Here is a 53,679-nt window from a genome sequence, read left to right on the forward strand (position 1 = left end):
CCCTCCTTTTGCCCTATGCCGCACTCGCGGGTGGGGCACATTCGCCCTAGATTGCCCCGCCGATGACAACAGGAGCCCAGATGTCGAATGCCGCCCCTTCCTGGCTAGCCGGAGCGATCGAGGGCTCGGGGCCGGGCGACGGAAAGCTGACGATCGCGCGCCTCGCCGACGAGCGGAGCCTCGGGCGCGGCGGGTTCACGCTGTCGAGCCCTGCGTTCATGGACGGGGGCGAGCTCGACCCCTCCTTCACCGCCGACGAGGAAGACGCCGTCGCACCGCCGCTCGAATGGACGGCGCCGCCGCCGGGCACGATGGAACTCGCGCTGGTGGTCGAGGATGCCGACGCGGCGGGAGCCGAGGCGCCGTGCCACTGGCTGGTCTGGGGCATCGCAGGCCAGCGCGGCAAGCTGCTCGAGGGCGAGGTGCCGCCACGTGTGGGCAAGAACGCCCACCGCAATTCCGAGTGGCTTCTGCCGGAGCCGCCGCGCGAGGACGGCGCGCACCGTTACGTATTTCAGCTCTTCGCGCTCGACCTGCCGCTCACGCTCATGCCCGGCGCCGGGCGGGACGAACTGGTCGCGGCGATGGAGGGCCATGTGATCGGTGCGGCCGTTCTGACAGGCAGGTACAAGCGCCAGGCCGAGGATGCCGGGGGCGGGCCCTGGGACGACGATTTCGTGTAACGTGCAACAAGCCAAGAACAGGAAAGGACCTAAGATGGCTGGCAAGAACAATGCACTGCAGAAGCCGGTGAACCTCTCATCGGATCTCGAGAATGTCGTGGGCAAGGGGCCGATGACCCGCGCTCAGGTCACCTCGAAGGTGTGGGACTACATCAAGGCCAACGGTCTTCAGGATTCCAAGGACAAGCGGATGATCAATCCCGATGCCAAGCTCGGCGCGGTGATCGGAAAGGATCAGATCTCGATGTTCAAGATGACGGCTGCGGTTTCCAAGCACCTCAGCTGATCCTGCTTCGCCGGCGGTGCAGCGGCTGGTCCGCCGCGCCGCCGGCACACAGCTTTCCGCCGGCGGATTGGCCGAACCCGTTCGTCATGGCATGAGGAATGGAATGACGATCCGCACTGGAATCGGCGGCTGGACTTATCCCGATTGGCGCGGGGGAACCTTCTATCCCGAAGGGCTGCGCCAGGCCGACGAGCTTGCCTACGCCTCGCAGCATATCGGGGCGATCGAGATCAACGGCACGTTCTACCGCCTGCAGAAGCCGGAGAGCTTCGCCAGATGGCGTGACGAGACGCCCGAGGGCTTCGTCTTCACCCTGAAGGGCTCGCGCTTCGTCACCAATCGCCGGGACTTGTCGGAAGCGGGCGAGTCCGTCGCCAAGTTCGTCGGGCAGGGACTCGTCGAGCTCGGCGACAAGCTCGGCCCGCTGCTTTGGCAACTGGCCAAGACCAAGCGCTTCGATCCCGACGAGATACGCGCTTTCCTCGCCCTTCTGCCCGCCGAGCACGAAGGCGTGCGGCTGCGGCACGCGATCGAGGTAGGGCACGAGAGCTTCGCCTGCGCGGAGTTCGTAGACCTCGCGCGCGCCGCTTCGGTCGCGATCGTCTGGTCGGAGGACGAGGGCCGGGCCGAGATCGCCGACCGCACGGCCGACTTCGCCTATCTGCGGTGCCAGAAGATGCGCTCCGAATGCCCGACCGGCTACGACGACGAGGGCCTCGACCGGATAGCGGCCATGTGCCTGGCGTGGGCCGACGGACAGGCGCCGCAGGATCTGCCCTACGCAGGCGAACCTGCGGCGCGCGAGGCGGGCGGGGACGTATTCGCTTTCATGATCAACGGCGCGAAGGAACGCGCCCCGGCGGCCGCGATGGCGCTCGCCGAGAAACTCAGGGGGTCGAAATGAGGGTTGCCTGTCTGCTGTCCGCCGCTGCGCTGCTGGCGGCATCGAGCCTTTCCGCGCAGTCACCCGAGGCGGTGGCGGAGGCCGCGCTCGAGGCGGCGCCGGTGTTCGACGGGCATAACGACGTGCCGATCCAGCTCCGCGGGCGCTGGGGGAACGTGATCGGCGACTTCGACTTCGTCGACACGACCGATACCGGCCCCGAGCACGCCGAGCAGCGCACCATGCACACCGACCTCAACCGGCTGCGCGAGGGCAAGGTCGGGGCGCAGTTCTGGTCGGTCTACGTCTCCGCCGCGCTCGAGGAGCCCGAGGCGGTCCAGGCGACGATCGAGCAGATCGATGTTACCAGGCGGCTGGTCGACCGCTATCCCGGCGATCTCGCGCTGGCGCTGACCGCCGACGATGTCGAGGCGGCGGTCGCCGGAGGCAAGATCGCCTCGCTGCTCGGCATGGAGGGCGGGTACTCGATCGGATCGAGCCTCGCCGTGCTGCGCCAGATGTACGCGCTCGGCGCGCGCTACATGACGCTGACGCATTCGCGGAACCTGTCGTGGGCCGATTCCGCGACCGATGCGCCGGAGCATGGCGGCCTCACCGATTTCGGCCGCAACGTGGTGCGCGAGATGAACCGGCTCGGGATGCTGGTCGATCTCAGCCATGTCAGCGAGCAGACGATGCAGGACGCGCTCGATGTCTCGGTCGCGCCGGTGATCTTCAGCCATTCGGGCGCGCGGGCGATCAACGGCCATGCGCGCAACGTGCCCGACAGCGTGCTCCGGCGGATGGCCGAGAACGGCGGCGTGGTCATGGTGGTCGCGCTGCCCGGCTATGTCAGCGAAGACGCGCGCCAGTGGTACGCCCGGCGGCAGGCGGAGGAGGCGCGCCTCTCGACGCTGTGGCAGGGGCAGCCCGACAAGGCCGAGGCGGCGCTTGCCGAATGGGAGCGCGCCAACCCCGAGCCGAAGGCGACGATTTCCGACATGGCCGATCATATCGACCACATCCGCAAGGTCGCGGGGATCGATCACATCGGGATCGGCGGCGACTATGACGGGATGGATACGGGCCCGGTCGGGATGGAGGACGTCTCCGGCTATCCCGCGCTGTTCGTCGAACTCGCCCGGCGCGGCTATAGCCAGGAGGATCTGGAGAAGATCTCGATGCGCAACGTGCTGCGGGTGATGCGCGATGCCGAGGCGGTGGCCGCGGCGCAGGCCGACCGGCTGCCTATCGAAACGCCGGTTGGCTGAGGACGCAGATTAGTGGAGCGCGGACACTGACCTCGACATCATAACGTCATCCCAGCGAGGGCTGGGATCGCTCTCCTCCAGGTCCGACATTGCGGCACCCGATCCCAGCTTTCGCTGGGATGACGGAGTGGCTTCGCTCAGTCGTCGGACTTCTTGTCGGGCAGGTCCTCGCGATCGGTATCCGCCAGTTCCTCAAGCTCGCTCTCGCTCATCGAATCGTACATGCCTTTCGATGCGCCCTTGAGCTCGGAAACCTTGGTGTCTCCGCGCTTGGCGGAGAGCGCGGCGCCGGCGGCTTTCTGCTGTGCTTTCGATTTGGCGGGCATCTTGCGGCTCCTTGCTGCCTATGGCCGGGGACGGATCAGGTTCCGACCCGGCCCGGTTCATCTGCCGGGCTGTCGCCTTCTTCGGGCGCGTCGAGTTCGTCCACCCGGTCGTCGACGATGCTGTCGGTTCCCGTATCGGGCTGCCTCGCCTCGATCCGGCCTTCCACAGTGGCCTGGCTCTCGTCTTCACCTTGCGTCAGCGCCCCTGTGACCCAGATGATGGTCAGGAAGGCGATTGCGAGGAACGTGCCGACGATCAGCACCCAGCGCACCACGCCTTCCTTGGAGGCGCCGCTCGCCTCGGTTTCGTTCATGTGAACTTCGTCGCCCCGACGTTCCATTGCTCTCGCTCCCGCAGACTGTTGCCCGACCCGTTGTGGTTCGGAAGAAACTACGTCTGGCGAGCGCCAATGTTCCTGTCGGGGCGGGACGGCTCAGTCGCGCAGAAGCTCGTTGATTCCGGTCTTTTCGCGCGTCTGCGCGTCGACGGTCTTCACGATCACCGCGCAGGCGAGCGAGGGGCCGCCGTGCGGATCGGGGAGCGTGCCGGGCACGACCACCGAGTAGGGCGGGATCTCGCCGCGCGTGATTGTGCCGGTCGCGCGGTCGACGATCTTGGTCGACTGGGTGATGAACACGCCCATCGCGACCACGCTGCCTTCGCCGACGATCACGCCTTCGACGATTTCGGAACGTGCGCCGATGAAGCAGTTGTCGCCGATGATCGTCGGGTTGGCCTGCAGCGGCTCGAGCACGCCGCCGATCCCGGCGCCGGCGGAGATGTGGCAGTTCCTGCCCACTTGCGCGCAGCTGCCGACCGAGGCCCAGGTGTCGATCATCGTGCCGTCGCCGACATGCGCGCCGATGTTGACGAAGCTGGGCATCAGCACCACGCCCCTGCCGATATGGCTGCCGCGCCGCACGATCGCGCCGGGCACGACGCGGAAGCCGGCGGCGGCGAAGCGCGCGTCGTCCCACCCGGCGAACTTGCTCGGCACCTTGTCGTAGGCGGGGGCGCCGACCGCGCCCTCGATCACGGCATTGTCGCGCAGGCGGAAGGAGAGCAGCACGGCCTTCTTGAGCCACTGGTTGACTTTCCAGCCTCCCTGGCCGTCCGGCTCGGCGACGCGGGCCTGGCCGCTGTCGATCAGCTCGATCGCCGTCTCGACCTGCTCGCGAATGTCCGTGGAGTGCGGGCCGACGTCGGCGCGGTTCTCCCAAGCGGCTTCGATGGCGGTTTCGAGTTCGGCTGACATGCGGCGCTCCGGTCGTTTGATAAAGGCGCCCGGCTGCTAGCGGTGGGCGGAGGTGGGGGCAAGCAAGCAAAAGCGCGAGTCCCCGCGGAGGCGGGGACCTCAGGCTATCGGGCGGAGCGCCAGCGGCCTGAGGCCCCTGCCTTCGCAGGGGCTCGGCTAGCTTTGTAGTCCCGCGGCTTGTGCGAACTGATAGGCCCGCTCGACCAGCGGCTTCACGCGCTCCGACATCTGCTTGGCATGGGCGGAGGAGGCGGTGCCGTCGATCACGCGCTTCTTGATGCCCTGCATGATGCCCGCGAGGCGGAACAGGTTGTAGGCGAAGTACCAGTCCATCGGCGGCACCGGATAGCCGGTGCGCGCGACATAGCGCTCCACCGCCTCGTGCACCGTCGGGATGCCGAGCGCCTCCAGATCGAGCCCCAGCAGCCCCGCGCGCCCGTCGGTCGGGTTGTACCAGTTGAGCATGAGATAGGCGAAGTCGGCGACCGGGTCGCCGAGTGTGGACAGTTCCCAGTCGAGCACCGCGATCACGCGATTCTCGTCAGCCGCGAAGATCATGTTGTCGAGCCGGTAATCGCCGTGGACGACGCTCGATTCGTGTTGCGGCGGGATCGTCTCGGGCAACCATTCGATTAGCCGGTCCATCTCCGGGATCGTCTCGGTTTCGGAGAGGCGATACTGCTTGGTCCAGCGCGCGATCTGGCGCGCGCAGTAATCGGTCGGCTTGCCGAAATCGGACAGGCCGATGGCGTCGGGGTCCTTCAGGTGGAGGTCCGCCATCGTGTCGATCATCGCGTGATAGATCTCGCGGCGCTCGCCGGGCGTATTGTTCGGCAGCGCGCCGTTCCACAGGGATCGGCCGTCGGCGAGGCTCATGACGAAGAACTTCGACCTGATCACCTCGGGATCCTCGCACAGGCCGTAGGGCCGGGGAACGGGAAAGCCGGTCGGGTGGAGCGCGGCCATCACGCGGTATTCACGATCGACCGCGTGGGCGCTCGGCAGCAGCTTGCCGAACGGCTGGCGCCGGAGGACGTAGGACGCGCGCGGCGTGTCGACGCGGTAGGTCGGGTTCGACTGACCGCCCTTGAACTTGGCGAGCGTCAAGGGCCCTTCGAAGCCCTCGACGTTGGCCGCCATCCAGGCCGTCAGCGCCGCTTCGTCGAGCTTGTCACGCTCGGGCACTTCGACAGTGCCGACCATTTCCTTCTCGTAGTCGATTTCGCTCATTTTTGCCCTGATCCGTGTCCCAGCGAAGGCTGGGACCTCCTTCAATCTGGCGAAGCGCCAGCGGCCTGAGGCCCCAGCCTTCGCTGGGGCTCGCAATGGTGTGCGGTTGTCAGTCGAACACCACCACGCTGCGTGCGCTGTGGCCGGCGCGCATCTTGTCGAAGCCTTCGTTGATCGCCTCGAGCGGGATGCGCTCGGCGATGATCGTGTCGAGATCGAGCAGGCCGCGCATGTAGAAATCGACGAGCCGCGGCAGGTCGACCGGGAAGTGGTTCATCCCCATGATCGCGCCCTGCAGCTTCTTGCCCGAGAGCAGGTCCATCGCGCCGAGCCCGACCTTGCAGTCGAGCGGCATCATGCCAAGGATCGTCGCCGTGCCTCCGCGGCGCAGGACCTTGACCGCGAGGTCGGCGCTCGCCTGGCGCCCGACCGCCTCGATCGCGTGATCGACGCCGCCATTCGAAATGCGCACGATCTCTTCCACCGCGTTGTCGGCCAGCGCATCGACGGTATGGGTCGCCCCGAGCACTTTGGCGAGTTCGCGTTTCTCGGGCAGGGGATCGACCGCGATCACCCGGCCCGCGCCGGCGATCCGCGCGGCGTTGACCGTTGCGAGGCCCACGCCGCCGCAGCCGATCACCGCCACCGTCTCGCCCGGCACGACCTTGCAGGCGTTGAAGACCGCGCCCGCTCCGGTCGTCACCGCGCAGCCGATCACCGCCGCACGATCGAGCGGCATGTCCTTGTCGATCGCAACGCAGGCGTGCTCGTGGATCAGCATCTGCTCGCTGAAGGCCGAGAGGTTGAGCATCTGGTTGACCGTGCCCAAACCGTCGGCGCGCGTGATACGCGGCGTATCGGTCGGCGCGCGCCGCGTGTCGCCGCCGAGGCACAGGGCCATGCGGCCGGTGACGCAGAACTCGCAGTGCCCGCAGAAGGCGGAGAGGCAGGTGACGACGTGATCGCCCGGCTTCACCGTCCTGACCTCGCTTCCGACCGCGCGCACCACGCCGGCCGCCTCATGCCCCGGAACGCAGGGCAGCGGATGCGGATAGGCACCGTCGATGAAGTGGAGGTCCGAATGGCACAGGCCGCAGGCCTTGGTGTCGATCAGGACTTCGTGCGGAAGGGGATCGGCCAATTCGATCTCGCCGATGACGAGGCCGTTTCCGGGTTGTTCGAGGATTGCTGCCTTGGCCATAATTCCCTTTCATCCCTTCCCGCTTGCGGGAGGGGCAGCGAGACTTGGGCTTGCCCCGCAAGTTCTAGTCGCAGCGGGGTGGGCCTTTCGGCCCATGCCCACCCCCGCCCCCTCCCGCAAGCGGGAGGGGAGAGATTGTCAGCGGGTCGCCCCGATATCGCCCGAGCTCATCGTGTCGCTGCCCGGCTGCGGCGCGTGCTTGGCGAACTCCATCCGCGCGATCGAGCGGGCATGGACTTCGTCCGGCCCATCGGCGAGGCGGAGGGTGCGCTGGTGCGCGTAGGCTTTGGCGAGGCCGAAGTCTTCCGACACGCCGCCGCCGCCGTGCGCCTGGATGGCATCGTCGATGATCTTCAGCGCCATGTTCGGCGCCTGGACCTTGATCATGGCGATTTCCTGCTTGGCGGACTTGTTGCCCACCTTGTCCATCATGTCCGCCGCCTTGAGGCAGAGCAGGCGGGTCATGTCGATGTCGATGCGGGCGCGGGCGATGCGTTCCTCCCACACCGAATGCTTGTAGATCGGCTTGCCGAACGCCTCGCGCTCCTGCAGCCGTCGGCACATCTTCGCCAGCGCTTCCTCGGCGATGCCGATCGTGCGCATGCAGTGGTGGATGCGGCCCGGGCCAAGGCGGCCTTGCGCGATCTCGAACCCGCGCCCTTCGCCGAGCAACAGGTTCTCGGCCGGGACGCGCACGTCCTTGAGCGCGATCTCCATGTGGCCGTGCGGGGCGTCGTCGTAGCCGAAGACGGGCAGGTGGCGCTCGATCGTAACGCCCTCGGCGTCGAGCGGCATGACGATCATCGACTGCTGCTGGTGTCGCTGGGCGCCGAAATCGGTCTTGCCCATGACGATCGCGATCTTGCACCGCGGGTCGCCCGCGCCCGACGACCACCACTTGCGGCCGTTGATGACGTAGTGATCGCCGTCGCGCTCGATGCGCGTCTCGATATTGGTCGCATCCGAGCTGGCGACGCGCGGCTCGGTCATCAGGAAGGCGGAGCGGATCTCGCCCTCCATCAGCGGCTTCAGCCATTGTTCCTTCTGCTCGCGCGTGCCGTAGCGGTGGAACACTTCCATGTTCCCCGTGTCCGGCGCGGAGCAGTTGAAGACCTCGCTCGCCCACCCGATGCGGCCCATTTCCTCGGCGCAGAGCGCGTATTCGAGATTGGTCAGGCCCGGTCCGTCGAATTCGAACGTGTCGTCGACGTGGTTGAGTTGGCCCTGCGGCGGCATGAACAGGTTCCAGATGCCCTGCGCCTTGGCCTTGGCCTTCATGTCCTCGACGATCGGGATGACTTTCCAGCGGTCGCCTTCCGCATCCTGCTCGGCATAAGTGTCGACATTCGGGCGCACGTTGGCTTCGATGAAGTCGCGTACGCGGTCGCGCCAGTACTGCTGCCGTTCGGTGGGTTCGAAGTTCATGGTCCGCTCAATCCTCTTTCGTGTCTCGATTCCGTTTCACGGCGAAACTGGCAGAGCCGCATGGCCCCGCCAAGCCGCAATCTGTCAGGGGGCCGTGCCGCTCGCGTCGATGTCGCCGCGGGCCGCGGCGTCCAGCGTGGCCAGGCGTGCTTCGTGGTCGGCCCGGTCGATCGGGAACCGCGCCAGCCACCAGGCGGAGAATGTGCCCAGCAGTGCGATCATGATGCAGTATTGTACGATCACGCTGTCGATGATCGGCACGGCCACGGCTCCCGGCGTCGCATCGGTCGGCAGGCCGGAGATCGAGATGACCAGGCCCGCCAGCAGGATACCCGCGCCGGTGGCGCATTTCTGGACGAACCAGTTGCCGGAATAGAACGCCGCTTCTGCGCGCCGCCCGGTTCGCTCCTGAAACGCCTCGACGATCTCGGCCACCATCGAGGACGCGGAGATAAGCACCATGACGCTGAGGCTGTTGCTCACCAGGACGAAGGCGAAGAGCAGCGCCGTCGAAGCCGTGCTGCCGACCTCCGGCCACAGGCCAGCCAGGCGCAGGCCATAGGGGATGAGCCAGAAGATCATCGCCAGCACGGTCGTGACCGACGCCACCCGGATCTTGCCGAACCGCTTGTGCAGCGTGCCGAGCAGGAGGAACGCGACGACTACACTGGCGAGCAGTATGAAGGGATAGATCGCCAGCGCGCTCTCGGTGAACTCCCACACGAAGTAGAACAGGTAGTTCGAGAGGGCGAAGGTCATGCCCTGACTGATGTAGGCCGCCACCGCGCCGAGGGCGAAGATCTGGAACGCCCGTTCGGAGAACGATTCGATGATTTCGGCGAAGGCGACTTTCAGGCTGAACGGCGGCGGCTTGGTCTCGGGATAGCGCGCGACGAAGCTGTGTTGCCCGAGTGCGGAGATCAGCGAAGTCGCGACGATCGCGATCGCCCCCACCAAGCCGTAGGTCACGTACCCTTCGCGGTCGAGCAAGCCGTCGCGCAGGAAGACGCTGTAGGTCAGGAAGAGCAGCCCCAGTCCGCCGGTCCAGCCGAACAGATAGCGATAGCGGAACAGCGTCGTGCGCTCGTCGTAATCGCGCGTCAGCTCGGGCACCAGCGCCACTGACGGCACTTCGCAGGCCGAGAGAAGCAGCCGGATCAGGATCGCCATGCCGAGCAGCAGGGCGAAGCTGGGCGGCCCGTCGACCGGCGGCGACCACAGGACGTACCACGCAATCCCGAGCGGGATCGGCGCGAGATAGAGCCACGGCAGGCGCCGGCCCCAGCGAGTATAAGTCCGGTCCGACAGGTTGCCGAGCAGCGGGTCGATGAAAGCGTCGACGACCAGCGCGATCACCAGCGCGAGGCTGACCAGCCACGCCTCCATCCCCAGCACGAGATTGTAGAAGGTGAGCAGGAAGACCGAAAAACCGTTGTCCTTCACCCCGAAGGCGATCGACCCGAATCCGTTGGCCAGCTTGATCCGCAGGGGCAGCGGACCCGTGTGGGCAGGCGCTGTCATCGGCGGCCTGTGGGCGCGCGGGCGAAGGGGCGCGCCGCGGGAACGTGATACGCGGAGCCATTCGCGGACGCCGTTCTGCCAGAGATTCGCATGCGGGCCTCTCCTCCCGGAAATTCGCGCGCAGCTTACGGGAACGTAAAGCCGCGTCAACGCGCTCGTGATGACGTTACGGCATGGCCGAACAGCACGTTCGCGCTTGCCGTGGCGGCCCGAATCACCTTAACCTGCACGTAAACCGGCGGCGTTCCCAGGCCGTCACGAACCTTCCCGAGAGGAGCCCTGTTTCGATGTCCGATCTCGATACGTTTCGCGCGGAAACGCGCGCCTGGCTGGAGGCCAACTGCCCGCCCGAAATGCGCGAGCCCGTGCGCGACGACCAGGATGTGTACTGGGGCGGCCGCAAGGCAACCTTCAAGAACGACGCGCAGAAGGCCTGGTTCGAGGCATGCCGCGACAAGGGCTACACCGTCCCCGCCTGGCCGAAGGAATACGGCGGTGCCGGCCTCTCGCCGGCGGAAGCCAAGGTCCTGCGCGAGGAAATGGCGCGGATCGGCGCGCGCCCGCCGCTCTCCAGCTTCGGCATCTGGATGCTCGGCCCGGCCCTGCTCCACTTCGGTACCGAGGAGCAGAAGAAGAAGTATCTCAACGAGATCGCCCGCGGCGAAATCCGCTGGTGTCAGGGCTATTCGGAGCCGGGATCGGGCTCGGACCTCGTCTCGCTGCAGACCTTCGGCGAGGACAAGGGCGATCACTGGGTCGTCAACGGCCAGAAGATCTGGACCTCCTACGCCGACAAGGCCGACTGGATCTTCTGCCTCGTCCGCACCGACAAGAACGACAAGTACCGCGGCATCACCTTCATGCTGTTCGACATGGAGACGCCGGGCGTCTCGACCAAGCCGATCCTGCTGATCAGCGGCAACAGCCCGTTCTGCGAGACCTTCTTCGACGACGTGAAGGTGCCCAAGGACCAGTACGTGGGCGAGATCAACCGCGGGTGGGACGTCGCCAAGTACTTGCTCGGCCACGAGCGGGAGATGATCTCGGGTGCGGACAGCTCGGAGCGCGGCGCGGGCATCGGTGCCATGCTCAAGCGCCAGACCGGCGAGCTCGATCCGGTCCTGCGCGCCGAACTGGCGATGTTCGACGTCGATGCGCTCGCTTTCTCCGCGATGGGCGAGAAGTTCCTCGACGAGGTCAAGGTCGGCAAGGCGCACCCCGCGCAGCCGAACATGATGAAGTACGCCGGAACCGAGCTGAACAAACGCCGCCACGAACTGATCATGGCCGCGGGCGGCTCCGCCGTGCTCGAGTGGGAGAGCGAGGAGACCGATGGCGGCAAGCCCGCGCGGAGCTGGCTGCGGACCAAGGCGAATTCGATCGAGGGCGGCACCAGCGAGGTGATGCTCAACGTCATTTCCAAGCGCATCCTGGAGCTGCCGGGGGCGTAAAAGCCCTCTCCCCTTCAGGGGAGAGGGTTGGGAGAGGGGGCGTCGCGCCTCCATAGGAATTGTCATTATTGAGGGCCGGGGGGAGTTCCCCTCTCCCCGGCCCTCTCCCCTGATGGGGAGAGGGAGTTAGAATGCCACTCTACCACACCGACGATCAGACGATGCTTTCCGACACTGTCGGCCAGTTCATGGCCGAGGAAGGCGCGATCGCGAAGCAGCTCCGCCACTGGCGCGACCGCGACTGCAAGGACGGCTTCGGCCATGCACTGTGGAAGCAGTTCGCCGAGATGGGATTCACCGGCATCCTCGTGGGCGAGGACGACGGCGGGCTCGGCATGGGCCATGTCGAGGCGGGGATCGTGCTCGAGGAGATCGGCCGCAACCTTACGCCGTCGCCGTTCCTAACCAGCGCCGTGCTCGCCGGCACCGCGCTCCAGCACGGCAGCGACGACCTGCGCGGGCGCTGGATGCCGGGGCTCGTCTCGGGCGAGAGCGTGTTCGCGGTCGCGATCGACGAGGGCGCCAAGCACCGGCCCGAGCGGATCCGGACCCGGGCCGAGAAGTCGGGCAACGGCTTCCGCCTGTCGGGCCGCAAGGACTTCGTCGTCTACGGCGGCAGCGCGGACATGATCGTGGTCGCCGCGCGCACCTCGGGCGCGGACGACGACGCGGAAGGGATCACGCTGTTTGCGGTGCCGAAGGACGTGGCGGGCATGAGCCACGATGCCGTGCGCCTGGTCGACAGTTCGATGGCGACGCACACCACGTTCGACAACGTCGAGCTCGACGGCGACGCCGTGATCGGCGAAGTCGACGGCGGGCGCGAGATCCTCAACAAGGTCCTGATGGCCGGCCGCGTCGGCGCGGCGGCCGAAGGCGTGGGCGTCGCGCGCGGGGCGATGGACATGACCGTCGACTACCTCAAGCAGCGCAAGCAGTTCGGCAAGCTGATCGGCGAGTTCCAGGCGCTCCAGCACCGCGCGGCGCATCTCTATTCCGAAGTCGAGATCGCCCGCGCCGTCACGATCAAGGCGCAGCAATTGCTCGATGCCGGAAGCGAGAAAGCGGACCTGATGGCTTCGGTCGCCAAGGCCAAGGTCGGCAAGGCCGCGGGCCTTGCGGTCAAGGAAGGGGTGCAGATGCACGGCGGCATCGGCATGACCGACGAATACGACATCGGCCTCTACATGAAGCGCGACCGCGCGCTCGCGGAGTTCATGGGCGACGTCTACTACCACGCCGGCCGCGTGGCGGAGATGAGCGGGTATTGATGCTTGACCCATCCCGCTTGCGGGAGGGGAGCGAGACTTGCCAGCTTGCTGGCTAGTCGCAACGGGGTGGGCCCGTCCGGGCCCATGCCCACCCCCAACCCCTCCCGCAGGCGGGAGGGGGGATAAGGAGATGTAAATGACCCTCAACGACCTCTTCAGCCTCGAAGGCCGGATCGCGCTCGTCACCGGCGGCAGCCGCGGGATCGGGCGGATGATCGTCGAAGGCTTTCTCGCCGCCGGGATCGAGCGGGTCTACATCACCGCGCGCAAGGCCCACGAGATCGAGGCGACCTGCGAGGAACTGGGCGACAAAGTCGTCGGCATCCAGGGCGACATCTCGACGATGGAGGGGATCGAGGCGCTGGTCGAGGAGATCTCAGCCCGCGAGAGCCGGCTCGACATCCTGGTCAACAACGCCGGCGCGGCATGGGGCGCGGACTATGCCGATTTCCCGGAAAGCGGCTGGGACAAGGTCATGGACCTCAACGTCAAGACGCCGTTCTTCCTGACGCAGAAGCTGCACAAGCTGCTGGTTGCAGCGGCCAGCGCCGAGCGTCCGGCCAAGGTGATCAACATCACCTCGGTCGACGGCCAGCGCGTGAACCCATGGGAGACCTATTCCTACCAAGCGTCGAAGGCGGCGCTGATCCATCTTACGCGCCGCATGGCCGCGCGGCTGGTGAAGGACCACATCTACGTCACCAGTCTGGCGCCCGGCGCCTTCCCCTCCAGCATGAACCGCGCCGCGCGCGACCAGGAGGAGAAGTCGGCCGCCGGCATTCCCAGCAAGCGGGTGGGCGACAAGTTCGACATGGGCGGCACCGCCGTCTATCTCGCGAGCCGGGCGGGCGACTACACGATCGGCGAGACGCTGACCGTCGACGGCGGGATCGTCAACGCGCACCTGCCAACGCACTTCGCCGAGCCCGCCTAGCGGTCCTCCCCATTATCTTGCGATGGGAGGGGATCAGGACGGCCCCTCCGTCATCCGATGCTGGCGCATCGGATGCCACCTCCCCAACGCAAGTCGTTGGGGAGGAGCACGTTCGCGCTTAGCTCATCAGTTCTCTGACGAAGCCGATCAGGCCGGTCTGGCGCGCGCGTTTCATGCGTTCGGCGTGGAGGATGGAGCGGACTTTCTCGAAGCAGACCTGCACATCGTCGTTGACGACGACGTAGTCGTAGCCGTCCCAGTGGCTGATCTCGGCGCGGGCCCGTTCCATGCGGCCGTCGATCACGTCCTTGCTGTCGGTCCCGCGGTCCTTCAGCCGGCGGTGCAGCTCGTCGAGGCTGGGGGGCAGGATGAACACGCGCACCACGTCCTGTTCGTCCTTCTGGTAGAGCTGCTGCGTGCCCTGCCAGTCGATGTCGAACAGGAAGTCCTGCCCTTCCTTCAGTCCGGCGCGGATGTGGCCCTTGGGCGTGCCGTACCGATAGCCGAAGACCGGAGCCCACTCGTAGAAGTCGTCCTCCTCGATCATCCGGTCGAACGCGGCGTCGTCGACGAAATGGTAATGCACGCCGTCGATCTCGCCCGGGCGCTTCGGCCGGGTGGTGACGGAGACCGAGAGGCGGATCTCGTCATCGGCCTCGAGCAGCATGCGCGAGATCGTCGTCTTGCCCGCGCCCGAGGGCGAGGAGAGAATGAACATCAGTCCGCGGCGGTGAAGAGTGTCCTGGTCGGCCATGCGCGCTCATGCGCCGAGCAAGCGCGCGAAATCAAGCCCCGCAGACGCGGCAGAAGGCGTGTTATTCCTGCTCCGCGCGCTTGCGCAGCTTCCGATCACCTGCCCGCTCTGCCGCCCTGCGCGAACGGCGCCGGTCGAGCAGGGCCTTCGCCACTATGCCGCCGCCGACGACGATCGCCCCGGGGACCGACCGCGTCGCGACGCGGGCAACGGCGTAGGAGGCAAGGGTCTGCACCATGGAGCGGTTCTCCACGATCTCCCGGGCGGCGGACTTGCCGTAGCGATTGCGCAACAGTCCCTTCTCGAGCCCGAGGCGCAGGATGCGTCCTCCGCTGCGCAGCAGGATGTCGTGGATCAGGAGGTTCGTCGCCGGATCGGGGCTGGGGCCGGCAACGTCGCGATCGTCGGGGGCGAGCTTGTCGCCCGCCTTGTCGACCGCGCCCGCGATTCTGGCGGATGCCCCGGTCCCGGCCTTGCCCTTCGGTTTTGCCATCATTCGCCCTCGTTTTCCGGCGGGGCGGAGCCAGCCGGACTACTTCTTGCGGCCGAAATCGACCGTGACGACGTTGGAGCCGTCTTCGCTATCGGTAACGGGCGGAAGATCGCCGCGTTCCGGCGCGTCGTTTTCGGCATCGTCGTGCGCCTCGGGCGCCATGTCGGCGACGCTGGCCTGGAACTGCAGTCCGAAATCGACCGCAGGATCGACGAAGGCGGTGATCGCGGAGAAGGGGATGTCGAGCTTGGCCGGCACCTGGTTGAAGCTGAGGCCCACGCTGAAGCCGTCCTCGCCGACTTTCAGGTCCCAGAACTTGTTCTGGAGCACGATCGTCATCTCGTCCGGAAAACGCTCGCGCAGATGCGACGGAATCGAAACGTCCGGCGCGTGGGTCTTGAAGGTGATGTAGAAATGATGGTTGCCGGGGAGCTCGCCCGTCGTCTCTATCTCGCCGAGCACGCGGCCGACCACGGCGCGCAGCGCTTCCTGCACGATCTCGTCGTAGGGGATCAGGCTATCGGGCGTATCGTCGCTCATATGCCCGCTTGGTGAAGCCGCTTCGCGCGCCGGTCAAGCGCCAATGCTTGCGCCTTGCCCAGCCTTGCGTATAGCGCCGCGCTTATGCGCACCGGCAGGATCGAGCGAAAGACCGCGGAAACCGCGATCGAAGTCGAGGTCAACCTCGACGGGACCGGCACTTATGCGGTGTCGACCGGGATCGGATTTCTCGACCATATGGTCGAGCAGTTCTCCCGCCATTCGCTGATCGACGTGACCATGAAGGTCGAAGGCGACCTGCACGTCGACCAGCACCACACGACCGAGGACAGCGCGATCGCGCTCGGCCAGGCGCTCGGTCAAGCGCTCGGCGACAAGGGCGGGGTCGGCCGCTACGGACAGGCCTACTCGCCGATGGACGAGACGCTGGCGCGCGTTGCGCTAGACATCTCGGGCCGGCCCTATCTTGTGTGGCGCGCGGGGTTCTCCCAGATGCGGCTCGGCGAATGGGACACCGAATTGATCGAGCACTGGTTCCATTCGGTCGCGCAGGCCGCCGGGATCACGCTCCATGTCGAGCTGCTCTACGGCAGCAACAATCACCACATCTGCGAAGCGATCTACAAGGGCTTCGCCCGCGCCATGCGCCAGGCGGTCGAGATCGATCCGCGCAAGGGCGGCACCGTGCCGAGCACGAAGGGCATGCTCGGTGGCTGAGAGGACCGCGCTGATCGACTACGGCGCCGGCAATCTCCACTCGGTCGAAAACGCGCTTCGCACGGTCGGCGCCTCGGTGGACGTAACCGCCGATCCCGACACGGTGCGCACGGCGGACCGGATCGTCCTCCCCGGCGTCGGCTCGTTCCGCGCCTGTGCGCAAGGGCTGCGCGCGATCCCGGGGCTCGTCGAGGCGATGGAAGAGCGGGTCGAGGTCGGCGGCGCCCCGTTCCTCGGAGTCTGCGTCGGCATGCAACTGCTGGCCGACCGCGGGCTGGAACACGGCACGACGCCGGGCCTCGGCTGGATCGCGGGCGAAGTGCGCGCGATTGAGCAGACCGACCCGGCGATCAAGGTGCCGCACATGGGCTGGAACGACGTCGCGCTCACCGCCCATGCCGGCCCGGTGCTAAAGGAGGGCGAGGCCTATTTCCTCCACTCCTTCCACTTTGCGGCGGAGAACCCGGCCCAGATTGCTGCGATGACCGATCACGGTGGCGGGCTCGTCGCCGCGGTTGCGCGCGACAACGTGCTGGGCGTGCAGTTCCATCCCGAGAAGAGCCAGGCCTACGGTCTCGCGCTGCTTGCGCGCTTTCTGGAGTGGCGCCCATGATCGTCTTCCCCGCAATCGACCTCAAGGGCGGCCAGGTCGTGCGCTTGGCCGAAGGCGACATGGCGCGCGCCACCGTCTATGGCGATGATCCGGCGGCGCAGGCACTGCTGTTCGCGGAGGCCGGGGCGGAGCATCTGCACGTCGTCGACCTCGACGGCTCGTTCGCTGGCAAGGCGGAGAACCGCGAGGCGGTCGAGGCGATCGTCGCCGCGTTTCCCGGCTACGTCCAGCTTGGCGGCGGGATCCGCACGCGGGAGGCGGTGGAAGGCTGGTTCGATCTCGGCGTCGCCCGGATCGTGATGGGCACCGCGGCGCTCAAGGACCCGCAGTTCGTCAGGGACATGGCGCGCGAGTTCGAGGGCGGGATTGTCGTCGCGGTCGATGCGAAGGACGGCATGGTCGCAACCGAGGGCTGGGCCGAAGTGTCCGACGTGCCGGTGGCCGATCTCGCGCGCCGGTTCGAGGACGCGGGCGTCGCCAGCGTGCTGTTCACCGACATCGGGCGCGACGGGCTACTCAAGGGCTGCAACATCGACGCGACGGTCGACCTTGCGCGCCGGGTCGACATCCCGGTCATCGCCAGCGGCGGAGTGAAGGGGCTCGACGACATCCACCTCCTCGCGCTCCACGCGCATGAGGGCATCGAGGGCGTGATCACCGGCCGCGCGCTCTACGACGGCCGACTCGATCTCGCGACGGCGATCGCGATGGCGGGGCGGGCGTGATGATTTGGGTCACGCGGAGACGCGGAGACGCGGAGAGTTTGGGCGCTCACGGACGCGCAGAGGCACGGAGGACGTCCGTCAGCGCCGCAGGCCTTATCGCGCCGACGCAACACGGTCCGGCAACGACTATTGCGGCTTCGCCGCTACGAACTTTCTCTGTGCCTCTGCGCCTCTGTGAGCGTATCAAGACAAACACCCTCCGCGTCTCCGCGTCTCCGCGTGAAATCTCTCTGCCTGGGCTTTCGGCATGACAGTCCGCATCCGCGTCATCCCCTGTCTCGACGTGGCCGATGGCCGCGTGGTCAAGGGCGTCAACTTCGTCGATCTCAAGGATGCCGGCGACCCGGTCGAGCAGGCGCAGGCCTACGACGCGGCCGGAGCGGACGAGCTGTGCTTCCTCGACATTTCTGCCAGCCATGAAGGGCGCGGGACGCTGCTCGACATCGTCCGGCGCACCGCGGCGGTGTGCTTCATGCCTCTCACCGTCGGCGGCGGCGTGCGCACCGCGGAGGATGCGCGCGCGCTCCTGCTGGCGGGGGCGGACAAAGTCGCGGTCAACAGCGCCGCCGTCGCGCGACCCGAAGTGGTGGGGGAGATCGCGGCGCGCTTCGGCAGCCAGTGCTGCGTCGCCTCGGTCGACGCGCGGCGCGTCGGCGAGGGGAAGTGGGAGGTCTTCACCCACGGCGGGCGCCGCGCGACCGGGATCGACGCGGTCGCGCACGCGGTACGGCTGGCGGACCTCGGCGCGGGCGAGCTGCTCGTGACATCGATGGACGGCGACGGCACCCAGACCGGCTACGACCTCGCGCTGACCCGCGCGATCGCCGACGCCGTGCCCGTGCCGGTGGTCGCCAGCGGCGGCGTCGGCACGCTGCAGCATCTGGTCGACGGCGTGACCGAGGGACATGCGAGCGCGGTTCTGGCGGCCTCGATCTTCCACTTCGGCGTGCACACCATCGCCGAGGCGCACGACGCCTTGCGCGCGGCGGGCTTGCCGGCGCGGGGTTAATTCGGCGCTGCCTGCAAGTACCAATCCGGGACGGCGACGAAGGGCGGCTTGCGCCCGAGGAAAACTCGGCCATGGGAACGGGACCATGCGAGCGCTCCCGATCCTTCTCCTTTTCATTGCCGCTCCCGCTGAAGCGGCGGGAACGCCGCTGCCCGAGCCGTCGAACCTCGCGCTGTTCGGCCTCGGCCTCGCCGGCCTCGTGATCGGACGGCGAATGGCGGCGCGCCGCAAGGCTCCCGACAAGGACTGATCGACTCCAAGGATTGACCGGGCCGCGCGCCGTCCGCATGAGACGGCGCATGGATACGCTCCCGCGCCTCGAAGCCATCATCGCCGAGCGACGCAAGGCCGATCCGCAGGCGAGCTACGTTGCGCAGCTCCATGCCCGCGGGCTGCCGGTGATGGCGCGCAAGGTCGGCGAAGAGGCCGTCGAGACGGCGATCGCCGCATTGGCCGGAGAGCGCGAAGAACTGGTCGGCGAGGCGGCCGATCTGGTCTTCCACCTCATGGTCCTGCTTTCGGCCAGGGACATCCCGCTCGAGGAAGTGCTGACGGAGCTGGACCGGCGGGAAGGCGTATCGGGACTGGATGAAAAGGCTTCAAGGAGCGAATGATGCCGATCGACGCGACGCAGCCGTACGACGACGACAATATCTTCGCGAAGATCCTGCGCGGCGAGATTCCCTCGACCAAGGTCTACGAGGACGAATGGGCCTACGCGTTCGAAGATATCAATCCGCAGGCCAAGGTGCATACGCTGGTGATCCCCAGGGGCCGCTATGTGAGCTGGGACGACTTCTCCGCCCAGGCGAGCGCGGAAGAGATCGCGGGTTTCGTCCGGGCGGTGGGGAGGATCGCGCGCGAGAAGGGGCTGGTCGAGCCCGGATATCGCCTGCTGGCGAACGTCGGCGCGCACGGCGGCCAGGAAGTGCCGCACCTCCATGTCCATCTGTTCGGCGGCGAGCCGCTCGGGCGGATGATCGCGAAATAGACACGATTGGCAGTTTCGATTGCTTGGCGAGTCCGGCATCAGCTAAGGCGCGTCACGATGCCCACGCGCCCAACACCTCCCGGCGGCCTGATCGATGGCACGCGCCACCTCTATGCGGTGCGGGCGTATTACGAGGACACCGATCTTTCGGGTGTCGTCTATCATGCGAACTATCTGCGCTGGTTCGAGCGCGCCCGGTCCGATCTGCTGCGCCTGCTCGATATCGATCAGCGCGCTGCGGTGGAGGCGGGCGAGGGAGCCTATGCCGTCGCCGACCTGGCCATCCGCTATCTCCGGCCGGCGCGGCTTGACGACGACGTCGTGATCGAAACCCGCTGCACCGAAATGCGCTCAGCAAGCTGCCGGATGCACCAGCGCGCGCTGCGCGGCGACGAACTGCTTGCCGAAGCCGAACTCAGAGTCGGCTTCGTCGCGCCCGACGGGCGCCCGCGCCGCCAGCCGGCGGCCTGGCGTGAAGCTTTCAAGACTGTCCTCCCCACCGAAGAAGAGGTCATATGATCCTTTCGCAACTCGCGGCGGCGACGCCTAACCGGCTCGATCCCGTTCAATTGTTTCTCGATGCCGATATCGTCGTCCAGGTCGTCATGGTCGGCCTGATCGCTGCCAGTATCTGGACCTGGATGATCATCGTATCGTTCAGCATGCGCATGAGCGGCATCCGCCGCCGCGCGAGCGCGTTCGAGGCGGACTTCTGGCGCACCGACGACTTCGACGGCTTCATGCAGCAGCACGCCAAGCGCAACGTCCCGATCGCGCGGATCGCGGGGGCGGGAATGTCCGAATGGCGCCGCTCGACCAAGGGCGGAGTCAAGGATCGCGAAGGCCTGCGCGAGCGTGTCGCGTTGGCGATGGAAGGGCAGGTCGCGGAAGAAGCGGACGATCTCGCCACGCGCCTCAATTTCCTTGCCACCGTGGGCTCCGTCGCTCCCTTCGTGGGCCTGTTCGGTACCGTTTGGGGCATCATGAACAGCTTCTTCCAGATCGGCGCGCAGGAATCGAGCTCGCTCGCGGTAGTCGCGCCGGGCATTTCCGAAGCCCTGTTCGCGACGGCGATCGGCCTGTTCGCCGCCATTCCCGCCGTCATTGCCTACAACCGCTTCAGCCACGCGGTGAACGCGTTCGAGGCGCGCCTGCAGCGCTTCGCCGACCGCTTCCACGCCAGCCTGAGCCGCGAACTGGAGCGCCTCTGACATGGCTATGGGCCTTGCACGGCCGGGCAAGCGCGCGCGGGGCAGCCGCCGCACGCCGATGGCCGAAATCAACGTCACGCCGCTGGTCGACGTCATGCTGGTGCTGCTGATCATCTTCATGGTCACCGCACCGATGCTTACGGCAGGTGTGCCCGTCGACCTGCCCGACAGCCGCGCCAACGCGCTGCCGCAGGAGCAGGAGCAGGTCACTGTATCGATCGTCGGCGACGGCACGATCTACCTCGACGAAAGCGTGCTGGCGTCCGGTGAATTGCCCGATCGGCTTGCCAATATCGGGCCGGGTCCCGACGGCAATCCGCCGCAAGTGACGCTGCGCGCCGACCGTTCGCTCGACTACGGACGGGTCATGGCGGTCATGGGCGAGCTGAACCGGGCGGGGTTCAACCAGATTCAGCTGGTCACCCACGGTTCAGTTTCGGCTCCATAGCCCGGACGTAAGATGGCAAGCGTTGCTCTATCCCGTGAAGAACGGCTCGGCCTCGGCATTGCCGTGGCGCTGCACGTTGCCTTGGGTGTGATGCTGCTGTTCCAGCCGCAGGCATCGGATCCGCCGCCGATCCCCGAGCGGATGACGGTGAGTCTCGCCGAGGACGTGGGACCGGTCGCCGTCGCGCCCGATCCGGTGGCGGAGAGCCGCGCGGCGATCGCGCCTACGCTGAGCGAGGAACCGGCGCCTGCCCCGACGGCAATCGAACCGCCGCGCCCGGCCGAGATCGAGCGCCCCGCTCCTCCCGAACGGCCCCGCCCGCGTGCGACCTCCGCGCCGCGCCAGGAAGCTCAGCCGCGCCGCGAGCCGACGCCGCGCCGCACGAGCCAGCCCGAGCAGCGGCGCACCGAGCGCAGCGGCGGCAGCCGAGTCGGCAGCGACTTTCTTGCCGGATCCGGTTCGAGCACCACCACCGAGGAAACGCGCATCCCCGCAAGTCAGATCGGCGCGAGCGCGAAGGCGTCCATCATCCAGGCGATCATCCGCCAGATCAAGCCGCACTGGTCCGCCCCGCAGGGCGCCGATGCCGATAAGCTGGTGACCATCCTCTCGTTCCGGCTCAACGAGGACGGGAGCCTTTCCGGCGCTCCGCGCGTAGTGGACCAGTCGGGCATCACGCCTGCCAACCGGCCACAGGCGGGACTCCATGCCGAACGCGCGATTCGTGCGGTCCAACTGGCGGCGCCGTTCGACTTGCCGCCCGAGTACTACAACGCCTGGAGGTCGATCGACGGCGCCAGATTCGACAGGAACCTTTCGCAATGAAACCGATCCTAGCCCTTCTGACTCTTGCTCTCTTCGTCGCGCCTGCCGCCGCCCAGGAGGCGCAGCCGACCGCTTCGGCACGCGATCTCGGCCAGCCCGTACCAACGGGCGGGGAAGTCGAGACGATCGAGCAGCAGGAAAGCGGCCTGACCTTTACCGTCACCGACGAGAGCGAATGGCAGGACCTCGGCATCGCCATCCCCGGATTCGCAACCGACCGCGATACGCCCACGCCGGCCAATTCGTCGGGAACCGCAGCGCTGGGCAAGGAACTGGCCCGCGTCGTGTTCAACGATCTGAGGAACAACGGCCTGTTCAAGCCCGTGGGGCCCGACTCGCTGCCGCAGCCGACTTTCCCGCAGATCACTGCGCCCAACTGGCCCACCTGGTCGAGCCGCGGCGCGGAAATGCTGGTGCATGGCTATGTCCGCGCCCGCGGCGACGGCAAGCTGATCGTCGGCTGCTATCTCTACGACATGGCGCTCAAGAGCGAGCTCGTGCGCGAAGGCTGGGTCGTTCCGCCCGGCGACTGGCGACGGGCCGCGCACAAATGCTCCGACCTCGTCTATTCGCGCCTCTCGGGCGAGGACCCGTTCTTCGACAGTCGCATTGCCTACATCGCGGAGACCGGCCCCAAGGACAAACGGGTCAAGCGGCTGGCGATCATGGATTCGGACGGTGCGAACCACCGGTTCATCACCACCGGACGGTCGACCGCGCTGACGCCGCGCTTCTCGCCCGACTACAGCAAGCTGCTGTATCTTTCGTACGTCGACGGCAATCCGCGCATCTATGTCTATGACATCGGGACGGGCCAGCAGACGCTGGTGACCGAGAGCGCCAATCCGACCATTGCCCCGCGCTGGAGTCCCGACGGCCGATGGATTCTCTATTCGATGGCGGTGGCCGGCAATACCGACATCTACCGCGTCCCCGCCGGGGGCGGCCGCAGCGTGCGGCTGACCAACGCGCCGGGCATCGACATCGGCGGGTCCTATTCGCCCGACGGCAGCAAGATCGTGTTCGAAAGCGACCGTTCCGGCTCGCAGCAGATCTACGTCATGGACGCCGACGGTTCGAACCAGCGGCGCATCTCGTTCTTCGGCGGACGCGCGGCGACCCCGGAATGGAGCCCGCGCGGCGATCAGATCGCGTTCACACGCATCGCAGGCAACTTCAACGTCGCGGTGATGAGCCCCAATGGCCGCAACATGCGGACTCTGACCGACGGATGGCAGGACGAGGCGCCGACCTGGAGCCCCAACGGCCGGATCATCCAGTTCTTCCGCACGGAACGAGGCTCGGGGCGGACGTCGCTGTGGCAGGTGGATCTTACCGGCCGTAACGAGCGGCGGCTGCCGACTCCGGTCGATGCGTCAGACCCGGCCTGGGGACCGATTCTGCCTTAAGTGCATTTGTCATTTGTCGTAAGGGTTGCACCCTCCGTCTTGGTATGAGGAAGACATCCATGAAAATACGCTTTGCTACTGCTGCTCTTCTCGCCGGAACCGTGGTCCTCGCGGGGTGCAAGAAGGAGCCGCCCGAGTCGCTGCCTCCCGAGCCGGCCCCGACTACCTCGGAACCGGCGCCGACCGGTCCGAGCGGCCCCGTGGTCGGCACGCAGGAGCATTTCGAGAACGCGGTGAACGGCCAGAACGTGATCTACTTCGACACGGACCGCTACAACATCGACAGCGCCGACATGGCTGCCCTGCAGACGCAGGCGCAGTACCTGGGCCAGTATCCGAACCTCAGGATCACGATCGAAGGGCACTGCGACGAGCGCGGCACGCGCGAATACAACCTCGCGCTCGGTGAGCGGCGCGCCAACGCGGCGAAGAACTATCTCGTCAGCCTGGGCGTTTCGGCCGATCGCATCCGGACGATCAGCTACGGCAAGGAACGGCCGGTGGCGCTCGGTTCGAACGAATCCGCCTGGGCGCAGAACCGCCGCGCGGTCAGCGTCGTCATCAGCTGACGAAGAACCCGGCGCGCCCCCGCACTGCCGGGGGCGCGCCGATCTCGATCACTCGACCGCGGTCCCGATGGCGAGCGGCGCGATCTGCGCAGCGGGCGTGAGGCCATCGGTCATGCCGCCCTGTCCCGCGACGAGCGCGAACAATGCCAGCGTCAGCGTGCATACCGTCGCGGAAAATGTAAGCTGTCTGCTCATCTCACGTTCTTTCGGAAGATTCCGTCGCACGCTCCATAGCTGCGCGAATGTGAACGCCATGTTGCGGTGCAGCATTTTTGCCGAATCTCTTTTTGCGCGCCTTTCCAGCGCGGGCAACGATCCCTAGACTAGTGCCGATGCCAGCCGGACCAACGACTTTACGAGGCTCAGCGTGAGCCGCGCCCGCCGATCGCTCGATTGGGGCTTTCCCCGCTGGCGCAGCTATGGCGCGTCGCGCGAAGCGGCGACCGTGCGCCTGTGCGACCGGCACGGGTGCGAGGAACCCGGCGACTGCCCGGCACCCAAGGCGCCCAACAGCCCCGATCGCTGGTACTTCTGCCAGCGCCACGCGGCCGAGTACAACTCGAAGTGGGACTATTTCGAAGGGCTGGACAAGGCGGAGAAGGAAGCGCGCACCAAGGCTGAGCGCGCCGAAAGCGCCGGCTATGCGGAGGCGCAGCACTACGGCTGGATGGGTAGCGGCGACGGCTCGCGCTCGGCGGACGAGATGCGCGCGCTCGACCTGCTGGGGCTCGAAAGCGACGCGGATTTCCCGGCGGTGAAGAAGGCCTACCGCAACCGCGCCAAGGAAGTGCATCCCGACGTCAAGCCTGGTGACGCCGAGGCCGCGAAACAGTTCCAGGCGCTGCAGGTGGCCTACGAGGTCCTTCGTCAGGCGGAGGAACGGCGCGAGTGGAAGGGCTAGGGCGATACCTCCCCTTCTCGTCATCTCCGCTTTCGCTGGGGCACCGATGTTAGGAGTCGCTGAAGATTACGATCTAGACCTCCGGTACGCAGGCGAACCGCGCCGGCGCGCACTTGAGTTCCACGGCTTACGTCACAGTCCTTCAACAGGCGATGATCTGCTCGTCCATAAACCTCCGGCGCTCCTGCTAGTCCTTCTATTGGGAGCGGTCTCTAAAAGACAGATTCTGGACTAGGATCGCTTGCAAAACACAAATCCTATAATAACTATAGAGATTCCAAAAAGTATAGGCAATGCGTAGTAAGTCAAAAACACTTCATCCCGTATAAGTGAAAAATCTCCCGAGAGTATCATGATAGTAAAGGGAGTGAACATAACAATAGGTATAGCGATAAAGCTAGTTCCCAACTGAATGCATATCCTGCGAACTATATATCCATTATCTTTAACAGACATTGTATATCTCTATTCCTGCATACTCAAAATTATGCTATCTGACCTCTACTAGGTTGCGGGGCTTCCCGAAACGCTTGACCCTGAAGTTCGCTGTAATGCATCAGCCATCTCCGTTCGCTTGCCGGCAAGATCGTACTGCATCCGGGCGAGGTCAATGCGACGCCGCATGGCCCGCTCATTGGCATTCTCAACTTCGCCAACGATAATCCGCAACCCGAGAGTAGCCGAGCTATAAACGTCGGTGGGCACGGGTTCGCTGGAAATGACGGCGGATGGGCGCGGCTGTTCCGCCTTAGGCGGCCGGAACCGTTAGCCGCCGCGCCAGCGCCTCGGCCAGCCGATCGCCCAGTTGCGGACCCTGTTCGGGATAGAGGTAGGGTTCGATCAGCTCGGCCTCCATCACCGCGAGCTCGCCGCCGGGCAATCGGACCATGTCGATCCGTGCGTAGAGCAGGTCGGCGAAGGGCAGGGCGGCCATCACCGCTTCGGCCGTGGCGAGATCGGCGGGGGCGGGATCGTAGCTGGCTTCGTGCCCGCCGAAGATCGACTGGATGCGGTACTCGCCCGCCGCCGCGCGCTTGTTCACACCGTGCGAGAAACGTCCGTCGACGAAGACGAACGTGAATTCGCCCTCCTCGAGGATCGCGGGCAGAAAGGGCTGGATCATCGCCGGGCGGCCCATGCGCCAGCCTGCGTCGGGCAGCGCATCTCGGGTGAAGCTGTGCTGGCCCTCGCCGCCCGCGCCGACGCGGCGCTTCACCACCACGCGGCCGGCATCGAAATGCGCCAGCGCCGCATCGACCTCCGCCCGCCCGACCTCGTCGTGCCACAACGTCGGCACCGTCGCGGCGCCGCGGCCGGCCAGTTCCGCGAGATAGCCCTTGTCGATGTTCCAGCGGACCACGTCGGGCGGGTTGCAGACCTCGATCCCGCGCGCGGCCAGCGCGTCGAGCCGCGCGACGAACTCGGCCGCGCGGTCCTGATAGTCCCACGCGGTGCCGAGCAGCACGCAGCCGAGATCGGCGAACTGTTCCAGCGGGGCGCGCCAGTCGACCTCGATCAGCTCCAGCCCGCGTGCGGCCAGCGCCGGCCGCAGCGCGGCGACTTCGAGATCGTGCTCGAAGGCGTCGCCGCGCCGCGGCCCGGTGCCCGGTAGCGTACCCGGGCAAGCGAGAAAGCCGACTTTCATCCGCGCGTCAGACCTGTTCGAGCGCCTGCTCGAAGTCGGCGACGAGGTCGTCGGGATCCTCGATGCCGATCGAGATGCGGACCAGGTTATCGGTAATACCGAGCGCGGCCCTGCGAGGTCCCGGCACCGACAGGTGGGTCATCGAGGCGGGGTGGCTGGCCAGCGTTTCCGTGCCGCCGAGGCTGACCGCGAGCTTGGCGACCTTGAGCGCGTCGAGGAAGCGGAAGCATTCTGCCTCGCCGCCTTCGATGAAGACCGAGAAGGTCGATCCCGCTCCCGTGCAGTGGCGCTCATAGATGTCCTTCTGCCGCGCATCCTCGATGAAGCCGAGGTAGCCGAGCCGCTCGACCTTGGGGTGGCCGCGCAGGTATTCGCAGACCTTGGCCGCGTTCTCGCCCGCGCGCTGCATCCGCAGCTCGACGGTTTCGAGCGAGCGCAGCAGCATCCACGCGGTGTTCGGGTCGGCGATGCCGCCCATCGTGTTGCGCAGCGCGCGGACCGGGTCCATCCACTTCTTCGCGCCGGCCACGCTGCCTGCGACGAGGTCCGAGTGGCCGCCGACGTACTTGGTCAGCGAGTAGGCGACGATGTCCGCCCCGTTGTCGAGCGGGCGCTGCCACAGCGGGCCGAGGAAGGTGTTGTCGATCGCGATCGGTGTCACGTCCTTGTCGAGCACCGCATCGCGCGCGTCGCGCACCGCCTCGACGTCGACCAGCGCATTGGTCGGATTGCCCGGGCTTTCGAGATAGATCATCGCGACCTTGCCGCCCTGCTCGTCTGCCTGTGCCTTGGCCTTGGCAATCACCGTGTCCAGTTCCTCGCGAGTCGCACCTGCGGGGAAATCGACGTAGGTCACCCCAAATTTCGCCAGCACTTTGGCCACGAAGCCCTCGCTCGCGGCGTAGAGCGGGCCCGAATGGATGATCACGTCGCCGGCCGAGACGTAGGCGAGCATCAGAATGCAGATCGCCGTCATTCCGCTGGAGAACGACAGCGCGTCTTCCGCGCCGTCCCAGATCGCCAGGCGGTCCTCGAGGATTTCCTGGTTGGGGCCGTTGAAGCGCGAGTAGACCAGGCCTTCCGCGCCGCCGGGGCGCAGGCCGGTGATGCCTTCGAAATGACGCTTGCCTGCAGCGGCACTTTCGAACGCGAACGTGCTGGTGAGAAAGATCGGCGGCTTGAGGGACCCTTCCGACAGGGCAGGATCGTAGCCGTGGCCCATCATCAGCGTGCTGGGCTTGAGCCGACGCCCGTCGATCCTGGTCACTTCGGGTTTGGGATTGCGGCGCGGGGTGGGCTTGTCGGTGGAATCGATGGCGTCCGGCATGGAGCGCTCCTTCCTTTGCATCATGCTCCCAGGAAGGCAGGAGCCCGGATGGCTTGTCGGGCGGCGCCCGTTCCTAACCTCCGCAGGAACGCATCTCCGCCCGGTGCCGGTCGATGGATTGCAATTATCGCCGCGCAGAGCGGTTTTCAACTCGCCGCGAGTCCTCTTATCGTCGCGGATTTCGGCGGGAACGACCGATTGGGCCTAGCCCGGCTCGACCGTGAACGATTCGATGTGCCAGCGCAGCTGCTCCGCCGTCGCGCCGGGCACGTCGTTGACCCGCCGCAGCACGATCGCACCCCTCAGGCTGGCGCCGTCCTTGGCGGTGATGGTCGTCGGCACCTCGTAGTAGAGCGATCCCGCCCCGCCTTCCATGCGGCCCATTGGGGTGGCGACGGTGATCTCGTCCATGCCGTCGAAGATCGCCCTGAACTCCTCGTAGGTCATGCTCTCCCGGGCGGCATCGCCGAGGATGGCATAGGCCCTGTCGAAGTCCTCGAACTCGATGGCGCGCGCGAAGTCCAGCAGGACTTTCCGTGCGCCGGGCTCGCCTTTTTCCGCCTGCGGCACGAGCGTGGCGCCGGTGTCGGCGACGGGCGACCGATCCGCTGCCACGCCCTGGGGCGGAGCCTCGGCCGCAGTCGGTGGGGCGGGTGCTTCGGGAACCGTCATGTCGTTCGCCTGCGGATCGGCGTCACCGTTCGCCCGGTCGCAGGCGGCGAGGGCAAGGGCGAGGGCGGCAAGGAGCGCGGCGGACTGTCGGGGCGCGAGGCGTGAAGGCTGCATGTGTCTTCCCAAGGGCTGCATCTTCGATCAACCGGACGATACACCAGGAGTTCCGCTCTCCAAAATGCCTGTCCCGATCCCGAACCGGCAGTTCAGGTGCGGCTAAACCGGATCATGTCATCTGCAGGGCATGATCCGCACTGCCATCATTGCCGCGCTCGTGGCGGCCCTTCCGGCGATCGCCCTCTCCGTGCCCGAGTCGTCCGCGGCCCGCGCCGCGCCCGCGCGCGCATCGGAGTGGGAAATCGGCCCGATCCTGCGCGGCCGGAGCTACTCGCCCGGCATGCCGCGTTACGCGGCGCGAGAGAACGGGGCGACCTTCTTCGACATTCCCTGGCCCAGCCCCCGCGAAGGGCACGTGCACTACGTGACGGTGCCGACCGGTTCGCTCACCGGCGCGCGCAGGATCGTGCTGCGCTACCGCATCGACGGCGAGCGGGGCGTGCGTATCCTGCCGGAGGAGAACCCCCGCCAGAAGGCGACCCTGTCGCTCTACTTCCAGCGTGGCGGCGACAAGTGGACCGGCAAGGGACGCTACGCCACGTATCGCTGGTATGCGCCGGCCGCGACGATGGGACCGCTCACGCCCGGCACGCACGAAGTCAGCGTGCCGCTCGATGCGAACTGGACCGCGGTGCAGGGCGCGAACCGGAACAGCGCACCCGAAGCCTTCGCCCGGGCGCTGGAAGATGCCTCGAGGGTCGGATTCGTGCTCGGGTCGAGCGGCGGGCGCGGCCACGGCGTGTTCGCAACCGGGCCCGCGCGCTTCACGATTCTCGATTTCCGGGTGGAGTAGCGGCTGAAATCCCGGCCTACTTCGGTGCCAGGACCATCAGCATCTGGCGCCCTTCGAGGCGCGGGTAAGCCTCGACCTTCGCGATTTCTTCGACGTCGTCCTGCACGCGCCGCAGCAGGTCCATGCCGAGCTGCTGGTGCGCCATCTCGCGCCCGCGGAAGCGCAGGGTGACCTTCACCTTGTCGCCATGCTCGATGAACTTGTTCACGTTGCGCATCTTCACGTCGTAGTCGTGATCGTCGATGTTCGGACGCATCTTTATCTCTTTGATTTCCTGCGTCTTCTGCGTCTTGCGCGCGGCGTTGGCCTTCTTCTGCGCCTCGTAGCGGTACTTGCCGACGTCGAGGAACTTGCAGACCGGCGGATCGGCGTTGGGGGAAACTTCGACGAGGTTCAGGCCGACTTCGGCCGCCTGTTCGATCGCTTCGCGGGTGTACATCACGCCGAGGTTCTCGCCATTCTCATCGATGACGCGAACTTTGTCGGACTGGATCAGCTTGTCGTAGCGCGGGCCGCTCTTGACGGGCGGTTGCAACATGCGCCGGGGGGGACGGGCTATGGGGCGGTCTCCTGTTTGCCGTTGTTTGGTTGCGCCCCATGTAGGCGGAATCGCAGGGATTCGCTAGAGGCCCCGCGAGAGGAGTTCCCGTCTGCGCTCCGGTGTTTCCATTATGCCGCGGCGCGCCACAGCGGGAACTGTGCGAGCTTGCCGGCCAGGGGCAGCACGGCGTCGATCCGCGCGGCAGGCTGCATCGCGTCCCGGATCGCCGGGTCGGCCGCGTTCATCCCGCCGGTCAGCGCGCCGAAGGCGGGCAGGATCATCCGCCCGCCGCTGCCGTCGCCGCTCGCCACCACTGCGCAGGGACGCCGGATGTGCCGCTCGCGCACGGTGACCTGAAGCCGCGGGTGGTAATGGCCCGACAGCTCGGGCCGCGTCTCTCCCGCGCGGGCCTGATGGCGCAGGACGATCCCGGCCAGTTCCAGCTCCTCGGCGATCGTCCCGCCGCTGCGCGCTTCCATCGCCGGATCGTGGTTGCCGGTGATCCAAACCCAGTCGGTCGCCCGGGTGAGCGCGGCGAGCATGCCCGCCGCATGATCCTCCAGCCGCGTACTGCCGTGGCTGTCGTGGAAGTTGTCGCCCAGCGTGTAGACGCGCCGTGCGCCCGTCTCGCGGATCGCCAGCGCGACGCGCTCCAGCGTCTCGCGGCTGTCGTAGGGCGGCAGCATCTGCCCGTGGCGCGCATAGAAGCTCGCCTTCTCGAGGTGCAGGTCCGCGACCAGCAGCGCCCGTTCGCGCGGCCAGTAGAGCGCGCGGCCTTGCGTGAGGACGAACTCCTCGCCAGCGAACGAAAGGGGAACCATGGACCGCTCTTGCCGTAGCGGATTGGGCTTGGCAAGGGATTCGCACGATGACCGACTGGCAACCCCACACCGCCCGGGCGAAAGACTGGTTCGAGGACTTGCGCGACCGCATCTGCGCCGAGTTCGAGACGATCGAGCGCGAGGCGGGCTCCGACGCGGCGTTCGAATACACCCCGTGGCAGCGCGAGGAGGAGGGCAACGCCGAGCCCGGCGGCGGCGTGCGCGGGGTGATGAAGGGCAAGGTGTTCGAGAAGGTCGGGGTCAACGTCTCCACCGTCCACGGCCGCTTCGCGCCCGAGTTCGCGCGCAGGATCCACGGGGCGGAGGAGAACCCGGAGTTCACCGCCACCGGCATCAGCCTCGTCGCCCACATGGCCAACCCGCACGTGCCCGCCGTGCACATGAACACGCGCTTCCTGACGACCGCGAAGGCTTGGTTCGGGGGCGGGGCGGACCTCAACCCGCCGATCCCCTACGAGGACGATACCGAGGCATTCCACGCCGCCTTCCGCGCGATCTGCGCGCGGCACAACCCGACCTATTACGAGCGCTTCAGGAAGTGGGCGGACGACTATTTCTTCATCCCCCACCGCGGTGTCCACCGCGGGGTGGGCGGCATTTTCTACGACCACCTCGAATGCGCCGACGAGGCCGCGTGGGAACGCAACTTCGCCTTCACGCAGGACGTCGGCAGCGCGTTTCTCGAGGTGTTCCCCAGGATCGTCCGCCGCCGGATGGAGACGGAATTCACGCCCGAGGACAAGCGCCGCCAGCTCGAATGGCGCGGCCGCTACGCCGAGTTCAATCTCGTCTACGACCGCGGCACGCTGTTCGGCCTCAAGACCGGCGGCAATATCGACGCCATCCTGATGAGCCTGCCGCCCGAAGCGGTGTGGAGCTGAACTTCGTCCGGCGCTTGGCACCGCTCGCCCGCGCCGATATGCGAACCTGATAACCGCCATCCGGGAGAGACCCATGCGCCCCATCGCCGCCGCGCTTTCGCTGCTTCTTGCCACTACCGCCTGCACCACGATGGAGGCGCAGCCGCCGGCCGCCTCGGCCGAGCGCATGGTCGCGCCGATCCTGACCACGCCCGATGCGGTCGACAGCGCGACCTTCGCGCAGCCGCAGGTCGCGCGGGTGACGCACGTGGCGCTCGATCTCGCGCTCGATTTCGAACGTGACAGCGTCGGCGGCACCGCCACGCTCGATATCCTCGCGCGACCCGATGCATCGCAGATCGTGCTCGACAGCGACGGGCTGCAGGTCAGCCGTGTCACCGACGGGCGCGGCAACGAGCTCGAGTTCGAAGTCGGCGAGCGGGTCAAAGGCAAGGGTGCGCCGCTGACGATCACGATCGGGAACGCGCGCCGCGTGGTCATCTCCTACACCGCCAACCCGCAGGCGAGCGCGCTCCAGTGGCTCGATCCCGAACAGACCGCGGGCGGCGAGCATCCGTTCCTGTTCAGCCAGGGCCAGGCGATACACAACCGGAGCTGGATCCCGACACAGGACAGCCCCGGCATCCGCCAGACCTGGGAAGCGCGGATCACTGCGCCGAAGCCGCTCGACGTGGTCATGTCGGGCATTCTCCAGGGTGAGCCGGAAGACCTCGGGAACGGCCGCCGCGCGTTCCGCTTCCTGATGGACAAGCCGGTCGCGCCCTACCTGATCGCGATCGCCGCGGGCGACATCGACTTCCGCGCCATCGGCCCGCGCACCGGCGTCTGGGCCGAACCGGCGATTCTCGAGCGCGCGCACTGGGAAGTCGCCGACACCGAGGACATGGTGGAGGAGGCGGAGGAGCTTTACGGCCCCTACCGCTGGGGCCGCTACGACATGATCGTCCTTCCGCCCGCCTTCCCCTACGGCGGGATGGAGAACCCGGTCATGACTTTCCTCACGCCGACGTTCATCGCCGGGGACCGCAGCCTCACCGGCCTGGTCGCGCACGAGCTGGCGCACTCGTGGTCGGGCAATCTCGTCACCAACGCGGTCTGGGCCGATAGCTGGCTCAACGAAGGGGTGACGTCCTATTTCGAGAACCGCATCATCGAGGAAATCTACGGCGAGAAGCGCGCCGAGCAGGAAGCCGCGCTGAGCTTCGCCGCGATCGAGGACACGCTGGCCGAAGTCGGCGCCGATGCCCCGGGCACGGCGCTGCACCAGCCCGACGGCACCGACAGCGCGGGCAGCGCGATCGTCTATGACAAGGGCGCGGCCTTCCTGCGCACGCTCGAGCGCGAGGTCGGGCGCGAGCGTTTCGACGCCTGGCTGCGCCAGTGGTTCGACAATCACGCGTTCGAACCGGCGACCTCGGCCATGATCTACGAGGACATGCGCACGAACCTCGCCCGCAGCGAGGCGGAAGCCGAGCGGCTGCGGCTGCGCGAATGGATCTACGAGCCCGGCCTGCCGGCCAACGTCGCACGGCCCGACCCGGCGGCGTTTGCGACGGTCGATGCGGCTGCGGCGTCCTACGGCGCAGGCCGCGCGATCCCGTCGGCGAGCACGTGGCGCGCGTGGAGCTCGGCCGAGCGCCAGCGCTTCCTGCGCAAGCTGCCGCGGCAGCTCTCGGCGGAGGAACTCGCGCAGCTCGACCGGCAGCTCGGCCTGTCGGGCACCGGCAACAACGAGGAGCTGTTCCTGTGGCTCGATCTCGCGCTTGCCAACCGCTACGAGCCTGCGGTGCCCAAGGTCGAGGCTTTCCTCGCCGAAGTCGGCCGCGCGAAGTTCGTCCGCCCGCTGTTCGTCACGCTGATGGAGGAAGGCGACTGGGGCCAGCCAATCGCGCAGCGCATCTACGCGAAGACCCGCCCGAGCTATCACGCCGTGACCCGCGGGAGCGTGGACAAGGTGGTCGACTGGAAAGAGTGACGGTCGGCTGCGCTCGGCAGATGGAGCAAGGGCGCGGGCCGCTGCGGCGCCGGCGCGCAGCGTCCCTCTCGCCCGCTGGCAACCCACCATCCTGTCATCCCCGCGAAAGCGGGGATCCATGGATCGGACGGCGGACCCTGGATCCCCGCTTTCGCGGGGATGACAAAGGGGGTGACGGGAGCGGGTCTCTCCCTCCCTCCTCACCGGACATCTTGACAAAACGAACCATATAGGTTAGGGGGTGCTGGCCTGGTGGACCTCAACGCCAGGCAACGAGGATCGGGGCAGGCGCTTGTGTCGACGGTGCCTTGTCTCTCTTCCGCTGGTCGATGGGCTCTGCTCCTCGCTCCAGCGGCGCGGCCGGTGCGGCTGGCGTGCGATGCAAGGCTCGGGTGTAACCCCTCAAGGAGCCGGAAGCATTGCTCCCTTCCGCCGGAAGCCGGGACATGGATGTTCGCGGTGCCTGCGCGCTGCCCTTGCGAACCCGGCGATCAGCCCCGGGTCTCCCGGCAGCGGCCCACCGCGCGCTGGCGTGGCGGATCAGCCACGGGGCACGGGCGGACTTTTGGCGAGTCCCGGCTGTCTGCGCCCGCCAGTCCCGGACCGCAGGGATCGAACCGGGCCCCACCGCGGCGGCGGCGGGCAAGCGGATCGTGCGCGGCGAACCTCACGCCGTAACGCCTTCCGTCGGTCGTTCGCGAACATACCGCCACCCGCCCGACCCCGCGCACGCTCCTGGCGTGCCGCACCGGCCGCGCGATCCGAGTACCAAGGCGTCACGCATCCGGGTTCGCCGCCGGAGGATCAAGCGCGTGGGTGCGTTCCTCGCGTCAGGCGATCCACAGTCTCAGGATCCAGGCCACCACGCCCAGCACCGCGACGCTGGCAAGCCAGATCGCCGCGAGCCATGCGAGTCGCTGCCACAGCGGCTTCCGCTCGGCGTCGCGACCGGCCTCATCCATCAGTGATAACCTTCGTGGCCGACCTTGCCGCGGAAGACCCAGTAGGCCCAGCCGGTATAGGCGAGGATCAGCGGCATCGTGATGCCGACGCCGATCAGCATGAAGATCTGGCTGCTCTCGGGCGCGGCGGCATCCCAGATCGTGACCTGGTCGGGCACGATGTAGGGGAACATCGACACCCCGAGCCCGGCCATGCCGAGGAAGAACAGCGCCAGCGAGAGCCAGAACGGCGCGGCCTCCCCCCCCTTGGCGAGGCCGCGGAACAGCAGGAAGGCGATGATCGCGGTCAGCAGCGGCACGTTGGCGGCGAACAGCACGCTCGGCATCGAGAACCACCGGTCGAAATATTGCCCCCCGAGAAACACGGTATAGAGGCTGACCGCGACCAGCAGCGCCAGCGTGGCGATCGCGGCGCGGAACGCCATGCGCCGGGCATGGTCCTGCGCCGGACCCTCGAGCTTCCAGATCAGCCAGGTGCTGCCGAGCAGCGCATAACCGGCGACCGTGCCCAGGCCGGTCAGTAGCGTATAGGGCGTCAGCCAGTCCCACCAGCTCCCGGCATAGGCACGGTCCGCGACTTCGATCCCCTGCAGCAATGCGCCGAGCACCATGCCCTGCGTCAGCGCGGCGACGAACGAGCCGGCCGTGAAAGCCAGGTCCCACAGCGCACGGTGGCCCGGGTCGCGCCAGCGGAACTCGAACGCCACGCCGCGGAACACGAGGCCCAGCAGCATGGCGATGATCAGCGGATAGGTTGCGGGTAGGACGATCGCGTAGGCGAGGGGAAAGGCCGCCATCAACCCGCCGCCGCCGAGCACCAGCCAGGTCTCGTTTCCGTCCCACACCGGCGCGATCGAGTTCATCGCGCTGTCGCGCTCCTCGCCGACGCCGAAGCTCGGGAAGAGGATGCCGATCCCGAGATCGAACCCGTCCATCACCACGTAGGCGAACACCGCGAAGGCGATGATGAAGGCCCAGACGAGCGAGAGATCGATCATGCCTCGTCCTCTCCGTCGGGAATGGTCTCGCGCCGGCCGGGGTTCTGCGTCGGCCCCGGGGTGATGCCGGAAGTGCGGATCGGCCCTTTCTCTCCGTGCTTGACGCCGCGCTCACCCGGCATCGGCGACTTGCTCATCAGCCTGAGGATGTACCAGGTGCCCGCGCCGAAGACCGCGAAGTAGACGATCACGAAGGCGACGAGCGACGTCGCCACCGCCGGCGCGTCGAGCGGACTGGCGCTGTCGGCGGTGCGCAGCAGCCCGTAGATCGTCCACGGCTGCCGCCCGACCTCGGTCGTGATCCATCCGGCGAGCACGGCGGCAAAGCCCGAGGGGCCCATGACCAGCGCCGCGCGGTGGAGCCAGCGCCAGTCGTAGAGCTTGCGCCGCGCCCGCGCGAGCAGGCTCCACATGCCGATCCCGAGCATGGCCAGGCCGATCGCGACCATCACCCGGAACGACCAGAACACGACCTCCACCGGCGGCCGGTTCTCCTTCGGAATCGTGTCGAGCCCGGCGAGCGGCGCGTCCGGATCGTGCTTGAGAATCAGCGAGGAGGCCTTGGGAATCTCGACCGCGTAGTGGACCGTCTCCTCCTCGCTGTCGGGAATGCCGAACAGGATCAGCGGCGCCCCATTGGGGTGGCTTTCGAAATGCCCCTCCATCGCCATGATCTTGGCCGGCTGGTGCTCGAGCGTGTTGAGCCCGTGCAGGTCGCCCGCGAGAATCTGGACCGGCGCGACGATCGCGGCCATCCACATCGCCATCGAGAACATCGTCCGCGCATGGGGATTGGTGCGGTCCTTGAGCAGGTGCCAGGCGCCGACCCCGCCGACGACGAAGGCCGTCGTCAGATAGGCCGCGATCACCGTATGGACGAGGCGGTAGGGGAAGCTCGGATTGAAGACGATGTCCCACCAGCTCTCGCCCGGCAGGAACTGGCCGTTGGCGCCCATCACGAAGCCGGTCGGCGTCTGCATCCACGAATTGACGCTCAGGATCCAGAAGGCCGAGACGAACGTGCCGAGCGCGACCATGCAGGTCGCCGCGAAGTGCAGCTTGCGCCCTACTTTCTCCATCCCGAACAGCATGACGCCGAGGAAGCCCGCCTCGAGGAAGAAGGCGGTCAGCACCTCGTAGGCCATCAGCGGCCCGATCACCGGCCCCGCGCGATCGGAGAAGACCGCCCAGTTGGTGCCGAACTGATAGGACAGCACGATGCCCGAGACGACGCCCATCGCGAAGGTGACGGCGAAGATCTTCAGCCAGTACTTGAACAGGTCGTGATAGCGCTGCTCGCCCGTCTTGAGCCACAGCCCTTCGAGCACCGCGAGATAGCTCGCGAGCCCGATCGAGAAAGCGGGAAAAAAGAAGTGGAAGCTCACCGTAAAGGCGAACTGGATCCGCGCGAGGAGGATGGCATCGAGGTCCTGCAGCATCGCGGCCGGGAGCCTAGCCGAGATCGAAAGCCGCGTATATCGCCATTCCGGGAAACAACGGTTGCGCGCGGTGCAACTTTGCAGACGGCGACGTTCAGCCGGTGACCACCCGCTCTCGGAACCAATCCGCCAATTCTTCCTCGGCGAGTTCGCCTGCTGCGAGTGCGAGAAATGCGACTACGAGTTCCGCATCGGTCGCATTGAGCGCATACCCATTCAGAGCGAGAAAGGTTTCGCTTACGACCGCTGCCGTTATCTTGTTCCCGTCGACGAACGGATGGTTGCGCGCAATTCCATAGGTATAGGCTGCCGCTAGAGCTGCAATATCGGGTTGGCCGTAAGTAGCGAGGTCTCGCGGCCGAGCCATTGCGCTTTCGAGCAACTGAAGGTCGCGCACTCCTTCACCGCCGCCGTGCTCTGCAAGTTGCTCAGCGTGTGCAGCCTGCGCGACAGCCATCGCAACCCACGTCGGTTGACCTTCCATCAGCCTATTTTGCGAGTTCGCGAAGCGCGCGCTTGCGCCGCATCATCACTTCGCGCGCAGTTGCCATTTGCGTTTCGAAATCGTCGTCTGGCCGGCTCAGTTCAATGCCGCGAGGCGTGGTCACAACCGCAACATCGGCACCGATTTCCGCCTCGAGATGCGCGAGCACCTCCTTCGGCAGGATGATTCCGGCGGAATTGCCGATGCGGGTGATCTTGAGTGTCGCGTTCATACTCGTGTTATAACGCCTGTCGCACGGAATCGCAATCCACTGCGCTCACACGAAAACACTTGCGGCGACCCGCGTAATCCTCACATCGTCGCAGCGATGCTGCGCCAGTACGAACTAGTGGAACGGGTCAAGGAGTACGACCCGGACGCCGACGAGGCGTTGCTCAATCGCGCCTATGTCTACACCGTGCAGAAGCACGGCACGCAGAAGCGCGCCAGCGGCGATCCCTACTTCAGCCATCCGGTGGAGGTCGCCGGGCTGATGACCGACCTGCAGCTCGATCAAGAGACGATCGTCACCGCGCTGCTCCACGATACGGTGGAGGACACGCTGGCGACGATCGAGGATGTCGAGGCGAACTTCGGGCCCGACGTCGCGCGGCTGGTCGACGGCGTGACCAAGCTCTCCAAGATCGAGGCGATGCCCGAGAACGAGCGCGCGGCCGAGAACCTGCGCAAGTTCCTGCTGGCGATGAGCGAGGACATCCGCGTGCTGCTGGTCAAGCTCGGCGACCGGCTGCACAACATGCGCACGCTGCATTTCATCAAGAGCCCCGAGAAGCGCCGCCGCATCGCGCGCGAGACCATGGATATCTATGCGCCGTTGGCCGAGCGGGTCGGCATGTACGAATACATGCGCGAGATGCAGCTCCTCGCCTTCGAGCAGCTCGAGCCCGAAGCCTACCGCACGATCACCGGGCGGCTGGAGGAGATCCGCAAGCAGGGCGGCGGGCAGGTCGACGCGATCGCGCTGGCGATCAAGCAGGCGCTCGCGGAGGCGGGGCTCAAGGTCGAAGTCTCGGGCCGCGAGAAGCATCCCTACTCGATCTGGCGCAAGATGGCCGAGCGGCACATGCCGTTCGAGCAGGTCAGCGACATCATGGCCTTCCGCGTGATCTGCGACACCGAGGCCGACTGCTACGCTGCGATGGGCGTGCTGCACACGACCTGGCAGTTCATTCCGGGGCGGTTCAAGGACTACATCTCGACGCCCAAGACCAACGGTTACCGCTCGATCCACACTTCGCTGATCTACGAGAACTCGATGCGTGTGGAAGTGCAGATCCGCACGCGCGAGATGCACCAGACCAACGAGTTCGGCCTCGCCGCGCACTGGGCCTACAAGCAGGCGGACCGGCCCGACGGACAGGTTGGCTGGCTGCGCGACCTGATCGAGATCGTCGACGCCAGCCACGATGCCGAGGAACTGCTCGAGCATACGCGCATGGCAATCTACCAGGATCGCATTTTCGCCTTCACGCCCAAGGGCGCGCTGTTCCAGCTTCCGATCGGCGCGACCCCGGTCGATTTCGCCTTTGCGGTCCATACCGATCTCGGCGCGCAGACCGTCGGCGCGAAGATCAATGGCCGTCACGTCCCGCTGCGCACGCAGCTCGAGAACGGCGACGTGGTCGAGATCATCAAGAGCAAGAACGCGGAGCCCCAGCTTTCCTGGCTCGGCTTCGTCGTGACCGGCAAGGCGCGTGCCGCAGTCCGCCGGGCCGTGCGCCTCAAGGAGCGGGCCGAAGTGGCGGAGATCGGCAGCAAGCTGTTCGACGAGATCGCCGCGCGCGTTCCGGCCAAGATCGGCAAGAAGGCGATCCGCGACGCCGTCGCCCGGCTCGAGCTGGAGGACGAGGAAGACCTGATGTACGCGATCGGCGCGGCCAAGCTCGACGACCGCGAGGTGATGGAGGCGCTCGTGCCCGGCTCGACCGCCAAGATCGCCGATGCCGAGTGGCCGGCGCGCGAGCGGGTCATCTCCATCCGCGGCCTCACGCCCGGTGTCGGCTTCCAGCTCGCCACCTGCTGCCACCCCGTGCCGGGTGATCGCATCGTCGGCCTGCGCAAGCCGGGCGAGGGCGTCGAAGTTCACGCGATCGACTGCTTCGAGCTGGCGAGCGGGATCGATTCCGACTGGCTCGACCTGTCCTGGGGCCGGCGCTCGCAGGGCGCGGTGGGCCGGCTGCGGGTGATCCTCTACGACCGGCCGGGCACGCTGGCGGACATGGCGGCGATCTTCGCGCAGAACCTCGCCAACGTGGTCGCGCTCGATCAGACGCAGCGCGACAGCCCGTTCCAGACCTACGAACTCGATCTGGAAGTGCACGACCTCGCGCACCTGACCCGCATCATCAGCGCCCTGCGCGCCAGCGACGCAGTCGCCCAGGCGGAGCGCATCTGATGGAGGACCTGGCGGGGCGCGTGATCGGCATCGACCACGTGCAGGTCTCTATGCCGATTGGGGAGGAGCCGGCGGCGCGCGCCTTCTATGCGGGAATCCTCGGGCTCGAAGAAGTGCCCAAGCCCGCCCATCTCGCGGCGAGTGGGGGCTGCTGGTTCACGGGCGGCGGCGCGAACATCCATCTTGGCGTGGAGCGCGATTTCCGCCCGGCGCGCAAGGCCCATCCGGCGTTGCTGGTGGACGATCTCGAAGCCTTTGCCGCCCGGCTCGAAACCGCCGCGGTGGCGTTTACGCCGGGCAAGCCGCTCGAGGGCTACGTCCGCGGCGACATCGCCGATCCGTTCGGCAACCGGATCGAGCTGATGCAGAAACTCTGAAGGACCGTTTGCAGCCTAGAGCAGCTCCAGTTCCACGGTTACCGGCGCGCCCGGTTCCAGATCTTCGTCGCGGATGACCTTGCGGCTGACGAGCAGGATCCATTCGCTCGATCGCTTTTGCGGGAAGACCGAGCTCTTCCAGCCGGTGGCGCCGACACGCGCCATGACCTTGACCGAACCGAAGCCGCGCCGGGCGCCGTATTCGAGCCGGTGCAGCCGTTCATGCATCCCGATCTGCTCGGCCGCGCTGCCTTTGATGGCGATCAGGTGGTACGTTCCGCGATCGCCCTGCCAGCGAATGAGCGGGGCGGAATAGGTGAGGACGTCACCGGCCGTCACACGTGCGGCCTCGATGCCCTCGGCAAGCGATGGCTCATTCGTCTCCCACCCGCCGCACCGGCACCGGAATATTGCAGATGTCCGCGCCGCCCGCGGGCACGATGAAGAACGGGTCGCGCCGGTTCGCCCGCGCGTCGGCGTAGCGGGCAAAGGTCTCGCCTTCGGTCGAGAGGTACTCGAACCGCGGCCGCTCGCTTTCCGGCAAGTCGCTCGCGACGCGGATCGAGACGATCGGCACGTTCTGCGCCGGATCCTCGTAGAAGCCGAGCGGTCCGGTGCCCCGCGGCAGACTGGACAGGTGCTCGATCCCCTCCACTACGCGCCCGACGAGGGCGATGTTGCGGTCCAGATGGCGCGGCGCGTGCCCGATCACCGTGTAGAGCTCCGCGCCCGAACCGGTATCGGGGGAATAGCTGCGCCCGACCCCGACCATGCCGTAGCAGTGGACGGGCCAGGCGTTGTCGGCGTTCCAGGCGATTGGCCAGCCTGCGAAGAAGCCGTGGTGCGGCGCGTAGGATTCGGTCGCAGTCTTGAGCCAGGTCGTCTCACTCCTGCGCCGCTCGGACAGATACTCGGTTTCGCTCGTGGAGGACAGACCATTGGGCAGGGGCTTCGCCTTCGCCTCGTCCTCACCGTTGGGATCGCCCCACTGGACGACGTAGTTGTCCTGCACGCGGGTGACGGCGATTCCGTCGTACCATTGCGCGCGGGCGAGGGTGCGGATGTTCTCCACCCAACCCTGGCTGAAGGGGGGCGGCATGAGCTGGATGACGACCTCGCGCGGATCGCCCTCCGCATCCGGGGCGAGCGTCATCACCAGCAGGTCCTCGGGCGCGATGGCGATCCACTCCGACGCCGGTGCCGCGGCGACGATCTCGCCCGGGCTGGGCGGCGCGTCGGCCTCGTTCTGCGCGGCGGCCGGAAGGGCGAGTGCGAGCGCGGCGGCGCCGAGCGCGATAGCGGTGGTCCTCATCGGGCGATCTTGCCAGCGGCCGGCCCCAAGCAAAAGCCCCTTTCCACGCGTTTTCGGGGGCGGAAAGGGGCTCTGAAGGCAGCGTTCGCAGGGAATGCCGATCCGCGCAGCGCTGCCATCCGAGTCGCGTTTACCACAAGTTCGCGGGACCGGGGAGCGTCCATTTTCCGCGGCGCGCCGGCCGATACTTGCCCGGCTCCGGCCGAAAGAAACGCCGGGGCGAAGTGCCTGCTGCGCCTTGCGCAACCGCCGCTCCCCCGCTAGGTGCGCGCGTCTGCCCGGACCGGGCATGCGGAGCGGTGGCCGAGTGGTCGAAGGCGCACGCCTGGAAAGTGTGTATACGGCAACCCCGTATCGAGGGTTCGAATCCCTCCCGCTCCGCCATTCTACGCCGTTTCCCTCAGGCAACGGGTGCCTGCGAGGCCGCTCAGAAGAGCCGATTTTTCGATCGTACGTTCGACGGCGCGGTTGCGACCGGGCTTCTGCGTCCTTTGAAGGCGTCGCCCGTTCAGCCAACATGATCCTGAACAAATGGCCGCTTTGGGAAAGCGGCGAGACGACCAGGAGCGGCACGCCCAGTCACGATCATCGAATTGGTGGAGGCACTCGCGTCGAAAGCGGTTGCTTATCATGGCTCGTCGTTTGGGCAGTTCACGATCTCTTTGCAGACATTGTCGCTAGCTGTTCTATCAGTCCGGATCTGCGTGGGAGTTGTCACACCGAGTGGTGAACGGATCGAGATCGCGGGGAAGCCTCTTAATGAAGACCGTTACTCAGACACATCGAAAGGGAGTAACATGATTGTCACCGTCGCTAAAGTGACTGACCCTGATCGGTTCCTGGAGATTTTCCGAACCTTGGGCGCCGAGAAACGCAGGGAACATGGATGCCGAAGTGCCCACCTCTACTTCGATCCGGACGACGCTCACCGGGTTTGGTCCGTGTTTGACTGGGACGATGAGGACTACGCAGGTTTCCTTGCGGACCCCGAGATTCCAGGGATCGCACGACAACTCGGGCTCCAAGAGCCGCCAGTGCACGCTGAAGCTGCGATCGAACTAGACGCATGATCGGGAGCCTGGATGAGGCTGCGACCACAGTTCAAACATTGGAAACGTTGGCAGATCGCGGCGCAGAGCCCGCGTGATAGGCGCGCACGTGAGGATCAATACCAAGGGTAAGGCGGCGTCTAGCGAAAAGCCTGGGTAGTGGCCGCTTTCAAATTTGCGAACATTTCCTCCATTCCGAGATCTCAGGAGGGAGTGATGACAGGTGTCAAACCGCTCCACGAAGACAGCAAAACGACCGCTATGTCGTCGGGACGGGCGCTTGAGCTGTAGTAAACGGCGGCTGTCGGTGCTCGGCGCCTCAACCTACCCTTCCGCAGACGCCCAGTTCCGGCCCCTAATGGCTAGCAGAGCATCCCGAAAGCAGGCCTCGTCCTGTGTAGTAGAGAACTACTGTGGCCTTCGACTCGCCACATCGATTTCGACGCGTCGGCCGTCTCGCAGCACGGTCAATTGGCGCGCCGATTGGGCGAGCCGCGATTCGGTCAACCATTGGATTGTTTCGCAGCCCGTGTCGTCGGCTGAGAGCTCCCGACCGTCGATCGCCACCACCCGGTCGCCCAGTTCCAGTCCGGCCAGTTGCGCCGCGGAGGCATCGAAGAGCTGAACGACCCTGACCTCGGCATCGGAGGCCATCAACGCATAGCCTGGTTCCGACGAGACGGATCGGGGTCGGTCACGTGGATGCAAAATGATGCGCGTGCCCGGATAATCGAGCGTGACATCGTAGGTGTCGAGTATGCCGAGGCCGATCAGCGATGGCGGAGCGCTGCGAGTAGTTCCGCTATGGCGGCCCAGCTCCGCCCCGCTTAGCCGGATGCCCTCGATTTCAAATCGTAGCAGGTCGGTGTTGGCCCCCAGCCCAGCAGCGGAGACGCCGTGAGAGCCGCGGCCTTCGCGGACAGTGCCGGCGATCATGGCGCTTTTCACCCGTGCATCATCCGCGATGCGATCAAAAAGTACGATCGTGTCGGAATTGCCAGTGTCGAACAGCCCGCGGTCTTCAAAGCCCTCGATCGCGTAATCGAACACGGGAGCGTGTGGGTAACCAGAATCATGCAGACGCGCGACGATTGCGTCCGCTTTCGTTTCCAGATCTGGGAGTTCTTCGAGGCTTCCGGCAATTTGAAGCATCTGCCGTCCCGCGTCGATGTGCCAGACGCTGCCCGGGAATATTTCCGATCCGATAACGCCTCCGTCAAAAAAGCACCGATCAGGATCAGCGATGCCGAAATCGGTTATCAGGACAGGCACGCTGCGGAAGGTAACCCCGCCGATAGTTAGCCGATCGATAACCGCAATTTGTGTCGTGATTTCCCTGCCGTTGGCATCGCGCCCCGTGTTGGTACCTATGACCTCCAGCCCAAGTTCTTCGGCCAATTCGCGCGAGATCATGGTGGGTGAACCGGTGTCGAAGACAAATTGGCGCTCGATACCGTCAAGGCTCGCACGGAAGGCGTATTTTCCCATATGCGGGATCAACGGAACGCTGGTGACGGGCTCTTCGCGCTCGATCGCGATCGCCCGTTGCAGAGCCGCTGCCGCTTCGGGCGTCATTTGCGCGTGCGCCGGTATCGGCACGGTGACCGTCGCCAGCGCGACGATGAGTGCAGCGAGATGCGACTTCACGCTCGGTCTCCACGATTTAGCGACACACCGAAGTGGGCGTCGATGGAGGCGGCTCAACCAAACATCGGTAGGTCGGGCTTCGTCCGACCTTCGGGCGATACAGACCGAAACTCCCGTTCCCCTAACCACCCAATTTTCACCGACCGGGCTTACCGGCCCCGTCCTCCTTACCGGTCATTCGATGGTCGGCTCAAGTGCACGAATGTATGGCTGGTTACGGCGAGTTACTTTCGGTCCGGGAGCTGCGAGGCGATCGAGAATGAATTCCTTCGCGACGGACAGGCCGGACGGGTTCCGCAGGAGCTCGCGCACGAGATATCCGCGGAGCGTGAGGCTCTTGGCCAGAAGCGCGGCTGGCGGAAGGTCGCTCGTACTCGGGTCAAGCGCACCATAGCTGATCAAGATACCTCCGGTCGCGGCGGCAGACACGCGTGACCACGGGGGGCGATCAATTCGCCGGAAAGCGGACATCAATCCTGCGATGGCGTCACATCCTCAGGTGCAACGGATGAGATTGTCATTCGTGTCGGAGGAGCGTCGCTTCTGCCTAGCCTACGAGGCGCGGCAGGCCTTTCCGGCCGAACGCGCAGGTCAGGTTCCTATCCCACTCCGCGAGTCCTGCTGCAGCGTCGAAGGTAGAGTTCAGAAACTCCAGCAGCGCTTCGCGTGGGTCCGGGGCTGAACGGACCGCTTCGTACGGCAGCACGAATTCCCTCAGATTGTTGTCGAACCGTGCTGCCTCCGGCCTCACGGGCTGTTCGGCGAACCCGTCCGGTGTCGCATAGGCGTAGGAGTAGAAGCAGGGTTCATCGATCCCGCCGCCGCCGGGCCAGAAGCCGGCGGAACTGACCTCGTGGCTGTAGGCCTCCCTGGTGACGGCGTCGGGCAGGTTCGGAATGCCGCCGGGATGTAACGGGGCTGGCCTGCCCGAGAAGCGCGTCACGGCAAGGTCGAAGCTGCCCCAGAACAGATGCACCGGACTGACCTTGCCCAGAAATCCGGTGCGAAACTCGTTGAACACCGCGTCGATCCGCACCAGCGCGCGATGGAAGCGGGAGACCGCATCGGCGTCCCACGGCCGCGCGGCGGTATCCTCGGCAAAGGGAGTCGCGTCGGGCAACTCGTTGGGGCAGCCATGATACTCCGGCGATCCGCCGAGCGCCGCGATCGTTTTCTTGAACCTGCCGTCGAATGCAGCGATCGACATCGGTTCGAGCGGGAAGCCGTCGCTTTTTCCGGTCGGGCATGACGCGATGAGGCGCTGGCGCTGCAGGTCGAACTGGACAGTGACGCCTGGACCGTCGGGGACCAGCCCGGTCGTCAGTCCGTCTGCATTGACGTAGAGCGTCGCATGCCACGAGTGATTGACCCAGGGCGTGTGAGCCAGCCGGTACTTGCCGACGATCTGCGTTTGCAGGTGCAGGGCGGCACAGGTGTCCTTCCATGGCGCGAAAGGAATGTCCGGCCACTCGGCATTGTCGCTCATCGCAACTCTCCTTGATTTCCCTCGGGCTGGTCTTGCGCCCAGTCTTCCATCGCCTGCAAGACGGGTTTGAGGCTGCGGCCGCGATCGGTAAGCGAGTAGTCGACGCGGGGCGGAATCTCACCGTAGTCCTTGCGCTGGACCAGCCCGTCCGCCTCCATTTCCTTCAGCGTCTTCGACAAAGTGCGATGGGTAATCGCACCGAGCCGGCGCTGCAGCTCGTTGAAGCGCAGCGGGCCCTCCATGAGCCAGAAGATGACCATGGGACGCCATTTGCCCGAAAGGAAGTCGAGCGTCCGTTCTGCGGGGCAGTGCCAGCCTTCGACTGCGGTTGCAGGCCGGTTCATCGCAGTATCCCTTTGGACCGTACTTGCTGCCATGTCCGCACAGACATATGTTGCACCGGACACGAAAGCAATGCCCGGGGCGAGGCAGACGATGCGCCCCCTCGAAAGGTCAATGCCATGAAGACGCTCGACACCATCCTGCGTAACGACACTCCTCACTGGGTCGGCGACGGGTTCCCCGTGCGCTCGCTGTTCAGCTATCACGGAGATACCACGGCGATCAGCCCTTTCCTCCTGTTCGACTATGCCGGACCGTGGACCTTCGAGCCCGTGAAGGGTCATCCGCGCGGCGTCGGCGAACATCCGCACAAGGGCTTCGAGACGGTGACGATCGTCTATGACGGAGAGGTCAGCCACCGCGATTCCACCGGCGGTGGCGGCACCATCGGCACGGGCGAGGTTCAGTGGATGACGGCCGGATCCGGCGTGCTGCACGAGGAGTTCCATTCGCCCGGCTATTCCAAGACCGGCGGTCCGTTCCGCATGGTGCAGTTGTGGGTCAATCTCCCCGCGAAGGACAAGCTGACCCCGGCCAAGTACCAGGCGATCACGCGTGACGCGATCGCCGAAGTGACTTTCGACGCCGGTCGCGCGCGGGTCATCGCCGGCGATTTCGACGGCACCAAGGGACCCGCCAGCACCTTCACGCCGATCAATCTGTGGGACGTTCGGCTGGATGCCGATGCGGTCGTCACGCTGCCCCTGCCACATGGCCACACCACGATGATCGCGGTCCTCTCGGGGCACGTCACGATCGATGGCAAGGGTGTGGGCGAGGCCGAGATCGCGCGGCTCTCCAGAGATGGGGAGGGCGTCACGATCAAGGCTGATGGCGACGCCATGCTGCTGGTGATGACCGGTGAACCGATCGACGAGCCCGTCTTCGGCTACGGTCCCTTCGTGATGAACACAGAGGAAGAAATCCGTGAAGCGATCGCGGATTTCAACTCGGGCAAGTTCGGCGCGCTGGCCCCGGCCTGATCCATCCGTGTCCGGAGGGAGAGATCTCTCCGGGCACTTTTGCGCGCACCCGTCACACTCTTGCCCGATTGACCCATCAAACGACTCGCGGGATCGAGGAAATCACGAATGATCGAACGCATTATCGACAAACGTACGCATGATCTCGGCGGCGGGTTCGAGGTGGGCCGGGTGCTGCCCTTCCACGCTCGCCGCACGGTCGGGCCCTATATCTTCTTCGATCACATGGGCCCTGCGGACCTTGCTCCCGGCTTTCCGCGCGAGATGGATGTTCGTCCGCACCCGCACATCGGCATCTCCACCGTGACCTATCTCTACGATGGCGCTCTGACTCATCGCGACAGCCTGGGCGTGACGCAGGATATCCGTCCGGGCGAGGTCAACTGGATGGTCACCGGCAGCGGCATCACCCATTCCGAGCGCTTCGATCACGCGCGCGAGCACGGCGCGCATATGCACGGCATTCAGGCCTGGGTCGCTCTGCCGACCGAGCACGAGGAAGCCGATCCGGCGTTCTACCACCATGAAGGATCTGCCGACTTGCCCACATGGGAGGAGAAGGGCCTGCGCGGCCGGCTGATCGCGGGCAGCGCCGAAGGGATGCGATCGGCGGTCAAGGTGCACAGCCCGCAATTCTACATGCACTGGGATATGGATGCGGGCGCGAGCCGCACTCTGCCCGCGGAGTACGAGGAACGCGCGGTCTACGTCGCCGCCGGGGTCGCGGAGATCGCGGGCCAGGTCCTGCGGACCGGACAGATGGCGGTGTTCGACCCGGGCAGGGACGTGCCTGTCACCGCGAGGGAAGCGGCCACCATCATGGTGCTGGGCGGCGACCCCATCGGCGAGCGTTTCATGCTGTGGAACTTCGTCAGCTCGTCGAAAGATCGTATCGAGCAGGCTAAGGAGGACTGGAAGCAGGGGCGCATGAAGCTGCCGGATGCCGATGGCGAAGAGTTCACCCCTTTTCCAGAGGATCGCGATTATGCCCGATGAGAGACCCGAAATCACCGTCGCGCTGGAAGACGGGGAAAGACGCGGCCGATATGTCGGCAAGGTTGCCGGGATCGATGCGGAAGGCGAGATTACCTTTACTCGTCGCGGGCCGAATCTGATCAGTGCCGATCACACGGGCGCGCCCGACGAGCTGAGAGGCACGGGCCTCGCCGCGGCGATGGTCGACTATCTGGTCGCTGATGCGCGCGCGCGCGGGTTCAAGGTCATCCCGCTCTGTCCCTATGTCCGCGCCCGGTACGAAAAACACCCGGAATGGCGCGACGTCTTTACGATCGGTCCGGGCGAGAAACCGAAGCTGACTGCGGCACAATTCAGAGAGTAGTGACCCTACCGTCAACTCGGATATCGATGATCGCCCAGGTCAGTAAGGCGGCGGCGTCTGCGCTCGCTGATGCTTTGCTGCGGCGGTCCACCAGGCCAGGTCGCCGGCGAAGCGTGAGAACGCGCGATCGAGCGCGCGGCCAGCCTCGCCTATGGGCGCACCATTTTCGTCGAGCGTCTTGACGATGGGCCCGACCGCCACGGTGCTGGGAATGACCACCATGCCCATCTCGGACAGAGTCCCGTGCCAGGCGAGGTTGGCGCGCACCCCGGACAATCTGCCCGCCGAGTAGCTCGCCACCGCTGCCGGACGCCAGAACCATTCCTCGAGGAAATGGTCGGTAAGGTTCTTGAGGCCGGGCTGAACGCCCCAGTTATATTCCCCTGCCACGAACACGAACGCATCGGCGCTGCGGATCTGCTCAGCCAGGTCTTGCATCGCCTGCGGCGCATCGCCTGGCGCGTATTCCTTGTACATCCGGTCGAGCATCGGCAGCCCGATCTCACGGGCGTCAAGCAGGCGAGCGTCATTGCCGCGGTCTTTCAGGCCGTGCACTAGGTAGTTTGCAAGACGAATGCCCGTCCGATCGGAGCGATACGAGCCGTAGAGGACAAGAATCCGGTCGCTCATCTCGTCGTGGTCGCCTCTCGATCCGCCGCGTCGGGAAAGTCCATAGTGGCTCGAGAGGATTGATATGGCAATCGTGCGGCTTCCGACCGCTAGTTAGCCGAAGCCTGATAGGCGCTGCCCAATTCGCGCAGAAACAAGTCCACTGCGGCTGCAGTCGGTCTACTTGCAGCCCCGTTTCCGTTGTCCGCAGCGCCTGAATGCATGACAGCTCTCGACGAGCGAGTTTGAGGCCCAGGAGTGACGGTATGTCGGCGGCATGCGTCACTAAGAAGCAAAGCTCTGGCCACTCGCCCGAGTTGGCGAAGCCGCGGCCGTCTGAGCACCACCGCCGCCCCGGTGCGCTTGTGTGTCATTGGCAGTTTCAGGTCGCCAGCCCCCTTCTCGATTTGAGAACAAGAGCCGGGATGCCGGTCCATCGGCAGGATGCGAAAGCGCGCGCTGGCAACAGACAGAGGACACCGTCATGAACACCATGCCTGGCACTATAGACCTCCGCGAGGCCGCAGCGGAGGATATCCGCTTCGCTTTCGCCCCGTTTTCGTTGGGCACAGCGCTGGTCGCGGCCAGCGTGACGGGCGTAGCTGCCATCCTGATGGGGGACGATCGCACCGCGCTCTCCCGCGAGCTGGCCGGCGCCTTCCCGGCCGCGCGGATGACTCTCGACGAGGCTGGCCTGGAAGCCGTCGTGGAGAAAGTCGTCGCCTTGCTCGAAGCGCCGCACGAGGGGTTGAACCTGCCCCTCGACATTCGCGGCGGCGCGCTGGAGCGGGTCGTCTGGCAGGCGCTGCGTGCCGTGCCGCCGGGCGAGACCGTCACATATGGCCAGATCGCCAGAGCGTTACCGGTGCCCGCGACGGCACAGGAGGTCGGCGCCGCCTGCGCAGCCAATGTGCTCGCAGTCGCCGTCCCCTGCCACCGCGTGGTCAAGGCCGACGGGTCGATCTCCGGCTACCGCTGGGGCGTGCAACGCAAGCGCAAGCTGCTCAACCGGGAGGCGATGGCGTGAGCACTGCAATCAGGAACATCGCGACAAGAGTTCACGAAGCCGGCGTCCGCGTCAGACCGGCCGACTGGGCGACAGTTTCCACCGAAGTCGACGACCAGGGCTGGTCGGTCCTGCCGAAGCTGCTTTCCACGCAGGAGTGCGACGCGCTCGCGCGCCGATTTGACCGGGAAGAAGACTTCCGCAGCCACGTCGTCATGGCCCGGCACGGTTTCGGCCGCGGCGAGTACAAGTACTTCGCCTATCCCCTGCCGCCTCTGGTCGAGAACCTGCGCACGAATCTCTATCCGCACCTCGCGCCGATCGCCAACCGCTGGCACGAAGCGATGGGGGGCGACGCGCGCTTTCCGGACGACCACGCCGCCTTCATCGCGCGCTGCCACGCGGCCGGACAGACCCGCCCGACGCCGCTGCTGCTCCAGTACGGTGAGGATGACTACAACGCGCTCCACCAGGATCTTTACGGCGAGCACGTCTTCCCGCTCCAGATCGCGATTCTGCTCAGCGAGCCGGGAAAGGATTTCGAGGGCGGTGAGTTCGTGCTGACCGAGCAGCGTCCGCGCATGCAGTCGCGCGCGATGGTGGTCCCGCTCAGCCAGGGCGATGCCGTAGTGTTCGCGGTCAACAACCGGCCTGTGCAGGGCAAACGCGGCGCATATCGTGTCAAGCTCCGCCACGGCGTCAGCAAGCTGCGCGCGGGCCATCGCCACACGCTGGGGATCATCTTCCATGACGCCACCTGAGACAATCATGCTCCCGCTCGACCTGTACGACACGGCGTCGCGAGACGTACGGCTGGACGAGGGTGCTCTGGTGCTCGGTGGCATGGCGCGTTCGATCGATCGCGCACTGCTCGACGCGTTGACCGTGGTCGAGCGCGATGCTCCGTTCCGTCACCTGCTGACGCCCGGCGGCGGGCTGATGTCGGTGGCGATGACCAACTGCGGCGCTGTCGGATGGGTGAGCGATCGCAGCGGCTATCGCTACGATCCGGTCGATCCCGAAAGCGGCAAGCGCTGGCCCGCGATGCCGGCCGTTTTCACCGATCTCGCGGCGCGTGCGGCGAACGCGGCCGGCTTCCGGGAATTTGCACCCGATGTCTGCCTGATCAATCGCTATGAGCCGGGGGCTCGTCTCTCGCTGCATCAGGACCGCGATGAGCACGATCTCGGCCACCCAATCGTCTCGGTATCGCTCGGCCTTCCCGCCATCTTCCTCTGGGGCGGTCAGCAGCGCGTCGATCGTCCGCGCCGCGTGCCGCTCACCCACGGTGACGTGGTCGTCTGGGGCGGGCCGGCGCGTATGACCTTCCACGGTGTACGTGCCCTCGCAGAAGGCCATCATCCGCTGACCGGGAGCATCCGCTACAATCTCACTTTCAGACGGGCGTTGCCCAGGGGCTAAGGGCCGGAGCGATCGAACCAGTTTTCAGCTCGGCGACTTCTGTCCGTCGCCGATACCGTTAGGAGAGAAAAGCGGATGATCCGCTTTTACCGCAAGTTGGCTTGACGGCCGCCGGTCGAGTTTCGGCCCGGGACACGGATTACGGTTGGGCTGGTGGAGCGCGGCTGTTTGCTGACGCTTCCGCACGAGCCATTTCGTCCATTGCTGCCGCGCGTGTGGCACGGAGCGTCGAACCTCGCTTGCGTGTCTTCTTGGCACCGGTTGATGCAGCGGTCGGACCGGTTTGGGTCGAGGGGGGACAAGATGATCCCGTGGGGAAAGTTACTCTCGGTGCTGTCCGTGTATCTTGCGCTGGCCGCCACGGCATGGCCGGATTCAGAGGCGCCTCTCCCCCGTACGGCCGTTGTCGGCGTGACGGTGATCGATGGGACAGGTGCGCCGCCCCGCGCGGACATGGCCGTATTGATCCAGGGCGATCGGATCGCAGCGGTCGTGCCGCGCAGGGATTTTGCGCCCCCCGCGGGCACGAAGATCGTCGACGGCACGGGCAAGACCATCATCCCCGGCTTTGTCGGAATGCACGATCACACCCATGTGCCGGGAAATACGTTCACCGGCGAAGTCGCAGCGGGCCTGTGGATCGCGGGCGGGGTGACCACGGTCATGACGGCAGGCAGCGCCGAGCCCGAACGCGAGCTCGCGCTTGCGCGGGAGATTGCACAAGGTGAGCGCATCGGTCCCGAAATTCTCCCCAGCGCGCCCTATATCTCCGGGCCAGGCGGCAGCCCTGCCATGGCCATGCCCGCTGACGCAGCGGCGGCGCGCGCATTCGTTCGCGACTGGAGCAAGCGCGGCGTTCAGTGGTTCAAACTCTACCGGCACACTGAACCGGCGATCGCGGCGGCGGTGATCGACGAGGCGCATCGGCAAGGCCGGCGCGTGACAGGCCATCTCTGCTCGATCACCTTTGCCGAGGCGGCTGTAATGGGCATCGACGGGATCGAACACGGGCTTACATCCGCAACCGATCTCGTTCCGGACAAGGAGCCCCGTAGCTGCCGCTCGGCGGTGCCCTTGCTCGATGCTCTCGATCTGGACAGCCCGGAAGTTTCGCGCCTGATCGCGACGCTGGTTGCGCAGGATGTCACGCTCACCTCGACACTGGCAATTCTGGAAGGGCGGTTCGCCGATCGCCCGCAGGGCGATGCACGGAGCCTGGCGATGCTGACGCCCGCCGCGCGCGATCGGCTGGCGGCCCACAGGGCGCAATTGGAAGCCGATGCCGCAACCACCCGGTGGACGTCCGCGGTCTGGGAAAAGATTCTCGCCTTCGAGCGACGCTTCGTGGCGGCGGGGGGCACACTCCTGACCGGCCCCGATTTCGGGCGCCACGTCGTTCCCGGCTTCGGCAACCAGCGCGGATTCGAATTGCTCGTCGAAGCGGGTTTCACCGCGCCCCAGGCAATTCGCATCGCCACTTTGAACGGGGCGGAAGCGCTGGGCCTGAGCGACCGGATCGGAAGGATTGCGCCGGGGTACGAGGCGGATCTGGTCCTGATCGACGGGGATCCGGCGCGCGACGCCCGGGACATTCGCAAGGTCGAGACTGTCTTCGTCAACGGGCAGGCAATTACGCCGGCGCCGCTGATCGAAGCGGCGCGCGGGCGTTTCGGTCCGCAATGATCGCCAACCCTCTGGCGGCGGGCGTGCATGCCGTTCGGCCAAGCCTCTTTGAGACCGAAGTCATGCATCCAGGAAGATCCTGCAAGATGCCGGGGCCGGCCTGCTCCATCAAGCTAGTCCTCGATGTAAGCCACCTCCCCGAAGCGGCGGTTGCCGTAGACGAGGGCCTGCGTTTCCTGCCCAAGCATCACGCTGCTGACCGAGCAGGCAAAGACACGGTGCGTTCCGATCACGTGCGACTGCAGCACATTGCAGAGCATCAGCGAAGCCGCGTCGCGGAGCACTGGCGGCCGTCGGTCGCCGAACTCCCACGCACCGTGTTCGAAGCGCGCGTGGCCGCGCACGCCGGTAATCCCGGCGAACGTCCTTGCCAGCGCGGCCTGACCCGGCCTGAGCGTGTTTATGCATAGCTCGCCGGCCGCAACGAG

62 protein-coding genes and 1 tRNA gene (1 of these 63 only partly in view) are annotated in these 53,679 nt (G+C 66.3%); 35 read left to right on the plus strand and 28 right to left on the minus strand.

All coding sequences use genetic code 11. The features are described from left to right. Nucleotides 1-80: 80 nt before the first annotated feature. The 4 genes from ETX26_RS00605 (at nt 81) to ETX26_RS00620 (ending at nt 3,123) form a co-directional block, all read left to right on the plus strand. The gene (locus ETX26_RS00605) at nt 81-683 is read left to right on the plus strand and encodes a YbhB/YbcL family Raf kinase inhibitor-like protein (protein ID WP_129522789.1); all 603 of its coding nucleotides are present in this window, start codon (nt 81-83) and stop codon (nt 681-683) included. 34 nt (nt 684-717) lie between these two features. Next, nucleotides 718-969, plus strand: a complete 252-nt coding sequence (locus ETX26_RS00610) for an SWIB/MDM2 domain-containing protein (protein WP_119514134.1) — start codon at nt 718-720, stop codon at nt 967-969. Between the two features lie 103 nt (nt 970-1,072). Then, the gene (locus ETX26_RS00615) at nt 1,073-1,873 is read left to right on the plus strand and encodes a DUF72 domain-containing protein (protein ID WP_225425438.1); all 801 of its coding nucleotides are present in this window, start codon (nt 1,073-1,075) and stop codon (nt 1,871-1,873) included. Further along, nucleotides 1,870-3,123: a dipeptidase gene (locus tag ETX26_RS00620; RefSeq protein WP_129522791.1), complete on the plus strand. Its 1,254-nt coding sequence runs from the start codon at nt 1,870-1,872 to the stop codon at nt 3,121-3,123. Before ETX26_RS00615 ends, ETX26_RS00620 begins: the two co-directional genes overlap by 4 nt. Before the next feature lie 137 nt (nt 3,124-3,260). Here ETX26_RS00620 and ETX26_RS00625 read toward each other — a convergent pair whose 3' ends face one another. The 7 genes from ETX26_RS00625 to ETX26_RS00655 form a co-directional block, all read right to left on the minus strand. Beyond that, nucleotides 3,261-3,449 (minus strand): DUF3008 family protein, encoded by a 189-nt coding sequence (locus tag ETX26_RS00625; protein WP_129522792.1) that lies wholly within the window; start codon nt 3,447-3,449, stop codon nt 3,261-3,263. Nucleotides 3,450-3,484: 35 nt separating this feature from the next. Further along, a complete protein-coding gene (locus ETX26_RS00630; protein ID WP_129522793.1) occupies nt 3,485-3,790 on the minus strand; it encodes a hypothetical protein in 306 nt (101 codons plus the stop codon). Nucleotides 3,791-3,883: 93 nt separating this feature from the next. Beyond that, nucleotides 3,884-4,705: a 2,3,4,5-tetrahydropyridine-2,6-dicarboxylate N-succinyltransferase gene (dapD, locus tag ETX26_RS00635; RefSeq protein WP_129522794.1), complete on the minus strand. Its 822-nt coding sequence runs from the start codon at nt 4,703-4,705 to the stop codon at nt 3,884-3,886. Between the two features lie 156 nt (nt 4,706-4,861). After that, nucleotides 4,862-5,935, minus strand: a complete 1,074-nt coding sequence (locus tag ETX26_RS00640) for a phosphotransferase family protein (protein ID WP_129522795.1) — start codon at nt 5,933-5,935, stop codon at nt 4,862-4,864. 109 nt (nt 5,936-6,044) lie between these two features. Next, nucleotides 6,045-7,136: a Zn-dependent alcohol dehydrogenase gene (locus ETX26_RS00645; RefSeq protein WP_129522796.1), complete on the minus strand. Its 1,092-nt coding sequence runs from the start codon at nt 7,134-7,136 to the stop codon at nt 6,045-6,047. Nucleotides 7,137-7,274: 138 nt separating this feature from the next. After that, nucleotides 7,275-8,561, minus strand: coding sequence for an acyl-CoA dehydrogenase family protein (locus ETX26_RS00650; RefSeq protein ID WP_129522797.1), 1,287 nt, complete (start codon nt 8,559-8,561; stop codon nt 7,275-7,277). A gap of 84 nt (nt 8,562-8,645) precedes the next feature. After that, a complete protein-coding gene (locus ETX26_RS00655; RefSeq protein WP_129522798.1) occupies nt 8,646-10,082 on the minus strand; it encodes an MFS transporter in 1,437 nt (478 codons plus the stop codon). Nucleotides 10,083-10,369: 287 nt separating this feature from the next. On the opposite strand from ETX26_RS00655, the gene ETX26_RS00660 reads away from it, so the two are divergent. The 3 genes from ETX26_RS00660 to ETX26_RS00670 all read left to right on the plus strand — a co-directional run bounded on the left by ETX26_RS00660 (nt 10,370) and on the right by ETX26_RS00670 (nt 13,738). Continuing rightward, nucleotides 10,370-11,533 carry an acyl-CoA dehydrogenase family protein gene (locus ETX26_RS00660; RefSeq protein WP_129522799.1) on the plus strand — a complete coding sequence of 388 codons (1,164 nt, stop codon included), beginning with the start codon at nt 10,370-10,372 and terminating at the stop codon, nt 11,531-11,533. Between the two features lie 131 nt (nt 11,534-11,664). Then, complete coding sequence (locus tag ETX26_RS00665) at nt 11,665-12,804, plus strand: acyl-CoA dehydrogenase family protein (protein WP_129522800.1); 1,140 nt, start codon at nt 11,665-11,667, stop codon at nt 12,802-12,804. A gap of 136 nt (nt 12,805-12,940) precedes the next feature. Continuing rightward, entirely contained in the window at nt 12,941-13,738 is a 798-nt protein-coding gene (locus ETX26_RS00670) for an SDR family oxidoreductase (protein WP_129522801.1), read from the plus strand. A 118-nt stretch (nt 13,739-13,856) separates the two neighbouring features. Here ETX26_RS00670 and gmk read toward each other — a convergent pair whose 3' ends face one another. The 3 genes from gmk to ETX26_RS00685 all read right to left on the minus strand — a co-directional run bounded on the left by gmk (nt 13,857) and on the right by ETX26_RS00685 (nt 15,525). Beyond that, nucleotides 13,857-14,492 carry a guanylate kinase gene (gene gmk, locus ETX26_RS00675; protein ID WP_129522802.1) on the minus strand — a complete coding sequence of 212 codons (636 nt, stop codon included), beginning with the start codon at nt 14,490-14,492 and terminating at the stop codon, nt 13,857-13,859. A 61-nt stretch (nt 14,493-14,553) separates the two neighbouring features. Next, nucleotides 14,554-14,988 (minus strand): hypothetical protein, encoded by a 435-nt coding sequence (locus tag ETX26_RS00680; RefSeq protein ID WP_225425439.1) that lies wholly within the window; start codon nt 14,986-14,988, stop codon nt 14,554-14,556. Nucleotides 14,989-15,024: 36 nt separating this feature from the next. Continuing rightward, nucleotides 15,025-15,525 carry an SspB family protein gene (locus tag ETX26_RS00685; protein WP_129522803.1) on the minus strand — a complete coding sequence of 167 codons (501 nt, stop codon included), beginning with the start codon at nt 15,523-15,525 and terminating at the stop codon, nt 15,025-15,027. Between the two features lie 84 nt (nt 15,526-15,609). Between ETX26_RS00685 and hisB the strand changes: the two genes are divergently transcribed. From hisB to pal, 13 genes are all read left to right on the plus strand, one after another. Further along, nucleotides 15,610-16,203 (plus strand): imidazoleglycerol-phosphate dehydratase HisB, encoded by a 594-nt coding sequence (gene hisB / locus ETX26_RS00690; RefSeq protein WP_129522804.1) that lies wholly within the window; start codon nt 15,610-15,612, stop codon nt 16,201-16,203. Next, entirely contained in the window at nt 16,196-16,816 is a 621-nt protein-coding gene (gene hisH / locus ETX26_RS00695; protein ID WP_129522805.1) for an imidazole glycerol phosphate synthase subunit HisH, read from the plus strand. Before hisB ends, hisH begins: the two co-directional genes overlap by 8 nt. Further along, entirely contained in the window at nt 16,813-17,541 is a 729-nt protein-coding gene (gene hisA / locus ETX26_RS00700) for a 1-(5-phosphoribosyl)-5-[(5-phosphoribosylamino)methylideneamino]imidazole-4-carboxamide isomerase (RefSeq protein ID WP_129522806.1), read from the plus strand. The genes hisH and hisA overlap by 4 nt, the downstream gene beginning before the upstream one ends. Before the next feature lie 247 nt (nt 17,542-17,788). Next, the gene (gene hisF / locus ETX26_RS00705) at nt 17,789-18,550 is read left to right on the plus strand and encodes an imidazole glycerol phosphate synthase subunit HisF (RefSeq protein ID WP_129522807.1); all 762 of its coding nucleotides are present in this window, start codon (nt 17,789-17,791) and stop codon (nt 18,548-18,550) included. Nucleotides 18,551-18,635: 85 nt separating this feature from the next. Further along, complete coding sequence (locus tag ETX26_RS00710) at nt 18,636-18,800, plus strand: PEP-CTERM sorting domain-containing protein (RefSeq protein ID WP_129522808.1); 165 nt, start codon at nt 18,636-18,638, stop codon at nt 18,798-18,800. A 49-nt stretch (nt 18,801-18,849) separates the two neighbouring features. Then, a complete protein-coding gene (locus ETX26_RS00715; protein WP_129522809.1) occupies nt 18,850-19,164 on the plus strand; it encodes a phosphoribosyl-ATP diphosphatase in 315 nt (104 codons plus the stop codon). After that, the gene (locus ETX26_RS00720; protein WP_129524076.1) at nt 19,164-19,541 is read left to right on the plus strand and encodes a histidine triad nucleotide-binding protein; all 378 of its coding nucleotides are present in this window, start codon (nt 19,164-19,166) and stop codon (nt 19,539-19,541) included. Before ETX26_RS00715 ends, ETX26_RS00720 begins: the two co-directional genes overlap by 1 nt. 57 nt (nt 19,542-19,598) lie before the next feature. Continuing rightward, nucleotides 19,599-20,060 (plus strand): YbgC/FadM family acyl-CoA thioesterase, encoded by a 462-nt coding sequence (locus tag ETX26_RS00725; RefSeq protein ID WP_129522810.1) that lies wholly within the window; start codon nt 19,599-19,601, stop codon nt 20,058-20,060. Beyond that, the gene (tolQ, locus tag ETX26_RS00730) at nt 20,057-20,752 is read left to right on the plus strand and encodes a protein TolQ (protein WP_129522811.1); all 696 of its coding nucleotides are present in this window, start codon (nt 20,057-20,059) and stop codon (nt 20,750-20,752) included. Before ETX26_RS00725 ends, tolQ begins: the two co-directional genes overlap by 4 nt. Before the next feature lies 1 nt (nt 20,753). After that, nucleotides 20,754-21,200: an ExbD/TolR family protein gene (locus tag ETX26_RS00735; RefSeq protein WP_129522812.1), complete on the plus strand. Its 447-nt coding sequence runs from the start codon at nt 20,754-20,756 to the stop codon at nt 21,198-21,200. Between the two features lie 12 nt (nt 21,201-21,212). Next, the gene (locus ETX26_RS00740) at nt 21,213-22,025 is read left to right on the plus strand and encodes an energy transducer TonB (protein ID WP_129522813.1); all 813 of its coding nucleotides are present in this window, start codon (nt 21,213-21,215) and stop codon (nt 22,023-22,025) included. Beyond that, nucleotides 22,022-23,434 carry a Tol-Pal system beta propeller repeat protein TolB gene (gene tolB, locus ETX26_RS00745; RefSeq protein WP_129522814.1) on the plus strand — a complete coding sequence of 471 codons (1,413 nt, stop codon included), beginning with the start codon at nt 22,022-22,024 and terminating at the stop codon, nt 23,432-23,434. The genes ETX26_RS00740 and tolB overlap by 4 nt, the downstream gene beginning before the upstream one ends. A 59-nt stretch (nt 23,435-23,493) precedes the next feature. Continuing rightward, the gene (pal, locus tag ETX26_RS00750; protein WP_129522815.1) at nt 23,494-24,003 is read left to right on the plus strand and encodes a peptidoglycan-associated lipoprotein Pal; all 510 of its coding nucleotides are present in this window, start codon (nt 23,494-23,496) and stop codon (nt 24,001-24,003) included. Between the two features lie 48 nt (nt 24,004-24,051). Here pal and ETX26_RS14220 read toward each other — a convergent pair whose 3' ends face one another. After that, nucleotides 24,052-24,198 (minus strand): hypothetical protein, encoded by a 147-nt coding sequence (locus ETX26_RS14220; RefSeq protein WP_165271669.1) that lies wholly within the window; start codon nt 24,196-24,198, stop codon nt 24,052-24,054. Nucleotides 24,199-24,370: 172 nt separating this feature from the next. Here ETX26_RS14220 and ETX26_RS00755 point away from each other — a divergent pair, with 172 nt between their 5' ends. Beyond that, nucleotides 24,371-24,904, plus strand: a complete 534-nt coding sequence (locus ETX26_RS00755; protein ID WP_129522816.1) for a J domain-containing protein — start codon at nt 24,371-24,373, stop codon at nt 24,902-24,904. Between the two features lie 748 nt (nt 24,905-25,652). Here the strand turns inward: ETX26_RS00755 and ETX26_RS00760 are convergent. The 3 genes from ETX26_RS00760 to ETX26_RS00770 all read right to left on the minus strand — a co-directional run bounded on the left by ETX26_RS00760 (nt 25,653) and on the right by ETX26_RS00770 (nt 28,662). Then, entirely contained in the window at nt 25,653-26,549 is an 897-nt protein-coding gene (locus tag ETX26_RS00760) for an ATP-grasp domain-containing protein (RefSeq protein ID WP_225425440.1), read from the minus strand. A gap of 7 nt (nt 26,550-26,556) precedes the next feature. Beyond that, complete coding sequence (locus tag ETX26_RS00765) at nt 26,557-27,876, minus strand: cystathionine gamma-synthase family protein (RefSeq protein ID WP_129522817.1); 1,320 nt, start codon at nt 27,874-27,876, stop codon at nt 26,557-26,559. Between the two features lie 204 nt (nt 27,877-28,080). Continuing rightward, nucleotides 28,081-28,662 carry a hypothetical protein gene (locus ETX26_RS00770; RefSeq protein WP_129522818.1) on the minus strand — a complete coding sequence of 194 codons (582 nt, stop codon included), beginning with the start codon at nt 28,660-28,662 and terminating at the stop codon, nt 28,081-28,083. 130 nt (nt 28,663-28,792) lie between these two features. Here ETX26_RS00770 and ETX26_RS00775 point away from each other — a divergent pair, with 130 nt between their 5' ends. Continuing rightward, nucleotides 28,793-29,458 carry a hypothetical protein gene (locus ETX26_RS00775; RefSeq protein WP_129522819.1) on the plus strand — a complete coding sequence of 222 codons (666 nt, stop codon included), beginning with the start codon at nt 28,793-28,795 and terminating at the stop codon, nt 29,456-29,458. Between the two features lie 16 nt (nt 29,459-29,474). Here ETX26_RS00775 and infC read toward each other — a convergent pair whose 3' ends face one another. Both infC and pdeM read right to left on the minus strand, forming a co-directional pair. Beyond that, nucleotides 29,475-29,996, minus strand: coding sequence for a translation initiation factor IF-3 (gene infC / locus ETX26_RS00780; protein ID WP_129522820.1), 522 nt, complete (start codon nt 29,994-29,996; stop codon nt 29,475-29,477). A 131-nt stretch (nt 29,997-30,127) separates the two neighbouring features. Further along, nucleotides 30,128-30,820 (minus strand): ligase-associated DNA damage response endonuclease PdeM, encoded by a 693-nt coding sequence (gene pdeM / locus ETX26_RS00785; RefSeq protein ID WP_129522821.1) that lies wholly within the window; start codon nt 30,818-30,820, stop codon nt 30,128-30,130. 47 nt (nt 30,821-30,867) lie between these two features. On the opposite strand from pdeM, the gene hemF reads away from it, so the two are divergent. Together hemF and ETX26_RS00795 are read left to right on the plus strand one after the other, a co-directional pair. Then, complete coding sequence (gene hemF, locus ETX26_RS00790; RefSeq protein WP_129522822.1) at nt 30,868-31,722, plus strand: oxygen-dependent coproporphyrinogen oxidase; 855 nt, start codon at nt 30,868-30,870, stop codon at nt 31,720-31,722. Between the two features lie 73 nt (nt 31,723-31,795). Further along, a complete protein-coding gene (locus ETX26_RS00795) occupies nt 31,796-33,697 on the plus strand; it encodes a M1 family metallopeptidase (protein WP_129522823.1) in 1,902 nt (633 codons plus the stop codon). Between the two features lie 830 nt (nt 33,698-34,527). On the opposite strand, the gene ETX26_RS00800 is transcribed toward ETX26_RS00795, so the two are convergent. The 5 genes from ETX26_RS00800 to ETX26_RS00820 all read right to left on the minus strand — a co-directional run bounded on the left by ETX26_RS00800 (nt 34,528) and on the right by ETX26_RS00820 (nt 37,812). Continuing rightward, nucleotides 34,528-34,659 carry a DUF2474 domain-containing protein gene (locus ETX26_RS00800; RefSeq protein ID WP_129522824.1) on the minus strand — a complete coding sequence of 44 codons (132 nt, stop codon included), beginning with the start codon at nt 34,657-34,659 and terminating at the stop codon, nt 34,528-34,530. Further along, complete coding sequence (gene cydB, locus ETX26_RS00805; RefSeq protein ID WP_129522825.1) at nt 34,659-35,657, minus strand: cytochrome d ubiquinol oxidase subunit II; 999 nt, start codon at nt 35,655-35,657, stop codon at nt 34,659-34,661. Before cydB ends, ETX26_RS00800 begins: the two co-directional genes overlap by 1 nt. After that, on the minus strand, nt 35,654-37,096 hold the full coding sequence (locus ETX26_RS00810) for a cytochrome ubiquinol oxidase subunit I (protein WP_129522826.1): 1,443 nt from the start codon (nt 37,094-37,096) through the stop codon (nt 35,654-35,656). Before ETX26_RS00810 ends, cydB begins: the two co-directional genes overlap by 4 nt. Before the next feature lie 94 nt (nt 37,097-37,190). Continuing rightward, nucleotides 37,191-37,580, minus strand: a complete 390-nt coding sequence (locus ETX26_RS00815) for a type II toxin-antitoxin system death-on-curing family toxin (protein WP_129522827.1) — start codon at nt 37,578-37,580, stop codon at nt 37,191-37,193. Between the two features lie 4 nt (nt 37,581-37,584). Further along, entirely contained in the window at nt 37,585-37,812 is a 228-nt protein-coding gene (locus tag ETX26_RS00820; protein ID WP_129522828.1) for an AbrB/MazE/SpoVT family DNA-binding domain-containing protein, read from the minus strand. 96 nt (nt 37,813-37,908) lie between these two features. Here ETX26_RS00820 and ETX26_RS00825 point away from each other — a divergent pair, with 96 nt between their 5' ends. Beyond that, the gene (locus ETX26_RS00825) at nt 37,909-39,996 is read left to right on the plus strand and encodes a RelA/SpoT family protein (RefSeq protein ID WP_129522829.1); all 2,088 of its coding nucleotides are present in this window, start codon (nt 37,909-37,911) and stop codon (nt 39,994-39,996) included. After that, a complete protein-coding gene (locus ETX26_RS00830) occupies nt 39,996-40,373 on the plus strand; it encodes a VOC family protein (protein WP_129522830.1) in 378 nt (125 codons plus the stop codon). The genes ETX26_RS00825 and ETX26_RS00830 overlap by 1 nt, the downstream gene beginning before the upstream one ends. A gap of 15 nt (nt 40,374-40,388) precedes the next feature. Here the strand turns inward: ETX26_RS00830 and ETX26_RS00835 are convergent, their stop codons facing one another. Together ETX26_RS00835 and ETX26_RS00840 are read right to left on the minus strand one after the other, a co-directional pair. Continuing rightward, complete coding sequence (locus tag ETX26_RS00835) at nt 40,389-40,712, minus strand: DUF1905 domain-containing protein (RefSeq protein ID WP_129522831.1); 324 nt, start codon at nt 40,710-40,712, stop codon at nt 40,389-40,391. 34 nt (nt 40,713-40,746) lie between these two features. Next, nucleotides 40,747-41,685 (minus strand): peptidylprolyl isomerase, encoded by a 939-nt coding sequence (locus ETX26_RS00840; RefSeq protein WP_129522832.1) that lies wholly within the window; start codon nt 41,683-41,685, stop codon nt 40,747-40,749. A 293-nt stretch (nt 41,686-41,978) separates the two neighbouring features. On the opposite strand from ETX26_RS00840, the gene ETX26_RS00845 reads away from it, so the two are divergent. Together ETX26_RS00845 and ETX26_RS14565 are read left to right on the plus strand one after the other, a co-directional pair. After that, nucleotides 41,979-42,069: transfer RNA gene (locus ETX26_RS00845), tRNA-Ser, on the plus strand. A gap of 413 nt (nt 42,070-42,482) precedes the next feature. Next, nucleotides 42,483-42,755, plus strand: a complete 273-nt coding sequence (locus ETX26_RS14565; protein ID WP_129522833.1) for an antibiotic biosynthesis monooxygenase — start codon at nt 42,483-42,485, stop codon at nt 42,753-42,755. 387 nt (nt 42,756-43,142) lie between these two features. Here the strand turns inward: ETX26_RS14565 and ETX26_RS00855 are convergent, their stop codons facing one another. The 3 genes from ETX26_RS00855 to ETX26_RS00865 form a co-directional block, all read right to left on the minus strand. Next, nucleotides 43,143-44,381, minus strand: coding sequence for a retropepsin-like aspartic protease (locus ETX26_RS00855; RefSeq protein ID WP_129522834.1), 1,239 nt, complete (start codon nt 44,379-44,381; stop codon nt 43,143-43,145). Nucleotides 44,382-44,928: 547 nt separating this feature from the next. After that, nucleotides 44,929-45,867, minus strand: coding sequence for a DUF5996 family protein (locus ETX26_RS00860; RefSeq protein WP_129522835.1), 939 nt, complete (start codon nt 45,865-45,867; stop codon nt 44,929-44,931). After that, a complete protein-coding gene (locus ETX26_RS00865; protein ID WP_129522836.1) occupies nt 45,864-46,211 on the minus strand; it encodes a winged helix-turn-helix transcriptional regulator in 348 nt (115 codons plus the stop codon). Before ETX26_RS00865 ends, ETX26_RS00860 begins: the two co-directional genes overlap by 4 nt. Nucleotides 46,212-46,328: 117 nt before the next feature. Here ETX26_RS00865 and ETX26_RS00870 point away from each other — a divergent pair, with 117 nt between their 5' ends. The 3 genes from ETX26_RS00870 to ETX26_RS00880 all read left to right on the plus strand — a co-directional run bounded on the left by ETX26_RS00870 (nt 46,329) and on the right by ETX26_RS00880 (nt 48,531). Next, a complete protein-coding gene (locus ETX26_RS00870; RefSeq protein ID WP_129522837.1) occupies nt 46,329-47,192 on the plus strand; it encodes a pirin family protein in 864 nt (287 codons plus the stop codon). A 108-nt stretch (nt 47,193-47,300) separates the two neighbouring features. Then, nucleotides 47,301-48,188, plus strand: coding sequence for a pirin family protein (locus tag ETX26_RS00875; RefSeq protein ID WP_129522838.1), 888 nt, complete (start codon nt 47,301-47,303; stop codon nt 48,186-48,188). Then, nucleotides 48,178-48,531, plus strand: coding sequence for a GNAT family N-acetyltransferase (locus ETX26_RS00880; protein ID WP_129522839.1), 354 nt, complete (start codon nt 48,178-48,180; stop codon nt 48,529-48,531). The genes ETX26_RS00875 and ETX26_RS00880 overlap by 11 nt, the downstream gene beginning before the upstream one ends. A gap of 39 nt (nt 48,532-48,570) precedes the next feature. Here ETX26_RS00880 and ETX26_RS00885 read toward each other — a convergent pair whose 3' ends face one another. Then, nucleotides 48,571-49,161: an NADPH-dependent FMN reductase gene (locus ETX26_RS00885; RefSeq protein WP_129522840.1), complete on the minus strand. Its 591-nt coding sequence runs from the start codon at nt 49,159-49,161 to the stop codon at nt 48,571-48,573. A gap of 463 nt (nt 49,162-49,624) precedes the next feature. Here ETX26_RS00885 and ETX26_RS00890 point away from each other — a divergent pair, with 463 nt between their 5' ends. From ETX26_RS00890 to ETX26_RS00905, 4 genes are all read left to right on the plus strand, one after another. After that, nucleotides 49,625-50,167 carry a methylated-DNA--[protein]-cysteine S-methyltransferase gene (locus tag ETX26_RS00890; RefSeq protein WP_129522841.1) on the plus strand — a complete coding sequence of 181 codons (543 nt, stop codon included), beginning with the start codon at nt 49,625-49,627 and terminating at the stop codon, nt 50,165-50,167. Beyond that, complete coding sequence (locus ETX26_RS00895; protein WP_404825247.1) at nt 50,164-50,907, plus strand: 2OG-Fe(II) oxygenase; 744 nt, start codon at nt 50,164-50,166, stop codon at nt 50,905-50,907. Before ETX26_RS00890 ends, ETX26_RS00895 begins: the two co-directional genes overlap by 4 nt. Next, nucleotides 50,894-51,568 carry a DNA oxidative demethylase AlkB gene (alkB, locus tag ETX26_RS00900; RefSeq protein ID WP_225425441.1) on the plus strand — a complete coding sequence of 225 codons (675 nt, stop codon included), beginning with the start codon at nt 50,894-50,896 and terminating at the stop codon, nt 51,566-51,568. Before ETX26_RS00895 ends, alkB begins: the two co-directional genes overlap by 14 nt. 453 nt (nt 51,569-52,021) lie before the next feature. Next, a complete protein-coding gene (locus tag ETX26_RS00905; protein WP_165271670.1) occupies nt 52,022-53,251 on the plus strand; it encodes an amidohydrolase family protein in 1,230 nt (409 codons plus the stop codon). Nucleotides 53,252-53,364: 113 nt separating this feature from the next. On the opposite strand, the gene ETX26_RS00910 is transcribed toward ETX26_RS00905, so the two are convergent. Beyond that, on the minus strand, nt 53,365-53,679 hold the 3' portion of the coding sequence (locus tag ETX26_RS00910; RefSeq protein ID WP_129522843.1) for a flavin reductase family protein. Its footprint extends 264 nt past the window's final position; only the last 315 of its 579 coding nucleotides appear in the window; the start codon falls outside the window, past its right edge; the stop codon is at nt 53,365-53,367.

This window comes from Pelagerythrobacter rhizovicinus (assembly GCF_004135625.1).
GTDB lineage: Bacteria > Pseudomonadota > Alphaproteobacteria > Sphingomonadales > Sphingomonadaceae > Pelagerythrobacter > Pelagerythrobacter rhizovicinus.

Coding starts and splice junctions, on each gene's coding strand:
- ETX26_RS00800 (WP_129522824.1), bottom strand. CDS start 34,659: ATGGATGAGGCCGGTCGCGACGCCGAGCGGAAGCCGCTGTGGCAGCGA.
- ETX26_RS00720 (WP_129524076.1), top strand. CDS start 19,164: ATGCCGATCGACGCGACGCAGCCGTACGACGACGACAATATCTTCGCG.
- ETX26_RS00775 (WP_129522819.1), top strand. CDS start 28,793: ATGATCCGCACTGCCATCATTGCCGCGCTCGTGGCGGCCCTTCCGGCG.
- ETX26_RS00815 (WP_129522827.1), bottom strand. CDS start 37,580: ATGGAAGGTCAACCGACGTGGGTTGCGATGGCTGTCGCGCAGGCTGCA.
- ETX26_RS00630 (WP_129522793.1), bottom strand. CDS start 3,790: ATGGAACGTCGGGGCGACGAAGTTCACATGAACGAAACCGAGGCGAGC.
- ETX26_RS00865 (WP_129522836.1), bottom strand. CDS start 46,211: ATGAACCGGCCTGCAACCGCAGTCGAAGGCTGGCACTGCCCCGCAGAA.
- ETX26_RS00885 (WP_129522840.1), bottom strand. CDS start 49,161: ATGAGCGACCGGATTCTTGTCCTCTACGGCTCGTATCGCTCCGATCGG.
- ETX26_RS00765 (WP_129522817.1), bottom strand. CDS start 27,876: ATGCCGGACGCCATCGATTCCACCGACAAGCCCACCCCGCGCCGCAAT.
- ETX26_RS00680 (WP_225425439.1), bottom strand. CDS start 14,988: ATGATGGCAAAACCGAAGGGCAAGGCCGGGACCGGGGCATCCGCCAGA.
- ETX26_RS00890 (WP_129522841.1), top strand. CDS start 49,625: ATGAACACCATGCCTGGCACTATAGACCTCCGCGAGGCCGCAGCGGAG.
- ETX26_RS00670 (WP_129522801.1), top strand. CDS start 12,941: ATGACCCTCAACGACCTCTTCAGCCTCGAAGGCCGGATCGCGCTCGTC.
- infC (WP_129522820.1), bottom strand. CDS start 29,996: ATGTTGCAACCGCCCGTCAAGAGCGGCCCGCGCTACGACAAGCTGATC.
- ETX26_RS00820 (WP_129522828.1), bottom strand. CDS start 37,812: ATGAACGCGACACTCAAGATCACCCGCATCGGCAATTCCGCCGGAATC.
- pal (WP_129522815.1), top strand. CDS start 23,494: ATGAAAATACGCTTTGCTACTGCTGCTCTTCTCGCCGGAACCGTGGTC.
- ETX26_RS00840 (WP_129522832.1), bottom strand. CDS start 41,685: ATGAGGACCACCGCTATCGCGCTCGGCGCCGCCGCGCTCGCACTCGCC.
- ETX26_RS14220 (WP_165271669.1), bottom strand. CDS start 24,198: ATGAGCAGACAGCTTACATTTTCCGCGACGGTATGCACGCTGACGCTG.
- alkB (WP_225425441.1), top strand. CDS start 50,894: ATGACGCCACCTGAGACAATCATGCTCCCGCTCGACCTGTACGACACG.
- ETX26_RS00605 (WP_129522789.1), top strand. CDS start 81: ATGTCGAATGCCGCCCCTTCCTGGCTAGCCGGAGCGATCGAGGGCTCG.
- ETX26_RS00715 (WP_129522809.1), top strand. CDS start 18,850: ATGGATACGCTCCCGCGCCTCGAAGCCATCATCGCCGAGCGACGCAAG.
- hisA (WP_129522806.1), top strand. CDS start 16,813: ATGATCGTCTTCCCCGCAATCGACCTCAAGGGCGGCCAGGTCGTGCGC.
- ETX26_RS00640 (WP_129522795.1), bottom strand. CDS start 5,935: ATGAGCGAAATCGACTACGAGAAGGAAATGGTCGGCACTGTCGAAGTG.
- pdeM (WP_129522821.1), bottom strand. CDS start 30,820: ATGGTTCCCCTTTCGTTCGCTGGCGAGGAGTTCGTCCTCACGCAAGGC.
- ETX26_RS00735 (WP_129522812.1), top strand. CDS start 20,754: ATGGCTATGGGCCTTGCACGGCCGGGCAAGCGCGCGCGGGGCAGCCGC.
- ETX26_RS00610 (WP_119514134.1), top strand. CDS start 718: ATGGCTGGCAAGAACAATGCACTGCAGAAGCCGGTGAACCTCTCATCG.
- cydB (WP_129522825.1), bottom strand. CDS start 35,657: ATGATCGATCTCTCGCTCGTCTGGGCCTTCATCATCGCCTTCGCGGTG.
- ETX26_RS00795 (WP_129522823.1), top strand. CDS start 31,796: ATGCGCCCCATCGCCGCCGCGCTTTCGCTGCTTCTTGCCACTACCGCC.
- hisB (WP_129522804.1), top strand. CDS start 15,610: ATGCGCACCGGCAGGATCGAGCGAAAGACCGCGGAAACCGCGATCGAA.
- ETX26_RS00905 (WP_165271670.1), top strand. CDS start 52,022: ATGGCCGTATTGATCCAGGGCGATCGGATCGCAGCGGTCGTGCCGCGC.
- ETX26_RS00870 (WP_129522837.1), top strand. CDS start 46,329: ATGAAGACGCTCGACACCATCCTGCGTAACGACACTCCTCACTGGGTC.
- ETX26_RS00875 (WP_129522838.1), top strand. CDS start 47,301: ATGATCGAACGCATTATCGACAAACGTACGCATGATCTCGGCGGCGGG.
- hisF (WP_129522807.1), top strand. CDS start 17,789: ATGACAGTCCGCATCCGCGTCATCCCCTGTCTCGACGTGGCCGATGGC.
- tolQ (WP_129522811.1), top strand. CDS start 20,057: ATGATCCTTTCGCAACTCGCGGCGGCGACGCCTAACCGGCTCGATCCC.
- ETX26_RS00770 (WP_129522818.1), bottom strand. CDS start 28,662: ATGCAGCCTTCACGCCTCGCGCCCCGACAGTCCGCCGCGCTCCTTGCC.
- ETX26_RS00740 (WP_129522813.1), top strand. CDS start 21,213: ATGGCAAGCGTTGCTCTATCCCGTGAAGAACGGCTCGGCCTCGGCATT.
- ETX26_RS00650 (WP_129522797.1), bottom strand. CDS start 8,561: ATGAACTTCGAACCCACCGAACGGCAGCAGTACTGGCGCGACCGCGTA.
- gmk (WP_129522802.1), bottom strand. CDS start 14,492: ATGGCCGACCAGGACACTCTTCACCGCCGCGGACTGATGTTCATTCTC.
- ETX26_RS00710 (WP_129522808.1), top strand. CDS start 18,636: ATGCGAGCGCTCCCGATCCTTCTCCTTTTCATTGCCGCTCCCGCTGAA.
- ETX26_RS00655 (WP_129522798.1), bottom strand. CDS start 10,082: ATGACAGCGCCTGCCCACACGGGTCCGCTGCCCCTGCGGATCAAGCTG.
- ETX26_RS00625 (WP_129522792.1), bottom strand. CDS start 3,449: ATGCCCGCCAAATCGAAAGCACAGCAGAAAGCCGCCGGCGCCGCGCTC.
- ETX26_RS00685 (WP_129522803.1), bottom strand. CDS start 15,525: ATGAGCGACGATACGCCCGATAGCCTGATCCCCTACGACGAGATCGTG.
- ETX26_RS00665 (WP_129522800.1), top strand. CDS start 11,665: ATGCCACTCTACCACACCGACGATCAGACGATGCTTTCCGACACTGTC.
- ETX26_RS00620 (WP_129522791.1), top strand. CDS start 1,870: ATGAGGGTTGCCTGTCTGCTGTCCGCCGCTGCGCTGCTGGCGGCATCG.
- hemF (WP_129522822.1), top strand. CDS start 30,868: ATGACCGACTGGCAACCCCACACCGCCCGGGCGAAAGACTGGTTCGAG.
- dapD (WP_129522794.1), bottom strand. CDS start 4,705: ATGTCAGCCGAACTCGAAACCGCCATCGAAGCCGCTTGGGAGAACCGC.
- ETX26_RS00880 (WP_129522839.1), top strand. CDS start 48,178: ATGCCCGATGAGAGACCCGAAATCACCGTCGCGCTGGAAGACGGGGAA.
- ETX26_RS14565 (WP_129522833.1), top strand. CDS start 42,483: ATGATTGTCACCGTCGCTAAAGTGACTGACCCTGATCGGTTCCTGGAG.
- ETX26_RS00760 (WP_225425440.1), bottom strand. CDS start 26,549: ATGAAAGTCGGCTTTCTCGCTTGCCCGGGTACGCTACCGGGCACCGGG.
- tolB (WP_129522814.1), top strand. CDS start 22,022: ATGAAACCGATCCTAGCCCTTCTGACTCTTGCTCTCTTCGTCGCGCCT.
- ETX26_RS00830 (WP_129522830.1), top strand. CDS start 39,996: ATGGAGGACCTGGCGGGGCGCGTGATCGGCATCGACCACGTGCAGGTC.
- ETX26_RS00660 (WP_129522799.1), top strand. CDS start 10,370: ATGTCCGATCTCGATACGTTTCGCGCGGAAACGCGCGCCTGGCTGGAG.
- ETX26_RS00825 (WP_129522829.1), top strand. CDS start 37,909: ATGCTGCGCCAGTACGAACTAGTGGAACGGGTCAAGGAGTACGACCCG.
- ETX26_RS00615 (WP_225425438.1), top strand. CDS start 1,073: ATGACGATCCGCACTGGAATCGGCGGCTGGACTTATCCCGATTGGCGC.
- ETX26_RS00860 (WP_129522835.1), bottom strand. CDS start 45,867: ATGAGCGACAATGCCGAGTGGCCGGACATTCCTTTCGCGCCATGGAAG.
- ETX26_RS00645 (WP_129522796.1), bottom strand. CDS start 7,136: ATGGCCAAGGCAGCAATCCTCGAACAACCCGGAAACGGCCTCGTCATC.
- ETX26_RS00810 (WP_129522826.1), bottom strand. CDS start 37,096: ATGCTGCAGGACCTCGATGCCATCCTCCTCGCGCGGATCCAGTTCGCC.
- ETX26_RS00725 (WP_129522810.1), top strand. CDS start 19,599: ATGCCCACGCGCCCAACACCTCCCGGCGGCCTGATCGATGGCACGCGC.